Genomic DNA, 42,096 nt, shown 5'->3' with positions numbered 1-42,096 from the left:
CTTATTACACCATACGATCCTTCATTCGGCGAAAAAATGGCAAAGGTAGAAGATATATGTAATCGGTACCGTAACACGCTCCATGTACTGGCCAAGTGACAACGCCTGTCTGGATAAACGAACAAGACGTCCTTGCCATTCATGAGCGTTTAATTTTTCTGCATGGCGGTGCATCAGGTATTCGTGACAGGAATCTTCTGAAATCAGCACTTGCAAGACCGCTTAATTTTTTTGTCTACGATCAGCAGCCTGATATTTTCCTTTTGGCTGCCACTTACACAAGTGGAATTCTGCAAAACTACCCTTTTGTGGATGGGAATAAACGGACAGGATTTGTAATTGGTGTGCTATTTCTTGAACTCAATGGCTGCAAGTTTACCGCTAACGAAGAAGATTCAGCACAAGCCATAATTTCGCTTGCTGAGGACTCTCTTGACGAGCATGGGTTCAGATTGTTCATGGAACATAACTCAATTGCAACGTAACAAATATCGGTCCATTCCATCACAATATGGCTAAATACACAGCCACTGAACGACGAAGAGCATTGAAAGTTACTCTTTGAAACAAATGTCGATCTTGCCATCCGTTACCTGAATGTGCTCCACCCCATCGGAAAAAGATTTCCAGAAACCGGGATCCACACCGAATTCACTGACCAGATCCATATTTTTTAACCCGTCCAGCCAGGTATTGGGAACAGGCCCCCCCCGGTAATACCGGCATCGCGTGCATCCGCCATGTAAACCTTAATCTCGCCACGCACCGGCAGTTCATTCCCGCACAGCACACGCAGACCGTGCAGCGTCATCAGCCAGGTACCGGCCACCGTCGCAAACAAAAAAACAAAAGAAAAAACAAAACAACAGGCTATCCATTTTATTTCCCTCAATTTAAACGTTGAGGATGTAGAAAAGATTAAGCATGCACACTGAAAATACAGCAACCACTGCTGTTATCGCCTTTATAATATTCGCATTTGTCGGGAAATTGCTTCCCAAACGAGAGAAGAGCGGGAGCCAAAAGAAAAAACCTTTCGCTGCTCCAGGTGCAAAGCGGTTTCCATCCATAGTAATCGAACTATAGAAGCATGGTGCAGTGGCAAAACAGGATTCTTTTGCCACTCGTGCCATCAGAAATGGCTGTAATTCGCAGCCCCAAAGAGTTCGTGAAACCTGCTCTCCACCCTATCAGGGTTCACAATATTCAGGTATCGTGTTTTTGCCCGCTCTTGCTCCCACTGATTTATCAGTAGCTGTTATTTGTTTGATCTAACACTTTGTCACAGCCGATTGCCCACAGCATCGGCTGAAATCAGGGCGTTAGTCTTGCCAAAGGATCTGTATTTCAAGCCTATGAATAATTCCATCGCCATGTCTTCTGCGAGCACTCCCCCACCGGGCTCTTGCGGCAATATATTCTCCATTTTTCTTATTTCACTGATTATTTCATTATTGAGTGGCTGCGGGGCTGCATTGCCATTTCGTTACACCGTCACACCCATCATTCCCGATGAACTTAAAATAAAAAACAAGGGATCCAAGTTCGGCTTCAGTTACGCAAAGGCGCACGTCATAAATGACAAGGGGCATGTGGCTGGCATATATACACCGCCACCCCCATCCCGGGGACAGATCTTTATCTTTGCTGATGGAAAATTGTCAAGATTTGACGATCCGTGCCAGGGCTATTTTTTGCTGAAAGCGATCACCAATACGGGATTAATCGCAGGGTACTGCCAGCCTGGGCAATTTACTCATCAAACCTCAGCATATTCCCTGGTACTTTCCTATGCGCAGCCTGGCAAATTAAAGCCTGTGAAAGTTGATTGGCCAACCAGCGATTTCATGGTACTGGGTTTGAATGACCGGGGAGACGCAGTTGGAATAAACACCAGAGCCCTTGGTCTTGCTGGCGAAAAAGACAAATTTATTGGCTTCGTTTATGTTAGCGGAAGTTTGCACATGATAGAAAAAAACTGGTACCACAACTTCCATTACTTTTTCAATTCGGTAATTAATGCATCGGGCCTGGTTGTCGGGGGAAATACCGGCCCGATCCTTGATCCAAAAAAACCGCACGTCTTCGAGAAAAGTCGTCCGTTCAAATTTGTTGAAGGTGAATTTTTTGAATTACCTGAAATGCGTGGCCAGATTTCTGCAATAAATGATATTGGGCATTTTGTAGCCCATGAAGCAAATCGATTCAAAATATATGACGGAGAGATCCATTCGATTGATTGCGAGAAAGACTCGTGCAAGACGTATGACATAAATAATATGGACTGGGTAATCGGTCACCAGTCAACTTCTTACCCGATACCCCCGATGGGAGCATCAATCGGGCATACCTATTTGTGGATCAAGGACAATTTCTATAATCTCAACAGATCGCTTGGCCTGGACATCAACCAAGACCTCGCCGCCAAACTCAATAACAGGGGACAGATGCTTATTCACGCCGATCGTTGGCCCTATTTGATTACGCCAAATCTTGCAGGACACTGACGTATCTCAGAGCGTTACGCACCCTCAATCAAAGCAACAAAAGAGGACATCTATTTTGTTGCTGGCAAGTGCCAATACCACGAAGGCTGCAGATCCTGCAGCCTTTTTTATGATGCACCCACCCGGTTGGTTCAGCGCCGTCGTCCGCCACCAAAAATAGAACCCAGCACACCACGGATCACTTGGCGCCCAAGCTCTGAGCCAATGGTGCGTGCTGTGCTCCTGGCTATCGCCTCTACGACGCCCTCGTGCCGCCCGCCGCGCGGTCCGGTGCTGCCACCCAGCAACTCACCCCAGTTAAAGCCACGATCGGCTTCATTCGGCGCTTGTTCCGGCGATGTTGCGACGCGTACCTTGAGGATTTCATAAGCTGATTCCCGATCCACCAGCTGTTCATAATGCCCGTACAACTGGGAATCGCGAATGACCTGCTGACGCTCTGTCTCGGTGGCCGGCCCCACCCGGCTTCCCGGCGGCACGACCAGGCCGCGCTCCACAGGGTGGGGGCGTCCCTTTTCATCCAGCAGGGAAACCAGCGCCTCGCCCACACCCATCTCGGTAATGGCCGCCTCCACATTGATTTGCGGATTGGGGCGAAAGGTCTCGGCCGCCACCCGCACCGCTTTCTGGTCGCGTGGTGTAAAGGCGCGCAGGGCATGCTGGACACGGTTTCCCAGTTGTCCCAACACCGCATCCGGAATATCCAGCGGATTCTGGCTGACAAAATACACACCAACGCCCTTGGAGCGAATCAGCCGCACCACCTGTTCGATTCTGGACAGCAGCGCAGCGGGCGCCTCGTTGAACAGCAGATGCGCTTCGTCAAAAAAGAATACCAGTCGAGGTTTTTCCACATCACCCACTTCGGGAAGATTCTCGAACAGCTCGGAAAGCAACCACAAAAGCAGCGTGGCATAAGCGCGCGGTGAGTTGTAAAGCGTCTCTGCCGCCAGGATATTGACTACGCCGCGCCCGTCTTCGGTAATCTGCATCAGATCGCCAAAATTGAGCGCAGGTTCGCCAAACAGCCGATCGCCACCCTCATGCTCCAGTTGCAGCAAGCTGCGCTGGATGGCACCGACACTGGCGGCAGAAATATTGCCGTATTCCGCACTGTAGCTACTGGCGTTTTCCGCCGCATGCTGCAACATCGCGCGCAGATCCTTCAGATCCAGCAGCAGCCAGCCATGGTCATCGGCAATATGGAATATCGCTGTCAGCACCCCGCTCTGGGTATCGTTCAGATTCAGCATACGCGCCAGCAGCAACGGCCCCATATCAGATACCGTTGCTCGCACCGGGTGCCCCTTCTGGCCAAACACATCCCAGAACACCACCGGGCAGGCCGTGTGGCTAAAGCCTTTCAATCCCAGCTCCGCCACACGCGCTTCCACCCTGGCATTACCCCCGCCCGGCCGGGACATGCCGGAAAGGTCACCCTTCACATCCGCCATGAACACCGGCACCCCGGCACGCGAAAACTGCTCTGCCAGACTTTGCAGCGTAATGGTCTTGCCTGTGCCGGTTGCTCCGGCAATCAGCCCGTGACGATTGGCCATACCCGGCAGAATAGCCAGTTCAGTGTTGCCGGATTTGGCAATGAGGAGAGGCTCGGTCATAAAAAGGTCCCTGAAGTTGTGGATTAAAATTCAGCCAGACGGGCCCGGCCACACCACGCCCGCCTCTGTTTCATACATAAGTACAGATCATGGTTGTTGCCATATTCTTGTACCCCGGCAACTCCCCTGTACGGTGCAAATATTATGGCTGTCTTGCAGCAAATACGTGGCAAACGAAGAGCGCAACAACGTATGGCACGCGACCGATTTCATCATACCGGCATGGTGTTAACAAGACAAACCTGCACATGCTGATGCTGCCTGGCGACGCAGCCCGAGGACCAGGCCCGCTGGAAATTGAAGCCACCCGGATGGCCGGTAGCGGCATCCGCCACTGCGCCGATAAAGAACAGGTCGGGCTGTTCGTTTGCTTTCCACTTATCACAAATACGCTGGCTATATAAAAACAGTTGGAAAATACTGCATATTCCGGATGACCGATCCCCTGTCGATTCAAAAAAATTGGATAATAAACAAATGCTTTTATACCCTCATGCCCTGCTTCATGCACTTACGAGTGTATTTCTGCTAATCGTTTTTACCAGTCCGGCTTGTGTACAGGCCAACGCGGTTGAAGTGCCTATCGAATTCAGAAATCCGGATGGGCTCGTCAAATCTCTGAAGCCAACAGAATTGAATACCCTCGCCAGGCAGAAAACTGTGAAAGTTTTTGAAGTACACGAAGGCAGGGAGCGGCAATACAAAGTTTATCCAGTACAATCCATTTTTGACCAGATGTTCGGTCCAGGCTGGCGAACAGCGGATGAAATCATCTTCACCTGCCGGGATGGCTACCAGCCCGGCATTCCGGTTGTGAAATTCCTCACTTACGATGCTTATCTCGCTGTTGCCAGTGCGGACAACACCCCATTTACACTCAGTAACACACTCCAGAATCATGAAATTGTCGCGCTGGGGCCTGTTTACCTGATATGGGACAACCTGAAATCTCCCGCCTTGCTCGATGAAGGCGCTTCCGATATGCCTTATCAGATTGCCCATATTGAGCTGGCTTCTTTTGCGGCACGTTTTCCGGGAATGTTTCCACCAGCCGGTGCATCTGCGGAAACCAGGCGGGGATTTCTGCATTTTCGCAAATACTGCATGGCGTGCCATACGATCAATGGTCAGGGAGGTGGCAAAGCACCCGAACTGAATTACCCGGTCAGCATAACCGAATACTTCAGCCCCGGATACCTGAAGCAATGGATAGACAACCCGGCCAGCCTGCGCTACAACACCACCATGCCAGCTCTGGCTGCAGAAATACCGGAACGGGAAAAGGTCATAGAAGAAATCATTGCCTATCTGACCGCCATGAGGGATGTGAAGCGCATCATGCAGCCTGCAGAAAACAGTAAAGGAGCCTCTGAAAAACTACCTGTGTTGCCATTTTTGTATTAAAAAGAGGTTCCTAAACCATAATCACAGCTGCCTGAAGAAAGCCATAAACAGCACTGGAAATGCTTACCGCTTGCCCGGCAAGCCCGATCCGACCATTTCCCCCACAACCGGAAACATATTCGAAAATTACTCTTTGAAACGAATGTCGATCTTGCCATCCGTTACCTGAATGTGCTCCACCCCATCAGAAAAAGATTTCCAGAAACCGGGATCCACACCAAATTCACTGACCAGATCCATATTTTTCAACCCGCCCAGCCAGGCATTGGGAACAGGCACCCCCATGATACTGACACCCTTGAGGATGATAATGGGCTTATCGTTGCGATAAGCCATGCCAAGGCCGGCGTTCAGACGCAACGTTTTCCCGCCCATTACCGGAAAATCTTCATCAAGCGGAATGAGCAGACGTGCACTTACCAGATCATTGGAAAAATCAATCGCCAGTTTTTGTGCAAGATCGGTATTTTTGGCCAGCAATGCATTTATTTCCCGCTCGGTAAAGCTGATCTCACGCTTTGCTCCCTGTTCGGAGTAGGCTTCCGGCTTCAGGAATCCCTCTTTACTGATCTCATTCCGGGTGTCATCCCTCTGGTTTGCCTGCGAAGATGAGAAGGAAAAATCGTAACCAATCGACCGAAGCTTCTGTTGTAACGTCTTTTCTTCCTTTTGGCTCAGCTCAACCGGCTCAAAGGATGAAACAAAAATATAGGTGGTGAGTACCCAGTAAGTTCCAATAATAGTCAGAGCGATCGTACCAGTAACAATCAGCAGTACATGCGGCCAGCGCAGACTGGTATTTTTTTCGGTGTTCCCAGTTGAATTCATTTTTAGTCCATCCAAATTAAACAGAACAGGCTGTCTTCAGAAAACTTATACGATGTCAGCTCACCGTCCAGCTGCTTACCTGCACCATCGCCCCATCGTCAGCATGCTCAACCAGCATTTTGCGCACACGCTCCTGCCATAACTCGCCAAAACGCTGCAACTCAGCCGTACTGGCCTGTCCGCTCGCCGCCTTCGGGAGAAGTGCACGCATTTCATCTGGCCAGGGCACCACCGAGGCATCCAGCTCCACCTGTACTGCCGCTCCCGTGTCCTTGCGGCGCAAACCGATCGTGCCCTGCATCGGCTGATCGAAATGCAGCAGGTTATTGCGCCCAAAACGTCCGCCAATACCATGAAAACCGGTTTCCGGTGCTGCACCGGTGACAAGTTGCGCCACCGTAGCCATAACGCCGGTAGTGCCGGCATCGCGTGCATCCGCCATGTAAACCTCAATTTCGCCACGCACCGGCAGTTCATCCCCGTACAGCGCACGCAGACCGTGCAGCGTCATCAGCCAGGTACCGGCCACCGTCGGGCAGGAATGCCCCGCCAGCCGTACCGCATCGGCATAGCGGTATTCCATGACCCCGTCACGTGCCGCACCGAGAAACCGGGCAAGCGGGTCCTGTACGGTCACAGCAGGCGCATCAGCAAAAAAATCCGGAAAACTCTGTTCACATGTTGATTCATCCATTACGAAAACTCCTTAGCTGTTTAGTCCCGCATTGCAATGCTGCAGATTTCAGGATACTTTTATTTAGTGTTGGCAGGCTTTGCCGCCGGTATTACCGTATCGGGTGATACCACCGGTGTTACCACTTTCTCACTTGTGGCGCTGGTTTTTTCTGACCCGGCAGCAGGTTTGGCTGCGGGTGCAGGTTGGGCTTCTGTCGTACTTTTTTCTTCAGATCCCGCTTTTTTTGTCTCATTTACTTCGCTAACTGCGGGCTGTGCTGTAATAGCGCCGGTTACGCGATCACGCAACTGGTTCACCGTATTTTCATTGATATAACCCGTCTGCCACAGGTAAATCAGTCCCCCTGCCAGCAGCAAAATAAACAGATACGATTTCCAGGGTGTTTTTTTCTCGGCATAAGGATCACTCAGTGAGCGCTGAGCGCCAGGTGGCAAGGCAGCTATTTGAGTCAATGAAGTGCCGAAAGGAATATTGATGATGGCACGGGTATTGATTGCCCAGCCGTTGGCATCCAGCAAAGGTGCCAGATTGCGCTTTCTCAATTTGAGATAGGCCAGCAATACTGAAGGCCCGGAAATGACCAGAATCAGTCCCACTATTGACAACGGCATTTGCCACCATGCCAGGCTGAGAAATCCTGTTACCACGGAAGCAATCGCCGTGCCGATTGCGCCAACCGCCAGACCAATGGCTGCAAAAATACCGGCAAATTTACCGACATCAAATGGTACCGGAGGCGCCTTGCCCGCTTCCGCTGTCTGCGTGGCACCTGTAATACCGGCAGCAGCCTGATCCTGCACGGCCTGTTCACGTGCACTGGTGATTTTTTCAATCTGTTCACCAATCATCTTGCCAATCCGTTTATACGGATACCAGAATGCCTGCCGTACGCTGATCGGGTGTTCCACAATCCTGGTGATGGTTGCATCCCAGTCCTGCCCTCTGCAGTCGTAAAAAATGCCGTTACGTCCCACCATCAGGTTATCTGCATCGCCATTGGTAAAGGCTGCGACAATATTAATCTGCTGATCAGCATCGCCGCGCCGTTTACATGTGCAATACGCCAGATAAGTGCCACTCAGTGCTGCCATGGTGCTGTGTTGTGCGACATCGCCGATATGCAGACAGAAATCACAACTGCGTCCGTCCAGATACAATGTCCCCACCTGAAAAACTGCCCTGGCGCGACCCGTGTAGAAATCGCGGAAGGATACAAAGTTGTTCAGCAACTGAAACAAATGATGATGATAACGAATCAGCTTTTCTACCGATTCGATTGCATCAGAAGCACTGGCCAGAGACTTGTCCTTCTGGATCAGCGCCAGAATCGCATCCTGATAGCCACCTGACAAAATACTGCGGATGCGCTGAATGCCCAGACTCTCTACCGCCGCTCCCCGTTTGTTATCCAGCCAGGCCTGATGTGCCGCAAATTTCTGACACAAATTTTTCCATTCCTCGCTGGTTAATGCATCGCGCACCCCCATCAGCGGAGTCACCACCTGATTCCTGAATTCTGTTACAGCCTGTGACCAGGCCGGATTGATTCCGCTTATCAGTGACAGCGGTTGTGTCGCCTCAATTCTGGCTAATGGCAAATCGATCAGCTGTTCAGAAGCCGGGGAAAGATTCCGGCCGGCAAGTGCCTCATAACCTGCCAGTACCGGGTTCAGGGAATCGCTCGCGCGCTGATCAAACTCCGCCAGGTGACAACGGGTAAAATAATCATCGATCTTGATCCTGATGTTGTCAAAAACCACCCTGGCCGCCCCGGTTGCCTCTCCTAATATCAATATGCTGTTTGCGTCCTGCTCGGCTTCCTGCCACCATTCTGAACAGGCGCGCGCTTCATCAAAGAAGTGGTTGACGTTTTCTTCTGAAACGCCCGGTGAACCTGAGCGATCCAGCTCGGATCCCGCACAGGCCATGATTTCTTCCATCACGACGCGAGTGTCTGTATCCGCTGCTGCAGCGGGCGGCACAACGCCGTCACCATTGAATTTTGTGCTGGCAAAAATTTTGGTCAGATCGGCCGTGTCATCAATCCCGATCACTTCTGCATCATCTTTACCCAGGTTATGCAGAATCTGTTTGGCAGAAGCCAGCAGGGCGGCGCCTTCTTTGCTGCCGTCATTGATGGCCTGCAAAGGCAGTAACGGTGATTCTTCAAGCAGACTGCCCGGCTCTTTCAACATGGCTGTGGCCCAGTTCACCGCTGCGATGATTTCCGTTACCCGGACATGGCCATCCTGGTCCGTATCAAGAAATTCCAGGGTTTTCCGGTCAAACTCCAGATTGGCTACCGGACAGCTCAATGCTGCCCACAGCTTGGGATCAAGTTCTGCCAGTGCCTGAATATCTTCCCCTGTTTCCAGACGAACCTGATCAAATCCACCCGAGCGGAAAAAATGCCACTTGTGTGATGCTGTATCCATAAAATCTCCTTTTTTATTCTTGTCAGTTACCCGGGAACCCTGAAAATACCGGTTTAGTCCATACCAGATGGTGGTAATTTTGCAGCGTGATGCGCCAAAGCTGGCTGATTATGTTACGGAATCTCTAAAAATTGCCCTGCTGACATCTTTCAGAAATTCTCTGCTTTTACTGCGCCAATAGAATACCTTGAAAAACCCTGTTTTTTAAAATTTATTAACAATTAAATCAATGTGATATAGCGAATCTTTTCCCTGATTCCCAAGAAACTGAAACGCTGGATGAGCCATACATAACAGATTCCTGTACTTCATCTACTTCTTAACAAAGCCTGATCCAACTGGTCTAATTATTTAGTCTGGATAATCCGTTTCGGGAGGGGCTGAATCATGAAAAAACTGGCTGTATTTTTTGATGGAACATGGAATCGTGAGGATCAGCATGACAGAAACGGGCGATCCTGCCCCACCAACATTACCAAACTCTTTGAGGCCGCCCTTCCCGCTGATAAGCAGGACATGCCCCAGCTTGTGCAATACATTCGCGGGGTTGGCACCAGACAGTCCGAGCGGCTTAAAGGAGGTGGATTCGGTTACGGCATTTCTGACAACATCAAGGAAGGTTACCGGTTTCTGGTCAGTAATTACGAGACGGGTGATGAAATTTTTATCTTTGGTTTCAGTCGTGGCGCCTATGCGGCAAGGAGTCTTGCCGGCCTGATTCGCAACAGTGGCATACTGAAACGCGAAAAAATATATCTGATTGATCGCGCTTATGAGATTTACAAAGATAAATCTCCTGACTGGCACCCGGATGCATCTGCTGCGCAGGCATTCAGGCAGGAACATACCCGCGGGAATGAAACCGTTAAATTCCTGGGTGTCTTTGATACGGTTGGTGCTTTGGGGATGCCCTTTGGTGTCATTCTGGGCTCGATCGCCGATAAATTATTCAAAACCGGATTTCACGATACGCAGCTCAGCTCCATCATTGAAAGTGCTTATCACGCCCTGGCTGTTGACGAACGGCGATTACCGTTTCAGCCGACACTGATGAGCCCGGGCAGCAGGCACAATCCCTCGAATTTCGAGCAGCAATGGTTTCCTGGTGTGCATTCCAATATCGGAGGCGGTTATGACAGCACCGGATTATCCGATCTGGCACTGGAATGGATGGCAGGCAAGGCTGCTGCGCAAGGGTTAAATCTCGATTTAGGCAGAATATCCAATCCTGCATTCAGTCCCGATGTGCAGGAAATGCCCAGAAACTCACTTAAAATCAGTTACCGCATCCTGACCGTGCTATTGGTGAAGCTGCCGGGGTTAGCCGGCTGGGTTCCGGATAAATATAAAAATGTACTGCCTGATCTTACCTGGACTGGTGAGTACGTTCGCCCTATTGCGGACAAGGGCAATATTCAGCCTTTTATCGGAAATCCTCCAGCCCAACCGGTACAGGAATACACGGGGAGCCTGGACAGCTCTGTCATTCAGAAAATCAATCACTCTAACCAGAAATACAGACCATCCAATGTTATAGACAAATAAACAGGTAAATAAAGATGACTCATTTGTGATCACACATTTACACACCTGGTTTTCCACTCATGTGCCATTCGACAAAATGCTTGACAAAATCATCCGGCGGCGCAAGATAAAAAACCAGTAAAGGGGTGGCTCCAGTGTTTTAAAACATCAGCAAGGGCCGTTCCCGGCAAAATCAACCATTCACCCGAAAGGAGGATGCGACCGTGAATATCAAGCACATTCAACCCGGATTTCGGCAAGTTGCCCGGCAAGACACTGTTTTTCAGGAACGGGTTGATGACGTCTACAAAATTAAAGGAAAGCTGCCGGAGCCAACCGTATGCCCGCAATGCAGGGCAGTGTTCCATAAAGGCCGCTGGCAATGGATCGAAGTGCCGGCCAGTGCAAATCCACACACCTGCCCCGCCTGTCAGCGTATCCATGATGCATATCCTGCCGGCTATATAACGCTGAAAGGTGATTTCTTCAAAGCGCATCACAATGAAATTCTACAGCTTGTTCAGAATTTTGAAAAAACAAAAAAATCCCAACATCCGCTGCAGCGCATTATCGCCATGGAAGAGCAGGAAGGTGAATTACTGATCACCACCACAGATATCCACCTGGCGCGTGGCCTCGGCGAGGCCGTTCATAATGCCTGTCAGGGTAATTTGGAACTTCAATACAACCAGGATGAAAATTTACTGCGCGTGTACTGGTCACGCTAACCGGCCCACTATCAAAAACTACAGGAGGTTGCCATGACTGTCGGGGAAATTTGCAATCGTGAAGTCGTTGTCATTCAACGTGACCAATCAGTGCAGGAAGCCGCCAGGCTGATGCGCCAGCATCACGTCGGTGCTATCGTCGTAGCTGACAAATCGGATGGCCGTGTCGTACCCGTCGGCATCATTACCGATCGCGATCTGGTGGTGGAAGTCATGGCCACCGAACTGGACAAAAAAGTCATCACTGTCGGCGATATCATGATGCAGGAATTATTCAGCGTAAAAGAAAGTACCGCCACACATGAAGCCATCAGTTTCATGCGCCGGAAAACGATTCGCCGATTACCCATCATCAGTGATACAGGTGAACTGATCGGAATCCTGACAATGGATGATGTGCTGGAAATCCTGTCGGAAGAAATGCTTGATCTGGCCAAACTGATCCGGTGGGAGCAAAAAAAAGAAGAACGGCATCGCTCCTGACCGGGATTATTGAACCACTACACGCCCGGTTCCAGCTAAACCCAAAAGGTGTAGCGACGCAACTCTTTGGATACACCTTATTGAGCCCCCCATTCAATAGCGGCCCAGGTTGAATTTCCATTAAAGCGCTCAATATTGGTGCCAGTGAATCATTCCTGAGAGTAAACGAGTAAACGCTATGGAACAACCCCTCCCTGTCCTGACTGAATTACCCGCTGATGTTATCGCACTGGTGCCGATGCGTAATATCGTCCTGTTTCCGCATGTCATTATGCCCGTTGTGGTTGGCCGGGAACGGTCAGTAGCGGCAATTCAGCATATCCTGCAAACAAAAATGCCGGTTGGCATCGTGCTGCAAAAAGATCCGGCTGTTGAAGAACCCGGGCTGGATACACTTTGCCCGATCGGTACTATCGCCAATGTTGTGCGGCATATTGCTGCTGAAGATGGCACACATCACGCTGTATGCCTGGGTGTCGAACGCTTCCGGATCATGGCACTGGTTGAGGGCTATCCCTTTCTTGCCGCACGCATCGAACGCATCCCGGAAGCAACGGAACAAGGCAGCACACGGATAGAAGCCCTTTCGCTGCAGTTACGTGAACGGGCGATGGAAATTGTGTCACTGTTGCCGGGTGTACCGGCCGAGCTGGCACATGCATTGCAGGCTACCCGTGCACCTTCTGATCTGGCAGACATCACTGCCAGCCTGCTCGACACCGAAGTGGCCGAAAAACAGAAGCTGCTGGAAACCATCGATATCGAAGAGCGCCTGAACAAGGTGTTGCAAATCCTGGCGCGGCGTATTGAAGTCTTGCGGCTTTCACAGGAAATCAGTGCACGCACCAAGGAACAGATGGAAGATCGCGAGCGCAAGTATCTGTTGCGGGAGCAGCTGAAGGCAATCCAGAAAGAACTCGGTGAAGATGGCGAAAATGAACAGGAAATCGCCCGGCTGGATGAAGCCATCACGGCAGCCGGAATGCCGGAAGATATTGAGCAGCAGGCGCGCAAGGAACTACAGCGTCTGCTGCGAATGCCGGCTGCATCCAGCGAGTTTTCCATGCTCCATACCTACCTGGAATGGATGGCGGAATTGCCGTGGAAGCTGCCGGAAGATAAACCGATTGATCTCGATACGGCACATGACGTGCTTGAAGCTGATCATTTCGGGCTGGAACGCATCAAGCAGCGCATCATTGAATTTCTTGCCGTACAAAAGCTGAAGCCACAAGGTCGCGCGCCCATTCTCTGTTTTGTGGGTCCGCCCGGGGTGGGAAAAACTTCACTTGGCCAGAGCATCGCGCGCGCACTCCAGCGTCCATTTGTCCGGGTGTCGTTGGGTGGCGTGCATGATGAGGCGGAAATGCGCGGACATCGCCGGACCTACATCGGTGCGATGCCGGGCAATATCATTCAGGGGCTGCGCAAGGCTGGCGCACGCAACTGTGTGATGATGCTGGATGAAATCGACAAAATGACTGCCAGTGCACATGGTGATCCATCGGCTGCATTACTGGAAATCCTGGACCCGGAGCAGAATGCGACATTTCGCGATAACTATCTGGGTGTGCCATTCGATTTAAGCCGTGTCGTGTTCATTGCCACTGCCAACGTCATTGATCAGGTTTCACCCCCTGTGCGCGATCGTATGGAAATCATTGATCTGCCGGGCTATACACCGGAGGAAAAACTGCAGATCGCGCAGCGTTATCTGGTGCAGCGGCAAAGTGAAGCCAATGGTCTGCAGGCGGATCAATGCCTGCTGACACCCGCCGCGCTGCAAGGTATTGTCTCCAGCTATACACGCGAAGCCGGAATGCGCCAGTTTGAGCGTGAAATCGGCCGGATCATGCGCCATGCCGCCCTGAAAATTGCACGAGGTGAGCAGCAACGGGTACAGATCGATGCGGCCAATCTGGCTGATATTCTGGGGCCGGAAAAATACGAGCATGAGCTGGCACTGCACACCGATCTGCCGGGAGTGGCTACCGGCCTGGCATGGACACCGGTGGGCGGTGACATTCTGTTTATTGAAGCGACGCGCGTGAATGGCAGCGGCCGCCTGATCCTGACCGGGCAACTGGGTGATGTGATGAAAGAAAGTGCGCAGGCGGCACTCACGCTGGTAAAAGCGCGCGCCAGTGATTTACACATTCCATCATTCGCATTTGATGGCATTGATGTGCATTTGCACGTGCCTGCCGGCGCCATTCCCAAGGATGGACCCAGTGCCGGCGTAGCAATGTTTACCGCACTGGCTTCGCTGTTTACCAGCCGACCGGTACGGCATGACGTGGCCATGACGGGTGAAATCAGTCTGCGCGGACTGGTTCTGCCAGTGGGTGGCATTAAGGAAAAAATACTGGCTGCACAGCGTGCCGGCATTAAAACCGTACTGCTGCCCGCCCGGAACCGGAAGGACTTGCATGATGTGCCGGAAGCCACACGCGCCGCCATGCAGTTTATTTTTCTGGAAACCGCCGATGATGCTGTTCAGGCGGCGCTAAGCATCCGGCAAAGCTGATGCCTTGCCCGTTTGCGCGGCCATGACTGCTGACAGCCGGTTTTGCAGCAGCGACAATTTGTCACATGGTTATCAGGTGAAGCCTGAGTTAGAGTTTCGAACTATCAGGCAAACAAACTCTCTATTCGTTATATGCCTGACAAGTACGGCCCCCTATTCTTTCACCCTGACCCAATGAAAGGAGCAAGCCTCATGCAGAATAAAGCACAGATCACGATAAATCCCCCGCATCTCCACGATAAATATGAAAACCGCCAGCATGCGTATGAAGCCGGCCAGCTGCGGCGTGCGAGGATGCATGTGGCACGCCTGATCAGCGATTTTGATAACAGAAAAATCCTTCCGCCTTCATTGCTCCATCTGCTCGAAGCCTGTATTTTACTGGAGACAACCAACTCGAAAGTGCTTGCCGACCGGCTAAAACGCAAACCGGCAGCAATCCGTGCCGACCTCCAGAAAATCGGCCATCTGCTGGCCGAAACACACGGTTCATAACTGTTTTCTGCCAGATTTACCCTGATCTGACCTCATCACAAATGGAGATATTATGCCTTCACTGGCTGGCGACAGGGTTACAACCGGGCAAGGCCGCACGGTAACTGCAAACACACGTCATCGGCCAAGTTCTCAGCTCTACATCACCAACAAAAAATCGAAAGAATACAGCACCAGCAAACCAGCAACCACGCTGGCTACTGCATAAGCCACAACAAGCTGTATTTTCCCTGATGCAGCAGATAAAAGACAGTACAAGGTAAAAGCAGGCAAAAAAACTGCTGTTCACAGACGGCGAAACCTAAACAACCACTGGCTTTAGCCGGTGGTTTTAATCTGTTGATGGACAATCCGCCCAAATGAGGGGGGTTGCTTTTTTTTGTACCTTTTTCACTTATAACGGTGTGCACTATTTCATATACGCATGGCTGAATCTCCCTTTAGCATTCATGCCCGTTATAATGCGTTAAGTCCCTTATGGCTTGTGAAAAATACTAACTCTTTCAAGGAAACGAGGAATGAAACTTCTTGCTACGGTCTTACTATTGCTGATCTCGCCTGCTACAGTGATGGCGGGTAATCTGTCAAATCTGCAGCAGCAAACCAGTCAGGCTTATGAACAGATGAAAGATGCTGAGAACCGGCTCAGCGATGCAAGGAAAGAGGTACAAATCAAACAGGATAACCTGCGTTACTACCAGGAAAAAGCGGCTGAAACCGAGAAAGCGCTGCAGGCTGCACAGCAGGCCCAACAAAGGGCCGAAGAAAGCCTGTCTGCTGCCAAGAAGAGATGGAATGACAATTCTGAAGATCTCTACCAGAAATGGCACCAGTAAAAATAAAGAAACAAAGCAGTGAAATATGGTGAAAGCTGCCAGACTTCACCTCACCCATCCAGGATTGGTATTTAGCTGAAAGGATGGTGAAAGACGATCGTTTCTTCCCGGTCGGGGCCGGTTGAAATCATGGCAATAGGTGTCTGGCAGATTTCTTCCATCCGTTTAAGGTAGTTCTGTGCCGCCCGGGGCAGTTTGCTGAAATCCTGGATTCCGGCTGTGGATTCCTGCCAGCCTGGCAGTTCTTCATAAATCGGCTCAGCTCCTGCCAGATCATCCGCACCAAAGGGCAGTGCATCATAAACCCTGCCTAACCGGCCTGACTGATAACCGACCCCGATACGCAACATTTCCAGACCATCGAGCACATCAAGCTTGGTGATACACAATCCTGAAACACCGTTAATCTGAATGGAGCGCCTGGCGGCAACCGCATCAAACCAGCCGCAACGGCGCGGGCGTCCGGTAGTGGAACCAAATTCATGGCCGCGCCGTGCCAGATGTTCCCCGGTTGCATCCGATAACTCGGTTGGGAAAGGGCCTGAACCCACTCGGGTTGTGTAGGCTTTGGTAATGCCCAGCACATAATTCAGCATCTGCGGCCCAACACCACTGCCTGCTGAAGCTGCACCAGCAATGCAGTTACTGGAAGTAACATAAGGATAGGTGCCGTGGTCAATGTCAAGCAGCGCACCCTGCGCTCCCTCAAACAGCAGGCTGTTTCCGGCCTGGCCGGCCTCAAACAGTAATTTGGGAACATCAGCAACCATTGGCCGGATTCTTTCAGCTTTTGCCCGGCAATCTTCCAGAATCTGATGATAATCAACCGTTGCAGTATGGTAGTAGTTTTTCAGCAGAAAGTTATGGTAGTCGAGTACTTCCTTCAGTTTGCAGGCAAACCGTTCCGGATGAAATAAATCCTGCAGACGAATTGCACGCCGTGCCACTTTGTCTTCATAAGCCGGGCCGATTCCGCGGCCGGTTGTACCGATTTTTTCTGAGCCTTTTGCCAGTTCACGGGCACTGTCAATCGCAACGTGATATGGCAAAATCAAGGGACAGGTCTCACTGATACGCAGTCTTCCGGATACATCCACACCGGCCTGTTCCAGCATATCCATTTCTTCCAGCAAAGCCCCTGGAGACAGCACAACACCATTGCCAATGTAGCAAATGACATTCTCACGCAAAATCCCGGAAGGGATTAAATGCAGCACGGTTTTTTCACCATTTACCACCAGTGTATGACCGGCATTATGGCCGCCCTGAAAGCGGACCACTCCTGCAGCCCGGTCAGTCAGCCAGTCGACGATCTTGCCCTTACCTTCATCTCCCCATTGCGTTCCAATGACTACAACATTCCTGGCCAGACCCTATTGATCTCTTAAAAAATTATTCCAAAACAAAGCACCGTACTGTTAACAGTGCGGTGCTTGAATATTTTCGGCTGAACGCAGGGCCAATTCCCACTTTGTTATTACCACCAGGTTGGGCAGAGCCTACTCCCCAAAGGGGGCTTACTGAACTTGCAGGATTAACAGGGTGTTAACTCCCCGGCCGGTCTTTACAAAGCCTCTCTCGTTTACCCTGTAATCGGACTGATTTCCCAGCTGTCATTCTGAAAAATCAGCTGTCTATCACAACCTGACACTTTTTTGCTGTTTTCTCCAGGCAGTTCTATCGCCACAATATGCCCTTCAGCACGTAATTGGCGGATCATTGCTGTAAGTTTTTCATCCTCCGGTTTCCATGGCGCCAAAATTCCCAGAGGATAATCGTTTATCGCCGTCAGCCGCGATAACTGCTTCAGATCCAGGCTGAATCCGGTTGCCGGCCTCGCTCTGCCAAATGATTTACCGATTTCATCATAGCGTCCGCCCAGGGCGACAGGGGCAGGACAACCCGGTGTATAGGCGGCAAATACCATACCGGTATGGTAGTGATACCCCCGCAAATCGGCCAGATCAAAAGTGATTCGATCAACATAAGGTTTCAATGTTTTAGCAACGTATTCCAGTTGATCCAGCGCCTCACTGATCTCCGGAAATTTTGGCAGGTACTGGCGTGCACGCTGAAGCACCGTATTGTCGCCATACAGCTCCGGTAACAGCAGCAGTGCATCCCGCACTGATTTGTCCAGGCGTTTATTCAACCCTGTGAGAACCAGTTCTCTGAGTGAGCTGGTATCCTTGGCCCACAATGCCGCATAAAGCTCTATCTCAAACTCGGGCCTGATTCCTGAATCATGGATCAGACTGCGAAAAACCCTGATATGCCCCAGATCAAGATGGATGATCTGAATACCTGAAACAGACAGACACTCCAGCAACAGACGCTGGATTTCAAGATCACTTTCAATGCCGGGATGGCCAAATAACTCGGCCCCCACCTGAAAAGGCTCTCTTGTGCGAGTAATCTCATCCGGAACGGTATGCACCACACTGCTGGCATAACAGAGCCGTGTCACCCCGCTATTGTCCAGCAGATGCGCATCAATCCGGGCAGCCTGCGGTGTCATATCCGCACGCAACCCCATCATCCTGCCACTGAGCTGATCGACTACCTTGAACATGCGTAAATTCATGCCACTACCACTCCCGGCCAGCAAAGAATCCACATATTCCAGCAGGGGCGGCATCACAAACTGATATCCGTGAGAAAACAGCATATCCATGATAAGCCGGCGTATCTTCTCTATACGGTAAGCATCTCGCGGCAGTACATCTTCGATATATTCAGGAAGCAGCCAATTACGCATTTTTAATGTTGGCCGGAAAATATTGCAGCCGGATCAAAAGCAGAAATACTCAAAGTCATCAGGAAAAAGAGCAGTCAGCTAACCAGGAAAAGAATGATAAGGCCGACCAGCATGGTGCTGAGGCCCATTAATCGTATCTGACCGTCTTCCATTTGCATCAGTTTGAGAAAGGCATCCCGCCAGGCACCCGGAAACGAAAAAGGAAAGATACCTTCCAGTATCAGCATTAATGCAATTGCTTTCAGAAAGGTATCCCACATATCAAACCCTGGATTTTAGCAACAGTACATGACCTGATAAGCAGCCATCTGCACATGTCAGTCGGCACGCTTCGATATACCTGTTTTTAACGAAGTAATGACAACACAGATAATATTTCAGAAGGCGCTCAAGTAACCGCATATCAGATTCAGGTATTTATTTTTTACGATCCAAAGGATTTTTCATGTATTTGAAAAACTCGGAATTGGGTTCCAGAACAAGAATATCCTCCTTGTTCCTGAAGGATTTTCTGTAAGCCTCCAGGCTCCGGTAGAATCCATAGAACTTGGCATCCTTCTGGAAAGCCTCGGCATAAATTGCTGTGGCCTGTGCATCCCCTTCACCCATCGTTTTCTGAGCTTCGCTATAGGCTTCTGCCAGAATTACCTCGTGTTGACGATCAGCATCAGCACGAATTTTTTCTGCTTCGGCCGCTCCGGTTGAACGTAATTCATTAGCTACCCGTTTACGCTCAGCTTCCATTCTGCGATAAACAGATTCACTCACTTCCTGGGGAAGATCTACACGCTTGAGGCGCACATCAACAACTTCCACCCCAATCTTGCTGGCGTCCGCGTTAGCCTTCTGGCGCATGATTTCCATAATCTTGTCACGCTCTCCGGAGACCACATCATGCACAGTGCGGTTACCAAATTCGTCACGCATACTGGAGTTGATCGTTTGTGCAAGACGGGTCTGAGCCAATGTCTCATCTCCACGCACACTGACATAGTATTGTTTGACATCCACAATACGCCACTTCACAAACAGATCCACCAGAACGTTTTTCTTTTCGGATGTAATAAAACGCTCAGGTTCCTCCGAATCCATTGTCAGAATACGGGAATCAAAAAAACGAACATTCTGGAAGAAAGGTAATTTGAAATAGATACCAGGAGTTGTTTTAACCCCCACCACTTCTCCCAGCTGAAACAGCAAAGCCTGTTCACGTTCATCAACAGTGTAAACGGCAGAGCTACCCAATACCGCCAGCATAAACAAAAGCCCGGCAAATACAGATGAAACTGCTTTCATTATCTTGTCTCCCGTTCACGGCTACGAAAAGACTCACGTGTACGTGAGCTGACATCTGACTCTTGAGGCTCGCTTTGCTGTCTGACTGGTGCGGCAGAAGGCCTGGTTGCAGCAGAATCCGTCTGAATCAGCTTATCCAATGGCAGATAAAGTAAATTCCCGCCCCCTTTTTCCTGATCAATCAGGATCTTGCTGGTACTGGATAAAACCTGCTGAATAGTATCTAAGTACATACGCTCACGTGTCACTTCAGGAGCCTTGGTATATTCTGCCTGCACCTGTACAAAACGACTGGCATCACCCGTCGCTGCTGAAATCACCCGCTGCTTGTATCCCAGCGCTTCTTCCAGCAAACGGGCTGCGCCACCTTGCGCTCTCGGGATTACATCATTGGCGTATGCCTGCCCCTCATTTCTTTGCCGTTCACGATCCTGGCCTGCTTTCACAGCATCATCAAAGGCAGCCTGTACCTGTTCAGGAGGTTGTGCGTTCTGCATCGTTACCCGGTTGATCAATATCCCAATCTGGTAACGGTCAAGTATTTCCTGCATCAGTTTGGTTGTTTTGGTGGTGACTTCTTCACGCCCTTCATACAGAACAAAATCCATCTTGCTGGTTCCAATTACCTGGCGGATCGCCGTTTCAGCCACCTGCAGGACAGTACTCTCCGGATCACGATTCTTGAACAGGAAATTTTCCGGACTGTTCAGGATATATTGCACGGCAAACTGGATATCAATGATATTTTCATCGTCCGTCAGCATCAGGGATTCCTTCAGTACCTTGCTGCGAACGTTATTACGATAACCAATTTCCACCGTACGTACCTGGCCGATATTGACTGACTCCACCACTTCAACCGGTGAAGGAATATGCCAGCGCAAGCCCGGCTGTGTTGTTTCCACATGCTTGCCAAATCGCAGCACTACACCGCGCTGACCTTCATCAACAATATAAAAACCACTGCCAAGCCAGGCCAGCACAAGCAGAACAACAATCGCTGCAATACCTTTACCACTAGGCATACCGGAGCCTCCATCACTGGAATCTCCGTCATCACTCCCTCCGCCCTTCTTCCCAAAAATTTCGTTCAACTTCCGGTTAAAATTGCGCACAATCTCATCAAGATCAGGGGGTCCCGAGTTACCTCTCCTTTTCCCCCACTGCGGATCATTCAAGCCCATGTGATTTAGTCCTTTTCATTATTTATAAAAGTGGCACGGACATTGCCGTTTATGCTTGCTGGTTTTGCTGAAACTGGTGTTGCTGAACATTGCTCTGCTTTGTTCAAATTCTGATCGAGCACTTCTGCCAGCGCTTCGTACAGATAACCAAAACCCGCCCCTGTCTTTGCGCTAAGACGGATGTTCCTGATTCTACCACACTCATCACGCATGTAATTCCCGGACGGGCACTGCTCATCAAGGAGATCAGTCTTATTCAGGATCAGGATTTGCGGTATCGTATCCGCTCCAATTTCCTGTAATAACCTGTTAACTTCTCTGATCTGTACATCACGATTGGAGCTGGAAACGTCAACCACATGCAGAAGCAGATCTGCCTGAATTGTTTCTTCCAGAGTAGCCCGGAATGCAGCGACCAGTGTATGCGGCAAATCCCGGATAAAGCCAACCGTATCAGAGATTACGATTGTGCCACGTTCCGGAAGTGTCAACCTCCTGGTTGTCGTATCCAGCGTAGCAAACAGTTTATCTGCCGCGTATGTCTCTGCCCGCACCAGCCGGTTAAACAATGTTGACTTACCGGCATTGGTATAACCCACTATGGAGACAGATAACATTTCTGCGCGCTTTCTTGCGCGCCGCTGCACTTCACGCTGTCGTTTAAGGCTGGCAAGTTTTTCCTTCAGCAGCTTTACACGTTTGGCCAGTAAACGACGATCTGTTTCCAGCTGAGTTTCACCCGGCCCGCGCAACCCAATACCCCCCTTCTGGCGCTCAAGGTGTGTCCAGCCTCTCACCAGCCGCGTTGAAAGGTACTCCAGCTGGGCCAGTTCAACCTGTAATTTACCTTCGTGACTTTTAGCACGCTGTGCAAAAATATCCAGAATAAGGCTGGTTCTGTCTATGATACGACAAGCCAGTGCCGTGGAGAGGTTCCTTTGCTGTATCGGGGACAGCTCGTGGTTGAATACCACGACTGCCGCATGCGTCTGCTCCCGAATCTGTCTGATTTCTTCCAGCTTGCCCTTACCGATAAAAGCGGCCGGATCAGGTCGCTTTCGTGTTCCTTCTACAACAGATACAACAGAAAGCTGCGCGCTGCGGGCCAGCTCCCGCAATTCTTCCAGACTTTCCTTATCTCCATCACCAAAATCAATACCTACTAATATCGCAGTGTTATCAATCGCACTTCCTGTAACAACATCATGATTCATCTTGCTCGATCTGGGTCTCGGCAGGTGCCGGAATTGAAATTGCTTTGGCCGGAACTATGGTGGAGATGGCATGTTTATAAACCATCTGTGTAATAGAATTTTTTAACAGAACCACATACTGGTCAAAAGAATCTATCTGTCCCTGTAACTTGATCCCATTGACTAAGTAAATAGAAACCGGAATACGTTCCTTACGCAAAACATTCAAAAAAGGATCTTGCAGTAATTGTCCCTTAATGCCCATTGTTCATCCTCCCTGGTGAATTTTTAGTTATTTGATTTGGTACAAACACCCTTCCGGGTTAGCCGGCTGGTTCCGGGCAACATTTTTATCATGATCTGAAAATCGGCCTACATCACCAGATCAGCAAGAGAAAATCAAAAATTCATGAAAACTCACCCCGAATATTTAGCGTGCTAAAGTATAAGTCGCACAAAACGAGAAGTCTAACACCGTACGCATTCCGGATCAGGGCACAAATTGTTCAGATACTCAAGCCCGCAAGTAACTGTCAGTCGATCACCCGGTGACAGCAGCAAAAAATGATCTGATCGAACTACGCTGCTTCTGCCTGTATTACCCGATTAACAGGGAGCCAGATTCTGAAAGTACTTCCCGACCCGGGCTGGCTGGTTATTTCCAGGCTTGCCTGATGGCGGTTAAGGACATGTTTGACGATGGCAAGGCCAAGACCGGTACCCCCTGTTTCACGGGAACGGCTGCGATCCACCCGGTAGAACCGTTCTGTCAGCCGGGGAATATGACCCGGTTCAATGCCAATACCGCTATCCTGCACATAAAACAGTCCCCTGCCGTTATTCACTGCCCAATTTAAAGAAATCACGCCATTCTCCGGGGTATAGCGCACTGCATTACTGATGAGATTTTCAAAAGCGCTGCGCAATTCATCTTCACTTCCAAGCAGCATGGCATGACTGGCAAGGTTGAGTGATATGGTATGACGCCCGGCGCTCAGTGACTGGGCTTCCTGATAAAGTTCCTGCAGGAGCCTGGCAACATCCACTTTCTCCTCTGCCAGACTGTTTCCAGCACTTTCCAGTCGGGAAAGTGTCAGCAGATCTTCCACCAGCCGGCGCATACGGGTTGCCTGATCTGACATCAACCGCAGCGCCTTTCTCTCCATTTCACCTGTTATTCTGCCTTCTTCCAGCAGCGTTTCCAGAAACCCGCCAATTACAGTCAGAGGAGTGCGCAGTTCATGAGAAACATTGGCGATAAAATCACGCCGCATAATCTCGATTTTCTCAAAACGTGTCACATCCCGACTGATCAGTAATTTTTCCCTGTCGCCATAAGGTACGATCTGGATCAGGAGCAGTGCATCATGCAGACGTGATTGCTTCAGCAGAAAAGGTTTACTGAAATCCCCTGTTTCAAGGTAGCTCACAAACCGTATCTGACGCACCATACGGGTTATATGTTGCCCGGCATCCATTTCGAGGCTAAGCCCCAGGTGCTGCTCGGCTGCTGTATTGCACCACTCAATCTGATCCTTGTCACCCAGAATAACAACGCCTTCCGGCAGTGCGGATGTCGCGCGCTGCAACCGCTCCAGCGAAGTGTTCAACCCCAGGCGTTCCTTGTCATAACGCCGCATGAAGCGTGCCAGTCTGGCAAATACCACGCCCCACAAACCGGATCGGTCAGGTATCGTCGAATAGGAAAGGTCAGAATGATGCAGCCACTGATCCAGACAATGCAGGGTATGGATATGGTAAACGATGATTCCCAGCAGGATCGCGCTGTATAAACCCAGAACGATTGCAGCATCCAGCAGCGTTGCCGCTACAGCGGCAATAAGGGATAACCATAAAACAGGGGCAATACTTAGCCAGAAAGAGTTCACGTGGTTACAAATGAGAGTAGGGCTTTCTCTGTTTACTTCAGCAAATCCGGTTAACGTTAACCATGGCGATATCTGCTTTCTCTGCTCTCGCCCTTCACACCCGGATAACAGCCGAATCACATAACGATGAAAAAAAACTCACAATACGTTGCGGCAACCAATCCAGGCTTCCCGGAAAAGTACCCTGCATAAAACCTACATGCCCTCCCTCTTGCGGATATTCAAGTGAAACCAGAGAAGAAACTTCTGATTTTTGCGGTAGGACACTCTCAGGCAGGAAAGGATCGTTACGCGCGTTGATCAGCAGGGTTGGCACTTGAACCGATCCAAGCCAGGGTTTGCTGCTGGATTGATACCAGTAATCATCTGTATCCCGGAAACCGTGCAATGGCGCCGTTACCAGATTATCAAACTCATACAGAGATCTGCAGGCTGCAACTGCTCTGGCATCCAGCAAACCGGGAAATTGCTTGTTCTTTTTCAGTGCCTTGTGTTTGAGGGTAGTTAAAAAATGGTGTGTATAAACCCGATTGAAGCCGGAATCAAGTACTTCACCAGCTGCAGCCAGATCAAGCGGGACAGAAACAGCCACCACACCGGCAATCAATGTGGCTGCTTGTGTACCTTGTTCACCCAGCCATTTCAATAGCGCATTACCACCCAGCGAAACACCCACGACATAACAGGCGCTATCCTGTTCCTGCAAATCATTCTGATGCACAATATAACGCAACATACGATCCACTTCAGCCGAGTCACCCGCGTGATAAGCGCGCGGCAGGCGATTGGGATAGCCGGAACAGCCACGAAAATGAACTACGGCACCACGCCAGTGCAATTTTTGCAGAAAACGCATGAGACTCAGCGCGTAATGGCTTTGTGAACTGCCTTCCAGGCCGTGCAGTAAAATCACCAGTGGCTTATCCGGCGCACCTTCCAGCCAGTCAATATCGACAAAATCACCATCATCCATCTCCCAGCGCTCGCGTCGATAGCCGATTAACGAATTGAGGTTAATAAAATAAGGATAAATGGTCTGAGCATTCCCGCCCGGCAACCATTTGGGGGCACGATACACCTCAGCCATACCGGAATTATGCAGAAAAGCAGGGGCTGTCATTGCAGGCCGGCACAAATTTTTTCAGATAAACCTGACATATATAGCATCACAGGATAACCAGATTATCTCTGTGAATCAGCTCATATTCGTCCACATAGCCCAGAGCAGCTTCGATCCGGCTGGTAGGCAAACGCATGATCTTTCGTGATTCGCGGGCGCTGTAGTTAATCAGTCCGCGAGCAATCTCATGGCCCCTGGTATCAAAACAGGATATGGCTTCGCCTCGCTCAAATTCTCCCTTTACTTCCACCACGCCAATTGGCAGCAGACTTTTACCCTCAGTCAGCAGCGCTTTACTGGCTCCATCATCCAGCACCACGCTGCCTCTCACCTGAAGATGATCGGCCAGCCACAACTTGCGCGCCACCTTTACCGGCATATCCGCCAGTAAAGTGGTTCCGATAGCCTCCCCTCCTGCCAAACGAACCAGCACATCCTTCGCTCTGCCTGAAGCAATCACTGTATGCGCTCCACTGCGGGCGGCACGCCTGGCTGCCATCACCTTGCTTTGCATACCGCCACGTCCGATACCGCTCCCCGCCCCACCCGCCACGGATATGATATCCGGGTCACTGACGCTGACCTCCGGGATCAGCACAGCATCGGCATTCTTGCGCGGATCACCGGTAAAAAGCCCTTCCTGATCGGTCAGAATCACCAGCACTTCAGCTTCAATCAAATTGGCAACCAGCGCTGCCAGATTGTCGTTATCACCAAACCGGATTTCATCAGAAACCACCGTATCATTTTCATTAATGACCGGAACAATATGCAGATTCAATAAGGTGAGAATGGTTGAGCGGGCATTCAGGTAACGTTTCCGGCTCGATAAATCGTCATGAGTCAGCAGAATCTGTGCTGTCTGCAGCTCATACTCACTGAAACAATCAGCATAAGCCCGGGCAAGATCCATCTGTCCCACTGCTGCCGCTGCCTGCAGTTCATAAAGCGCAGCAGGGCGCGTTTTCCAGCCCAGCCGCTGCATACCTTCAGCGACAGCACCAGATGAAACCAGCACAATTTCCTTACCCATCTGCCCAAGCCGGAAAATCTGCCTGGCCCAATCTCCCAGTGCATGACGGTCAAGACCATTACCCTCGTTGGTCACCAGGCTGCTGCCAACCTTGACCACAATCCGGCGGGCAGATTGCAGAATTGATTGTGTCATAAAAAATCAGATTTCTTCACTGACAGGCTGTAATTGCTGCAGATATTCCATAATGGCATAAATCAGTGCCTGGCACCCGTTACCCGTCAGCGCCGATACGGCAAACCAGCGATCCTGCCAGTTCAGTGCCTGCAGCAGCCGTGAACAAACAACCTGCTGTTCATCTTCAGGCAACATATCCACTTTATTAAACACCAGCCAGCGGGGTTTGTGATAAAGCGTTTCATCAAATTTACGCAGCTCATCCACCAGCGCTTCAGCTGAACGGACAATATCAATATTTTCGTCAAAAGGGGCGACATCAATCACATGCAACAGCAAGCGGGTACGGCTGAGGTGTTTGAGAAACCGGTGACCCAGGCCAGCACCCTCTGCCGCCCCCTCGATCAGTCCGGGAATATCTGCCATTACGAAACTGCGCCCGGCATCCACCCGAACCACTCCCAGATTGGGGTAAAGCGTAGTAAAAGGATAATCAGCCACTTTCGGGCGCGCCGCGGAAACAGCGCGAATCAAAGTAGATTTACCCGCATTGGGCAGTCCCAGCAACCCGACATCCGCCAGTACTCTGAGCTCCAGCCTGAGTTCGAACTGCTCTCCCGGCTCACCATGGGTAAATTGCCGGGGGGCACGGTTGGTGCTGGATTTGAAATGAAGATTGCCCAGCCCGCCACGCCCTCCTTTAGCCAGGAGCACTTTCTGCTGATCGTGTTCAAGATCAGCCATAAGTTCACCCGTCACATTGTTGGTAATGATCGTGCCGACCGGCATGCGCAACACGATATCTTCCGCCCCTTTGCCATAGCAGTCAGAACCGCGCCCGTTTTCTCCCCGTTTAGCCCGAAAAACCGGCGTAAAGCGATAATCAATCAGGGTATTGAGGTTATGGTCGGCCAGCGCATAAATACTGCCGCCATGACCGCCATCCCCCCCGTTCGGTCCGCCTCTGGGAATAAATTTCTCACGGCGAAAACTGGCGACACCATTACCGCCATCCCCGGCAAAGATTTGTATTTTTACCTCATCAATGAATTTCATATATGCCCTGAAGCAATGATTCCGATTACAGACAAAGAAATTTATTCAGGTAAAAAACCATAATCAAAGTAAAAAGCCCCATCTCTTGAATGGGGCTTTTCTCCAGCTGCACAATCCGGCCGATCGGATGATCAGGAAGGAATAACTGCAACTGTCCTCCGGTTCAGCTGACCTTTAATGGTAAAAACAATCTGGCCATCCACCTTTGCAAACAGGGTGTGATCACGCCCGATCCCGACATTATCGCCAGGGTGGAACTGTGTACCACGCTGACGTACGATAATCCCGCCGGCTCTAATTACTTCACCGCCATAGCGCTTCACACCCAAACGTTTGGAATGGGAATCACGCCCGTTTCTGGAGCTGCCGCCCGCTTTTTTATGTGCCATGAATCTGTCTCCTTATGCAGAAATACCGGTAATTTGAATTTCGGTGTAATTTTGCCGGTGTCCCTGCTGTTTCCGATAATGTTTACGGCGGCGCATTTTGAATATGCGTATTTTGTCATGTCGTCCGTGGCCGATCACGGTTGCGCTGACTTTCGCCTGGTTGAGAAATGGTGCACCTGCAGAAACAGTCTCACCATCCGCAACCATTAACACCTGATCCAGCTGAATATTGCTCCCTGCTTCTGCAGGCAGCGTTTCCACCTTCAATTTGTTACCGACTTCAACCCGGTACTGTTTACCACCTGTTTTGATTACTGCGTACATATCCATCTCCCGTCCTAGAACCGCGCATTATAATGATATCCGCAGGTTTTGTATAACAAATTCAATCACACCACAGCATTTTGTGTTAAGCCAAATCCGCATTATCTGCCGTTCTGCAGACAAAATCCGCCGATCCGGGGCAATGCTATAATCCGGCAGTTTATTTTCAAGCTACAGATATCTCATGCCGGTACCCCACATTACTCATACGCTGAATGCACCCACTCTGGATCTGGAAAAACGTATCCTGGCAGCCAAGCCGACGATCGAGCACTGGTTTCGCAAACAGTGGCAGAACCACACGGTACCATTTTATTGCTCAGTAGATTTACGCAACAGCGGCTTCAAACTGGCACCAGTTGATACCAACCTGTTTCCCGGCGGCTTCAATAACCTGAACCCGGCCTTCATCCCGCTATGCATCCAGGCAATGATGATTGCTGTCGAAAAAATCTGCCCAAGTGCACACAATGTTCTCCTGATCCCGGAAAACCATACACGCAACATTTTTTATCTGCAGAACATTGCCACACTGCAGTCCATCATGCAGCAGGCCGGGATGAACATCCGTATCGGCTCGCTCCTGCCTGATCTCGAACAACCCCTGACTGTCCTGCTTCCGAATGGCGAAACTCTGTTGCTTGAACCGGTACAACGCAAAGGGAACAGGCTTTTTACCGGAGATTTTGATCCCTGCGCCATTATTCTGAACAATGACCTGTCCAGTGGCATACCTGAAATTTTACAGAATCTGGAACAGGTCATCATACCGCCACTCCATGCAGGCTGGGCCACACGCCGAAAATCCTGGCATTTCAGTGCGTACGATAGTGTGGCACAGGATTTTGCTGATCTTATCGGCATTGATCCCTGGCTTATCAACCCTTATTTCACTTCTTGCGGAAGAGTCAATTTCCATGAAAAGGAAGGATTGGATTGTGTCGCTGCCGGTGTAGATGAAATACTGCATCAGATCAGCGAAAAATATGCCCAGTATGGTATCAGCGAAAAACCATTTGTTATCTGCAAGGCTGATTCGGGCACCTATGGCATGGGTATCATGAGCATCAGGGACGGCGCAGAACTCTACAAACTTAACCGCAAGCAGCGCAACAAAATGGCAACCGTCAAGGAAGGTCTTGTTGTCACGAATGTGCTGGTACAGGAAGGGGTACACACATTCGAAAGCATTCACCAGGCTGTCGCTGAACCTGTGATTTACATGATCGACCGCCATGTGGTGGGAGGATTCTATCGGGTTCATACCGGTCGGGGAGTCGATGAAAACCTGAATGCCCCGGGCATGCACTTCGTCCCGCTGGCCTTTGATACCACCTGTATGCAGACCGACCCTGCTGCCCGGCCGGATGCTGCACCGAACCGCTTTTACACCTACGGCGTCATCGCCAGACTGGCATTGCTCGCCTCAGCGATTGAACTCAAGCGGTATCAGCAAGCCCCCTCGCCCGCGCAGGCAGAACACGGATGAAACTGGCTTTTATTCTGGATCCGCTTGACAGCATCAAGATCAGCAAGGATTCAAGCTACGCCATGATGTATGAGGCCGCGTCACGGCGCCATCAGCTGTACACCCTGCAGCAAGGCGATCTGGCATGGAAAAATCACCAGGTGGTTGGCTTTGCACGACCATTAACACTGGTTGACCGGCCAGACAACCCTTATCACTGGTATGAGGAAGGTGGTACCGAAGAAATCCCGCTATCCGGATTTGATGCTGTACTCATGCGCAAGGACCCTCCTTTTGACACTGAATACATCTACAGCACTTACCTCCTCGAACTGGCTGAACACCAGGGTGCTTATATTATAAATAGCCCGAGGGGTATCCGTGATCACAATGAAAAACTGGCAATTACCGAATTTCCCCAGTTTATCCCTCCTTCACTGGTTACCAGTCAGGAACAGCTGATTCTCGGATTTCTGACGGAACATGAAGATATCATTCTGAAGCCGCTGGACGGCATGGGCGGAGCAGGTATTTTCCGCGTGCAAAACACCGACCACAACATCGGCGTCATCATCGAAACGCTGACACGCTATGGTACGCGCACCATCATGGTGCAGCGATTTTTGCCGGAAATCAGGGAAGGTGACAAACGTATATTACTGATTGCCGGGAAACCTGTTGATTATGCACTTGCACGCATCCCCAAACCTGGAGAAACACGCGGCAACCTGGCAGCCGGAGGCACCGGCAAAGCACAGCCGCTATCAGTTCACGACAGAAAAATTGCTGAAACACTCGGATCAATACTCTACGCACGCGGTTTAATGCTGGTAGGGCTGGACGTTATTGGAAACCACCTGACAGAAATAAACGTCACCAGCCCAACCGGCATGCGGGAAATCTCTGACCAAACCGGCATCAATGTTGCCGGATTAATGATTGATGCGCTGGAACAGGCACAAATACACCGTTCGACAGGAAGAATGCACCTTTCCACTGCGCAACCGCCAGATTTACCCCATCCCGATTCCTGATCACAAGCACCCCGCAGCTCATACTTCAGTTTATACCCGCTGCTTATTACACCCGCTTATCCGATTTATATCGAAAAAAAAGGCCTGCTAAGCAGGCCTTTTTTGAAGAAAAGCGGATTAATTAATAACCACCCTTCCAGGCATCTCCCGATTTTTCTCTTGCTTTCTGGGCGACAGCAACAGCATCACCGCATTTCACTCTGACAACCTTTCCATTTTCTGTTCTCGAATGGCTTTTTACAACATCGGTTGCTTTCTTATCTTTGCAGGCGATGTAATTAAGCATATCTTCAGCACTAATCGGTGCCAAAGAAGATTCCAGGTTTCCGCTGGCAAATGTTGCTGTGGAACCCAGTACAAAAGCAGAAACGAAAGCTGCGACGATTACCTTGTTCATTTGCACTCCTCTTCAAGTTTCCTAAAACAAAATCCCTTATCTGATAGCCTTTCAGGCCTCCCTGTAACCCTACCCCCGATCAGCTCCTTTCAGTCTTGAAAACCAGCTCAAACCATCGGCACAGATTACTGGCCGGCACCTTACCCCCCGCCGACCCCGGTTAATACAAACCGGCTACATTCTATCAAGTAATCCATTGCCTTTGCATCTAAAAACGAGTGAATTTCCGTTTTTTCCTCTGTCTAATGACCACAGCAGGCTACAGCGCAAATGCAAATACGCAAACCGGTTATCTGATCTGAACGTTATCAGCCCGTAATTCAGCATAAAAATCATGGTGACATAAAATCACAGCTATCCGGTTTGCACTTTTACCTCTGTACGGTATGCTCTCGCCACCACCCTGACACTCACAAACTGCAGGTGCCAATACTGACTACAGGCTTAATTATCATGAATCACAACACTCACCGCCCGCGTACATTGATTCTTCCACCCGCACCTTATGCAGCAGCCATCGCGATTGGATGGTGGATGGACCGCAATACTCAACCGCTCACCTGGAACTGGGGTGAAGTTACCCGGCCGCTCGGCTGGCTGGGTATCGTAACCGGACTGGCACTTCTGACATGGACAGCCCTCACCCTCCGGCAACATAACACCACTGTCAATCCCTACAAAGCGGCTTCCAGTTTATGTACCACCGGGCCATTCCGCTACAGTCGCAACCCGATATATCTCGGAGACTGGCTGATATTCATTGGCTCATCGATGCTGCTGTCAACCTGGTGGCCGCTGTGCTTTGCACCACTGATCTGGGTAATGCTGCGTTATGGCGTCATTCGTCATGAAGAAGCACACCTGGAAGCCAGATTTGGGGATATTTACCGAAACTACAAAAACAGGGTGCGGCGCTGGCTGTAAAAAATTTTCCAGCTGTATCACCAACCATCGCCTGCCACCACCTGTCTCAAGGTAAAAACCGGATAGCAGCGACAACCAGACCGCCTACCGTCAGTGTGGTGGCAAACGACCAGATCATGAAACGGTCAATACGGGCAGTCAGCAATTCAAAGCGTTTATCCACCTGTTCGAAACGCTTCTCTATCTGCTCGAAGCGTTTATCCACCTGCTCAAAACGTTTTTCTATCTGCTCAAAGCGCTTCTCCATCTGCTTGAAGCCTTCCAGCATCAAAGCTCGCTGATGTTTCAGCTCTTCTTCCACACGAACAATCCGCTCCCTCAGTTCAAGTTCGTAGCGTACGTTCGCCACTCCCAACTCCGGTCTTTCGGATAGTGCTTTCGCAATCAGATCCTGAATAACAGCGATATCTTCCTGTGCCAGCGCCATTGCATTGTTTTCCTTTAATTTTTCTGCCAAAGCATAACACAGCAGACAATAAAAGAACGGTTAAGGTTTCCTGAAAACCACTCCCGAAAACCATCAACCGTTCCCATTGGCATTAAAACCTTCACAACACGACAATCATGCCGCCTTCCGCGCAAAAACCCCTCGGGCAGCACGCATGCCACGCAGATATTTCACCTGCCGGGCAGCGCACAGCTCGGTAAGATGCACCGGAGCACCAACCGCACTGCCAAAATGTTTCATCAGATCTGCCGCACAGTCGATGAACCGTTCCGGGTCAATCTTCAAACGCTGCAACAGCGCCGGTATCTGCTCACCAATTTTGCCGCGTTTATCCGGATGCAGACAACGACCGGCAGCTTCAACCAGATCGAGATAATCCTCAAAAGCAAATGGAATGGCGGCACACAGCTCACCAGCCGCATCAAACGGAAGCAAAGGCTGCAACGGCAGTTGCGCCAACTGCGCCAGATGGCTTTCCGACCGCGTTTCCTCACCTGTATCAGCAGAAATATTATTCAATTCGGCCGACGAAAACAAAGAAGGATCCTTCCGTTCCACACGCGCCCCCCCGGCATACTTTCGTAACCGATGCTTTTTTCCGATCGGGAACGACGACTGCAATTGCGCCAAACGCTCGGCCACCGAAGTATATTCCGAATCCTCCGGCGTCTCCGCCATCGCCGCACGAATCGGGTTCAGATCAACATAAGCCATTGCCGTCAGCACCGCCTGCTCATCCAGCAGCGCCTGACTCCTGAAGCGCCCCTCCCAGAAACGGCCGGTCACTTTATCTTCCACATTTGCCTGACGAGCCACTGATTCATTCAACACCCGCATGAACCACGACAAATCACACAATCTCGCACGCCAGACCTCCGTCCATTCATCAATTGCCGCCAGCTCCCCCTGATCCAGGTCACCACTTTCCCCAGCCAGCAAACGCTGCACCAGCAACGGACCGGAAAACAGCTGCGTCCAGCGCCGCAACACCTCATCCCGGCTCCAGCGCTGCGCCCGCACAGCATCCACCCGCAACACCAGATGATAATGATTGCTCATCACCGCATACGCCGCCACATCAATGGCAAATACCCCGGCAAGCTGCTTTACCCGCTCCACAATCCAGCCACGGCGATGATCAAAATTCTGCCCGGTATGCGCATCCTCACCACACAAAAATGCCCGTCGCACACAACGACAGACAACGTGATACCACGGTGTATCAGAAAGAGAAATGAGAGAGGAACGAGGTTTAGTCATGGAAGAAGAGTTTAGCCGGCAAAGCACAAACTGTCAAACAACATGGGTGTCCTTTTGTTTTTTCTTTGCTTTTATTTGTTTTTGTTTTTTGTCTGCCCCATTTTGTATTGTTTGCTTTGTTTGTGCGATAAAAAAGGGGCCAAAGCCCCTTTTTTATATACACATATTTAATATTATTAAGGAGTAGTTGTACTACTAGCACTAACACCAGGGCAGCTCTTCGGAGTGTATTTACTGTCCGCATCGGAGGCGCATGTCCAAGTCCCATCAGTCCGTGTCAAAGTAATTTTTTTACCGGCAACTTGAGACGGAGCATTCGTAAGCGTACATTCAATAGAGTTTGCTGAGGTAACAATAGTACAATTGCTAGTTGGTGTTTTAAGGCCAATAATTGTAGGGTCAGCGCCAACCGTATCGCCATTGTTGACTCGGTCTTCAAATGCAGTTTTCCCAGCTGAAATTTCTGCTAGGCCAGCCGTTACCTTCGATTTAGCCTGGTAATCTGAATACGCCGGAATCGCCACGGCCGCCAGAATTCCGATGATCGCCACCACGATCATCAATTCAATCAAAGTAAAACCTTTTTGTACATGTTGCATGGTTAAGTTCTCCATCGGATTAACAAATAAAACAAATTCTCATGGTATTGCTTTTCTTGGATACTGCTGGGGAGTATAACGACGGCCTTTCACCTGACTTTAGAAATTTCCTGATTTCTGTTTTCCTCACCCGCCATTTTCTTTCCGGCACCTCATCTCCATGCAGGTTTCTCTCCGCGGCATAACATGCTTCTCCCCTGCCAGAACAGGGAAATAGCCAGCGTTTAGGTGATTATTCACATCATCAAAACCACGAGGCATTCACCATAATTCGCTCGTATTTACACCCATGCAGGAGAAATCATGAGCGAAGCAACAGCACCGGCCACACCCGCTGCACCCGCCGCGACAGGCAGCAAAAAAAAGGTCATTTTACTGGCCCTGACCGGAATACTGGCCATCGGCGCAGGGGTGGGCGGCACCTGGTATTACATGAAGCATCTGCAGACAGATGATAAAACAGAAGCCACTGATAAAAAGAAGAATATACCCACTGCTTTCATCAAGCTGGAGAGTTTTACCGTTAACCTGCAACCGGAACAGGCGGACAGTAAACAACCCCATTACCTGCAGGTGGAACTCTCCCTCAAAGTCAATGAATCCGACATCATCAAGATGATTGACGAGAAAAAACCGGAAGTCCGCAACCAGATTCTGCTATTACTGACCAGTAAAAAACCGTCTGAAATCAATACACTGGATGGCAAACAGAAACTCAGCCAGGAGATCATTCAGGCAATTAAATCCAGGGTGGATGCTGAAGACCTGAAAGATGATGTTCTGGATGTGCTGTTCACCTCTTTCATCATCCAGTAAACCCAGACACCATGGCCGAGAATTTTCTTACCCAGGATGAAGTTGATGCGCTGCTGAATTTTGATAGCGGCAACCCGCATCAGCAAACGGCCCAGAAAGAAGATGAGGTCACCGGTCCGGGCGGAGTGCGCCCCTACAACCTGGCGACGCAGGAACGGATTGTGCGCGGCCGCATGCCTGCTCTGGAAATCATTAATGCGCGCTTCGCCAATTCGCTGCAGATCGGGCTGTATAACTTCCTGCGCCGGGGGGTTGATATTTCCGCCGGTTCAATCAAAACCATCAAATACAGCGAATTTACCCGCTCGCTGGTGGTTCCGGCAAACATCAATCTGGTCGGCATAAAACCACTGCGTGGCACGGCACTGTTCACCATTGATCCCAACCTGATTTTCCTGATCGTGGATAACCTGTTCGGCGGGGATGGCCGTTTCCACACCCGGGTGGAAGGACGGGAATTCACCATGACCGAACAGGGCATTATCCGGCGTTTGCTCGATGTGCTGTTCGAGCATTATGAAAAAGCCTGGCACTCAGTTTATCCGGTCAGGTTTGAGTATCTTCGCGCGGAAATGAACCCGCAATTCGCCAATATCGTGGCACCCAACGACATGGTTGTTGCAAGCTGCTTTGAACTCAATCTGGGGGGTAATCGCGGTGATTTTTACACCTGTATCCCCTACACCATGCTGGAGCCGATACGCGACCTGCTGAATAACAGCATGCAGGAAGACCAGGTGGAAGTGGATAAGAACTGGATCAGATCACTAACCAGGCAGGTACAGGGAGCAGAAATAGAAATTATTGCCAATCTGGGCCAGGCCAGGGTGACGCTGCACCAGATACTCAATATGCAGGAAGGCGATGTCATTGCACTCGATATCCCGGATACCGTTGTTGCCATGGCAAACAATGTACCGGTCATGGATTGCCATTACGGCATTCTCAATGATCACTACGCACTTAAAGTTAAAACCATACGATCTCCAAACGAAACTGACTGATACCGGAGCAGAAGATGAATGAATCCACACTGATTGAACCACAAACCGAACAGGACGACTGGGCTGCCGCCATGGCAGAACAGCAGGCGGCTGAGGCACAGCCTGCGGCAGATGAGGATGTATCCTCTTCCCATTCATCTGCACAACTGACGGGTGACAGCCTGGCAAAGCCATCTCCCATTTTTGAGCAGTTTTCCAGAAACGATGTGCTGAACGACACCCGTAACGATATTGACATGATTCTGGATATTCCGGTGCAACTGACTGTCGAGCTCGGTCGCACCCGCATTGCAATCAAGAACCTGCTGCAGCTGGCGCAGGGTTCTGTAGTGGAACTGGACGGTATGGCAGGTGAGCCGATGGATGTACTGGTCAACGGCTGTTTGATCGCTCAGGGGGAAGTGGTCGTTGTCAACGATAAATTTGGCATTCGCCTGACTGACATCATCACGCCCAGTGAACGCATACGCAAACTCAATCGCTAGTTGATAACAGCGATGATACCTGCGGCACGGATCACCCGATACATGCAATCCCTCCGTATCCGGGCAGGCGCTGCCTGGTGGTGGCTGCTGCTGTGCCTGCCACAGCCACTGCTTGCCGAACCGGTAAAAAATCAGTCCCATGCCCAGTCCTATATCCAGCCACCGCCGGTTGTTTCCACCGAAAGCATGCTGCAGCTTTCAGCAAGCCTGCTGGTGGTGCTGGCACTGATTGCGCTGATCGCCTGGCTATTCAAAAAGATCGGTTTTCATCCCGCCAGCCGGACCGGATTACTGAAAATTATTTCTGCGGCCAGTGTCGGACAGCGGGAGAAAGTGGTCATTGCCGAGATCGACGATACCTGGCTGGTGTTGGGCGTTGCGCCGGGACAGGTGAATCTGCTGCACCAGATGCACAAAAAATCACCGGCGGCAGGCGAAGTAACGGAATCACCGGCTGCCAATCATTTTGCAGAAAAGCTGCAAGCCTCTCTGGAGCAGAACCATGAACACTGAATTACCGGATTCGCCCCGCATGAATAAACGCGGTATTGGCTATGGCTCCCTATTGCTGGGAATAGGAATCTGCTTTGCCACCCCGGTGCTGGCACAAAAAACCGGTTTTCCCGCCATTACCGGCACAACTGCCGCAGGAGGCAGCACCACTTATTCTCTCAGCCTGCAAACGCTGCTGCTGCTGACTTCGCTGACATTTTTACCGGCAGTCATGCTGATGATGTCCAGCTTTACCCGCATCATCATTGTTCTGTCCCTGCTGCGACAGGCGCTGGGGACACAGTCTTCCCCTCCCAGCCAGGTGTTGCTCGGCCTGGCGCTGTTTTTATCCTTTTTTATTATGTCGCCGGTACTCGACCGGATTTATACGGATGCGTACCTGCCGTTTTCAGAAGACAAAATCAGCGTTGTTGAAGCGATGGAAAAGGCAAGCGATCCGCTCAAATCTTTTATGCTGCGTCAGACACGTGAGGCTGATATTGCTCTGTTCGCACGGATTGCCGGAAGCGAGGAAATCGAAAGCCCGGAACAGGTACCGATGAAAATACTGGTGCCGGCCTATATCACCAGTGAGCTGAAAACCGCATTCCAGATCGGATTTGTCGTGTTTATCCCGTTTCTGATCATTGATATGGTGGTTGCCAGCACGTTAATGGCAATGGGGATGATGATGCTGTCCCCCATGATTATCTCGCTGCCGTTCAAGCTGATGCTGTTTGTGCTGGTGGACGGCTGGCATTTGCTGATTGGCTCGCTTACTCAGAGTTTTTATGTCTAGCCGGAAAAACAGGGAGAACAAACCATGAGCCCGGAACAGGCAATGACCATCGGCCGGCAGGCAATGGAAATCACGCTGATGATTGCAGCACCCTTATTACTGGTGGCACTGGTGACGGGTTTGCTGATCAGCATCTTTCAGGCGGCAACACAGATCAATGAAATGACGCTGTCGTTCATCCCGAAACTGCTGGCCATATTTACCACGCTGGTGCTGGCCGGCCCCTGGATATTGCAGGTCATGATGGATTACATTGAAAGGCTCTATGCCAGCATTCCCTGGATCATCAGCGGCTAAACCCGGATCCGTCAGGGTGATTCCGGTCAGGGAACCGCTGGCCACGCACGGGCAACCGGTTCACCCATGATCAGCATTACCACCGAACAGCTGAATGGCTGGCTGGCTGTACTGATCTGGCCACTGGTGAGAATTCTTGCCATTCTCGCCAGCACCCCCCTGCTGGGCAGCAGCTCGATCCCGACGCCGGTCAAACTGGGGCTGGCCCTGTTGCTCGCCATTCTGATCGCCCCCCTGCTGCCCCCGTTGCCACAGATTGATCCGGGTTCCGGTATTGGTCTGATTGTACTGATGCAACAGGTCATTATTGGACTGGCCATGGGATTTTCCATGCGCATTATCTTCACGGCAATTGAAATGGCGGGGGAAATCACAGGATTGCAGATGGGGCTCGGGTTTGCCATGTTCTTCGATCCCCAGCAATCCGGACAGGTCCAGGTAATCGGCCGCTTCTACGGACTGCTGGCCACCCTTTTTTTTCTGGCGATCGACGGACATCTGCAGGTCATTACCATACTGGCAGAGAGCTTCACGACACTGCCTGTCGGGACAGACGGGATAAATACCGCTTCATTTACGGCACTCGTCGACCGGGGAGTCATGATTTTCACGCTGGGGTTACATTTGGCCCTGCCCGTCCTGACGGCGTTGCTGATTACCAACCTGGCGCTGGGTATCCTGACACGCGCCGCGCCGCAGCTGAACATTTTTGCAGTCGGATTTCCACTGACGCTGGGAATCGGCCTGCTGGTCATGTCATGGGTACTGCCTTACTGCACGCCTTTATTCAGCCAGATCTTCCGGGAAAGTTTCTCCTTCATGCAATCCCTCGCGGGGGGAGCAGTCCACTGGACCGGAATACCATGATCCCAATCCTGTTCACAATTCAGCCCTGTGTAACAGGTACGCCCGCAATATTCTCCGGATTAACCGGATTTTTTACCCCCTGTTCGACTGATTGCCTTTTCCCGGCAATTGGTAATGTAAGCGTCATTCGCACACCTTTCTTGAGAAAACGGTAACCATCATGCTATTCAAATCTCATCTCCGGTCAATTCTGAACATCACCCCTCAGACAGAAAACACAGATGAATCCAATGTCGTCGCACTCCATACCGGGAAAACTGCTGATGATGCGCTATCGTCCGCCAGTGATACTCTGGAGCAGGAAGATTACGGTGCTTCTGTCTATGACAATCCTGCTTCCCGGCTGACAGCTGAGAATATGGCTATCCGGGAAGCCAAGAACCGGATCGAAACCGAGGCAAGAGCGCGCGTTACGGCAGAAGCACGTGCCCGAGTGGAAGCCAGTGCCAGACTGGCGGCTGAAGCGCGTATCAAGGCTGAAACTGCCGCTACGGAAGAAGCCCGGGCACGCACCAGAGCAGAAGCCATGGCTGCCCATGAGGCACAAACCCGACAGGAACTGGAAGCCAGACTGCGCCAGACAGCGGAAGACGGCCTCAGAGCAGAGAAAGAAACCGTGGCTGCATTGCGCGCCAAAGTGCAAGCCGAGGCTTCCACGACTGAAAAAGCCCGCAGACGCTTGCAGGAAGAGGCACTGGCACTGAAAAAATCCCAGGAACGGGAGCTGGCGGAACAAAGAGCCATTGAGGCGGCTATTGCCAGAAGAAAAACCAGTGAAGAAGCACTCAAAATAGCGCTTGCCGCCTCTGCCGCTGAAGCGGAAGCCACCGCCCTGGCGCGTACAAAAATTGAGGAAAACGAAAAAAGTATGGCGCTGGCCAACGCCCGGATGGAAGCCGAGCGTCAGGCCATTGAAGAAATCCGCTTGCGCACTGAAGCGGAAGCCAGTCTGGCAGCAAAAGCACAGGAAAGATTGCAGGCTGAAGTCAGTGCACGCGAAGCAGAACAGGCCCGGCTTGATGCTGAAAAGAAAGCGGCTGAAGCGGCACAATCCCGGTGCGAGCTTGATCTGGCTGCAAAATCAGAAGCAGAAGCGCGTGCCACGGCCGAGCTGGAGGCGGCGGCGGCTGAACGTGCCCGGATCGAAGCGGAACGGAAAGCCAGAGCTGTTGCGGAACAGGTTGCGCTGGCGGAAAAGGAAGCAGCCCGGGCCGCACAGGAACGCTCCCGGGCAGATGAACTGTTACTGGAAAAAACAAGAATATATGCCGTGGCGGAAAACGAGGCACGTGCTGCAGCTGAAGCCCGTACACAGGCAAAAGAACAGGAAACCGCCATTTTCAATGAAAAGGCACAGACTGATCAGGCAGTAACCGATGCGATCAAAGAACGTATACAGGCCCAGGAAACGGCAATCCGGCGTGCCCGGGCCAGGGCTGCTGCAGAGGCAGTTGCGAGAAAAACGGCTGAAGATAAAATTGCGGCAGAAACATGCGCGACTGAGCTCGCTGAAGAAAGAGCCGCACTGGACAAACAGGTTGAGACAGAAGCCAATGAACTGGCCGAAACCGAAGCGCGCCTGATCGAAAACAAGAAAAAACAGGCTGAAGCGATTCAGCAGGCCAAATCAGCGGCGGCGGCACGTATTGTGATTGAGCAGAAACTGACTGAGCTCTCAACCCGCATTGCACAAGACCGGGTCATTGCCATGGTGAAAATGGAAGAACAGCTTAAGGCAGCTGAAATTGCGGCAGCCACTGAACTGCATAAGATCCAGACTGCATCTTCGGCATCGAAGGCAATACGGGATCGTATCGAACAGGATACCCTGGCGGTTGAGCGTGCCATTGCCCGGGAAGCGGTTGAAACCATGGCGGCTGAAGCGGCTGCGGCGCGCATTCGGGCAGATGAAACTGCAATTGCCCAGGCAACCCGGCTCATTCAGCATTGTCTGAGTGAGGATGATCTGGTGGCTGAAATCATCACGCACAAAGCCGTATCAGCCCAATCCGATGAATCTGCTGAATCTGCTGATACGGAAACATCAGTCAACTCTGACGGGACACCCGGCCAGCCAACTCTTGATGCTTCAGAGAATCCGGCAGAGCAGGATATTTCCCCCGGCCAGTCCACAGAAGAAACTGAAGAAACCGCAATACAAACAATTGAGTAACTTCTTCCCCATACCGCACAGTATGATGCATACTGTGCGGTTCTCTTTAGAGGATTCTTAAGCTCAAATCATTTCGGGGAGATTATTTGAGCTTATTTCCCGGGCCTGATTACTGTGACTACCGGACCAATTACTGGACTAATACCGGATTAATTACTGGACTTATCCACCAGACGGCAGCAAGGTACGCAATGTACCCGCCAGGATTTTTTCAAAATCCAACCAATAACAATACTAAAAACCAGAGGGACAATAAGTATGCTGAAAACTTTGTGCAAAGCTGTATTACCGGCTGTGCTGGCGGTTGCCAGTGCCGATGGCTTTACCATGCACCACCTGAAGGAAAAGACCACCACGCTCCAGGATCAGCAACAGATCAGTATCACTATCTACAACGACAATCTGGCAATGGTTCGCGATCTGCGCCATGTTTCCCTGGAAGAAGGCATGAACAGGCTGGCCTGGGGCGAAGTTTCAACCCGGATACGCCCGGAAACCGCATTGTTGACCCCCCTTGAAAAAACATCTGAAATCCGGGTAGTCGAACAGAATTTCGACTTTGATCTGCTTTCTCCGGAAAAGCTGCTGGAA

The 42,096-nt window shown here is 50.8% G+C and carries 45 protein-coding genes (1 of these 45 cut by a window edge); 21 read left to right on the top strand and 24 right to left on the bottom strand.

Annotation, left to right across the window (positions count from 1 at the left end):
* Nucleotides 1-95: 95 nt before the first annotated feature.
* A complete protein-coding gene (locus IT527_RS05735) occupies nucleotides 96-485 on the top strand; it encodes a type II toxin-antitoxin system death-on-curing family toxin (RefSeq protein ID WP_292967557.1) in 390 nt (129 codons plus the stop codon).
* A 188-nt stretch (nucleotides 486-673) separates the two neighbouring features.
* Here IT527_RS05735 and IT527_RS05730 read toward each other — a convergent pair whose 3' ends face one another.
* A complete protein-coding gene (locus IT527_RS05730) occupies nucleotides 674-811 on the bottom strand; it encodes a hypothetical protein (protein ID WP_292967555.1) in 138 nt (45 codons plus the stop codon).
* A 544-nt stretch (nucleotides 812-1,355) separates the two neighbouring features.
* On the opposite strand from IT527_RS05730, the gene IT527_RS05725 reads away from it, so the two are divergent.
* The gene (locus IT527_RS05725; RefSeq protein WP_292967553.1) at nucleotides 1,356-2,507 is read left to right on the top strand and encodes a hypothetical protein; all 1,152 of its coding nucleotides are present in this window, start codon (nucleotides 1,356-1,358) and stop codon (nucleotides 2,505-2,507) included.
* A 131-nt stretch (nucleotides 2,508-2,638) separates the two neighbouring features.
* Here the strand turns inward: IT527_RS05725 and IT527_RS05720 are convergent, their stop codons facing one another.
* Both IT527_RS05720 and IT527_RS05715 read right to left on the bottom strand, forming a co-directional pair.
* The gene (locus IT527_RS05720) at nucleotides 2,639-4,126 is read right to left on the bottom strand and encodes a helicase HerA-like domain-containing protein (protein ID WP_292967551.1); all 1,488 of its coding nucleotides are present in this window, start codon (nucleotides 4,124-4,126) and stop codon (nucleotides 2,639-2,641) included.
* A gap of 212 nt (nucleotides 4,127-4,338) precedes the next feature.
* On the bottom strand, nucleotides 4,339-4,515 hold the full coding sequence (locus IT527_RS05715; protein WP_292967572.1) for an NAD(P)/FAD-dependent oxidoreductase: 177 nt from the start codon (nucleotides 4,513-4,515) through the stop codon (nucleotides 4,339-4,341).
* An 88-nt stretch (nucleotides 4,516-4,603) separates the two neighbouring features.
* Between IT527_RS05715 and IT527_RS05710 the strand changes: the two genes are divergently transcribed.
* Complete coding sequence (locus IT527_RS05710) at nucleotides 4,604-5,530, top strand: cytochrome c (RefSeq protein WP_292967549.1); 927 nt, start codon at nucleotides 4,604-4,606, stop codon at nucleotides 5,528-5,530.
* Nucleotides 5,531-5,656: 126 nt separating this feature from the next.
* On the opposite strand, the gene IT527_RS05705 is transcribed toward IT527_RS05710, so the two are convergent.
* The 3 genes from IT527_RS05705 to IT527_RS05695 are packed head-to-tail and all read right to left on the bottom strand — an operon-like array spanning nucleotide 5,657 to nucleotide 9,490.
* Nucleotides 5,657-6,358: an arginine N-succinyltransferase gene (locus tag IT527_RS05705; RefSeq protein WP_292967547.1), complete on the bottom strand. Its 702-nt coding sequence runs from the start codon at nucleotides 6,356-6,358 to the stop codon at nucleotides 5,657-5,659.
* A gap of 55 nt (nucleotides 6,359-6,413) precedes the next feature.
* Nucleotides 6,414-7,052 carry an FmdE family protein gene (locus IT527_RS05700; protein WP_292967545.1) on the bottom strand — a complete coding sequence of 213 codons (639 nt, stop codon included), beginning with the start codon at nucleotides 7,050-7,052 and terminating at the stop codon, nucleotides 6,414-6,416.
* A 59-nt stretch (nucleotides 7,053-7,111) separates the two neighbouring features.
* The gene (locus IT527_RS05695; protein ID WP_292967543.1) at nucleotides 7,112-9,490 is read right to left on the bottom strand and encodes a hypothetical protein; all 2,379 of its coding nucleotides are present in this window, start codon (nucleotides 9,488-9,490) and stop codon (nucleotides 7,112-7,114) included.
* Between the two features lie 387 nt (nucleotides 9,491-9,877).
* Between IT527_RS05695 and IT527_RS05690 the strand changes: the two genes are divergently transcribed.
* A complete protein-coding gene (locus IT527_RS05690) occupies nucleotides 9,878-11,035 on the top strand; it encodes a DUF2235 domain-containing protein (protein WP_292967541.1) in 1,158 nt (385 codons plus the stop codon).
* A gap of 89 nt (nucleotides 11,036-11,124) precedes the next feature.
* Here IT527_RS05690 and IT527_RS09715 read toward each other — a convergent pair whose 3' ends face one another.
* Nucleotides 11,125-11,382, bottom strand: a complete 258-nt coding sequence (locus IT527_RS09715) for a hypothetical protein (RefSeq protein WP_363278067.1) — start codon at nucleotides 11,380-11,382, stop codon at nucleotides 11,125-11,127.
* Between IT527_RS09715 and IT527_RS05685 the strand changes: the two genes are divergently transcribed.
* The 5 genes from IT527_RS05685 to IT527_RS05665 all read left to right on the top strand — a co-directional run bounded on the left by IT527_RS05685 (nucleotide 11,326) and on the right by IT527_RS05665 (nucleotide 16,083).
* Complete coding sequence (locus IT527_RS05685) at nucleotides 11,326-11,742, top strand: BCAM0308 family protein (protein WP_363278065.1); 417 nt, start codon at nucleotides 11,326-11,328, stop codon at nucleotides 11,740-11,742. The two genes, IT527_RS09715 and IT527_RS05685, sit on opposite strands and share 57 nt — an antisense overlap.
* Before the next feature lie 33 nt (nucleotides 11,743-11,775).
* On the top strand, nucleotides 11,776-12,225 hold the full coding sequence (locus tag IT527_RS05680; protein WP_292967537.1) for a CBS domain-containing protein: 450 nt from the start codon (nucleotides 11,776-11,778) through the stop codon (nucleotides 12,223-12,225).
* 178 nt (nucleotides 12,226-12,403) lie between these two features.
* On the top strand, nucleotides 12,404-14,752 hold the full coding sequence (lon, locus tag IT527_RS05675) for an endopeptidase La (protein ID WP_292967535.1): 2,349 nt from the start codon (nucleotides 12,404-12,406) through the stop codon (nucleotides 14,750-14,752).
* A 192-nt stretch (nucleotides 14,753-14,944) separates the two neighbouring features.
* Entirely contained in the window at nucleotides 14,945-15,247 is a 303-nt protein-coding gene (locus IT527_RS05670) for a hypothetical protein (protein ID WP_292967533.1), read from the top strand.
* 518 nt (nucleotides 15,248-15,765) lie between these two features.
* Nucleotides 15,766-16,083 carry a hypothetical protein gene (locus IT527_RS05665; RefSeq protein ID WP_292967531.1) on the top strand — a complete coding sequence of 106 codons (318 nt, stop codon included), beginning with the start codon at nucleotides 15,766-15,768 and terminating at the stop codon, nucleotides 16,081-16,083.
* 71 nt (nucleotides 16,084-16,154) lie between these two features.
* Here the strand turns inward: IT527_RS05665 and IT527_RS05660 are convergent, their stop codons facing one another.
* The 13 genes from IT527_RS05660 to rplU form a co-directional block, all read right to left on the bottom strand.
* Nucleotides 16,155-17,453, bottom strand: a complete 1,299-nt coding sequence (locus IT527_RS05660; RefSeq protein WP_292967571.1) for an adenylosuccinate synthase — start codon at nucleotides 17,451-17,453, stop codon at nucleotides 16,155-16,157.
* Between the two features lie 212 nt (nucleotides 17,454-17,665).
* Nucleotides 17,666-18,841 carry an ATP phosphoribosyltransferase regulatory subunit gene (locus IT527_RS05655; RefSeq protein WP_292967529.1) on the bottom strand — a complete coding sequence of 392 codons (1,176 nt, stop codon included), beginning with the start codon at nucleotides 18,839-18,841 and terminating at the stop codon, nucleotides 17,666-17,668.
* Between the two features lie 74 nt (nucleotides 18,842-18,915).
* On the bottom strand, nucleotides 18,916-19,101 hold the full coding sequence (locus tag IT527_RS05650; protein ID WP_292967527.1) for a DUF2065 domain-containing protein: 186 nt from the start codon (nucleotides 19,099-19,101) through the stop codon (nucleotides 18,916-18,918).
* Nucleotides 19,102-19,258: 157 nt separating this feature from the next.
* Nucleotides 19,259-20,137 (bottom strand): protease modulator HflC, encoded by an 879-nt coding sequence (hflC, locus tag IT527_RS05645; protein WP_292967525.1) that lies wholly within the window; start codon nucleotides 20,135-20,137, stop codon nucleotides 19,259-19,261.
* Nucleotides 20,137-21,321 (bottom strand): FtsH protease activity modulator HflK, encoded by a 1,185-nt coding sequence (gene hflK, locus IT527_RS05640; protein ID WP_292967523.1) that lies wholly within the window; start codon nucleotides 21,319-21,321, stop codon nucleotides 20,137-20,139. Before hflK ends, hflC begins: the two co-directional genes overlap by 1 nt.
* Nucleotides 21,322-21,326: 5 nt before the next feature.
* Nucleotides 21,327-22,535, bottom strand: a complete 1,209-nt coding sequence (hflX, locus tag IT527_RS05635) for a GTPase HflX (protein ID WP_292967521.1) — start codon at nucleotides 22,533-22,535, stop codon at nucleotides 21,327-21,329.
* Nucleotides 22,525-22,779, bottom strand: a complete 255-nt coding sequence (hfq, locus tag IT527_RS05630) for an RNA chaperone Hfq (RefSeq protein ID WP_292967519.1) — start codon at nucleotides 22,777-22,779, stop codon at nucleotides 22,525-22,527. The genes hflX and hfq overlap by 11 nt, the downstream gene beginning before the upstream one ends.
* 313 nt (nucleotides 22,780-23,092) lie before the next feature.
* Nucleotides 23,093-24,403 (bottom strand): phosphate regulon sensor histidine kinase PhoR, encoded by a 1,311-nt coding sequence (phoR, locus tag IT527_RS05625; RefSeq protein WP_292967517.1) that lies wholly within the window; start codon nucleotides 24,401-24,403, stop codon nucleotides 23,093-23,095.
* A 94-nt stretch (nucleotides 24,404-24,497) separates the two neighbouring features.
* Nucleotides 24,498-25,523 (bottom strand): alpha/beta fold hydrolase, encoded by a 1,026-nt coding sequence (locus IT527_RS05620; RefSeq protein WP_292967515.1) that lies wholly within the window; start codon nucleotides 25,521-25,523, stop codon nucleotides 24,498-24,500.
* A gap of 46 nt (nucleotides 25,524-25,569) precedes the next feature.
* A complete protein-coding gene (gene proB / locus IT527_RS05615) occupies nucleotides 25,570-26,691 on the bottom strand; it encodes a glutamate 5-kinase (RefSeq protein ID WP_292967513.1) in 1,122 nt (373 codons plus the stop codon).
* 6 nt (nucleotides 26,692-26,697) lie between these two features.
* Nucleotides 26,698-27,729: an Obg family GTPase CgtA gene (cgtA, locus tag IT527_RS05610; RefSeq protein ID WP_292967511.1), complete on the bottom strand. Its 1,032-nt coding sequence runs from the start codon at nucleotides 27,727-27,729 to the stop codon at nucleotides 26,698-26,700.
* A 131-nt stretch (nucleotides 27,730-27,860) separates the two neighbouring features.
* A complete protein-coding gene (rpmA, locus tag IT527_RS05605; protein WP_292967509.1) occupies nucleotides 27,861-28,118 on the bottom strand; it encodes a 50S ribosomal protein L27 in 258 nt (85 codons plus the stop codon).
* 12 nt (nucleotides 28,119-28,130) lie between these two features.
* On the bottom strand, nucleotides 28,131-28,442 hold the full coding sequence (rplU, locus tag IT527_RS05600; protein ID WP_292967507.1) for a 50S ribosomal protein L21: 312 nt from the start codon (nucleotides 28,440-28,442) through the stop codon (nucleotides 28,131-28,133).
* A 184-nt stretch (nucleotides 28,443-28,626) separates the two neighbouring features.
* On the opposite strand from rplU, the gene gshA reads away from it, so the two are divergent.
* A complete protein-coding gene (gshA, locus tag IT527_RS05595) occupies nucleotides 28,627-29,931 on the top strand; it encodes a glutamate--cysteine ligase (RefSeq protein ID WP_292967506.1) in 1,305 nt (434 codons plus the stop codon).
* Nucleotides 29,928-30,944, top strand: a complete 1,017-nt coding sequence (gshB, locus tag IT527_RS05590) for a glutathione synthase (protein WP_292967505.1) — start codon at nucleotides 29,928-29,930, stop codon at nucleotides 30,942-30,944. The genes gshA and gshB overlap by 4 nt, the downstream gene beginning before the upstream one ends.
* Before the next feature lie 121 nt (nucleotides 30,945-31,065).
* Here the strand turns inward: gshB and IT527_RS05585 are convergent, their stop codons facing one another.
* Nucleotides 31,066-31,341, bottom strand: a complete 276-nt coding sequence (locus tag IT527_RS05585) for a hypothetical protein (protein ID WP_292967503.1) — start codon at nucleotides 31,339-31,341, stop codon at nucleotides 31,066-31,068.
* Nucleotides 31,342-31,794: 453 nt separating this feature from the next.
* On the opposite strand from IT527_RS05585, the gene IT527_RS05580 reads away from it, so the two are divergent.
* A complete protein-coding gene (locus IT527_RS05580) occupies nucleotides 31,795-32,265 on the top strand; it encodes an isoprenylcysteine carboxylmethyltransferase family protein (protein WP_292967501.1) in 471 nt (156 codons plus the stop codon).
* A gap of 46 nt (nucleotides 32,266-32,311) precedes the next feature.
* Here the strand turns inward: IT527_RS05580 and IT527_RS05575 are convergent, their stop codons facing one another.
* From IT527_RS05575 to IT527_RS05565, 3 genes are all read right to left on the bottom strand, one after another.
* Nucleotides 32,312-32,722, bottom strand: a complete 411-nt coding sequence (locus tag IT527_RS05575) for a hypothetical protein (protein WP_292967499.1) — start codon at nucleotides 32,720-32,722, stop codon at nucleotides 32,312-32,314.
* Nucleotides 32,723-32,827: 105 nt separating this feature from the next.
* Entirely contained in the window at nucleotides 32,828-33,973 is a 1,146-nt protein-coding gene (locus tag IT527_RS05570) for a transposase (protein WP_292967497.1), read from the bottom strand.
* A gap of 176 nt (nucleotides 33,974-34,149) precedes the next feature.
* Entirely contained in the window at nucleotides 34,150-34,572 is a 423-nt protein-coding gene (locus IT527_RS05565; protein WP_292967495.1) for a pilin, read from the bottom strand.
* Nucleotides 34,573-34,875: 303 nt separating this feature from the next.
* Here IT527_RS05565 and fliL point away from each other — a divergent pair, with 303 nt between their 5' ends.
* The 9 genes from fliL to IT527_RS05520 all read left to right on the top strand — a co-directional run.
* Nucleotides 34,876-35,388, top strand: a complete 513-nt coding sequence (gene fliL, locus IT527_RS05560; RefSeq protein ID WP_292967493.1) for a flagellar basal body-associated protein FliL — start codon at nucleotides 34,876-34,878, stop codon at nucleotides 35,386-35,388.
* An 11-nt stretch (nucleotides 35,389-35,399) separates the two neighbouring features.
* On the top strand, nucleotides 35,400-36,392 hold the full coding sequence (gene fliM, locus IT527_RS05555) for a flagellar motor switch protein FliM (protein WP_292967491.1): 993 nt from the start codon (nucleotides 35,400-35,402) through the stop codon (nucleotides 36,390-36,392).
* Nucleotides 36,393-36,406: 14 nt separating this feature from the next.
* Nucleotides 36,407-36,877: a flagellar motor switch protein FliN gene (fliN, locus tag IT527_RS05550; RefSeq protein ID WP_292967490.1), complete on the top strand. Its 471-nt coding sequence runs from the start codon at nucleotides 36,407-36,409 to the stop codon at nucleotides 36,875-36,877.
* Between the two features lie 42 nt (nucleotides 36,878-36,919).
* Nucleotides 36,920-37,390 (top strand): flagellar biosynthetic protein FliO, encoded by a 471-nt coding sequence (gene fliO / locus IT527_RS05545; protein ID WP_292967489.1) that lies wholly within the window; start codon nucleotides 36,920-36,922, stop codon nucleotides 37,388-37,390.
* Nucleotides 37,391-37,409: 19 nt separating this feature from the next.
* A complete protein-coding gene (fliP, locus tag IT527_RS05540; RefSeq protein WP_363278063.1) occupies nucleotides 37,410-38,168 on the top strand; it encodes a flagellar type III secretion system pore protein FliP in 759 nt (252 codons plus the stop codon).
* Nucleotides 38,169-38,192: 24 nt separating this feature from the next.
* Nucleotides 38,193-38,465 carry a flagellar biosynthesis protein FliQ gene (gene fliQ / locus IT527_RS05535; RefSeq protein WP_292967485.1) on the top strand — a complete coding sequence of 91 codons (273 nt, stop codon included), beginning with the start codon at nucleotides 38,193-38,195 and terminating at the stop codon, nucleotides 38,463-38,465.
* Nucleotides 38,466-38,531: 66 nt separating this feature from the next.
* Nucleotides 38,532-39,332, top strand: coding sequence for a flagellar biosynthetic protein FliR (fliR, locus tag IT527_RS05530; RefSeq protein WP_292967484.1), 801 nt, complete (start codon nucleotides 38,532-38,534; stop codon nucleotides 39,330-39,332).
* A gap of 160 nt (nucleotides 39,333-39,492) precedes the next feature.
* Nucleotides 39,493-41,505, top strand: coding sequence for a hypothetical protein (locus IT527_RS05525; RefSeq protein WP_292967483.1), 2,013 nt, complete (start codon nucleotides 39,493-39,495; stop codon nucleotides 41,503-41,505).
* Between the two features lie 258 nt (nucleotides 41,506-41,763).
* Nucleotides 41,764-42,096, top strand: partial view of a DUF4139 domain-containing protein gene (locus tag IT527_RS05520; RefSeq protein ID WP_292967482.1) — the 5' end (the start) only. The gene runs 1,107 nt beyond the window's last position; the window shows 333 of its 1,440 coding nt (coding positions 1-333); the start codon lies at nucleotides 41,764-41,766; the stop codon falls past the right edge of the window.

Origin of the sequence: Nitrosomonas sp. (assembly GCF_020852615.1) — a bacterium.
Classification (GTDB): Bacteria; Pseudomonadota; Gammaproteobacteria; order Burkholderiales; family Nitrosomonadaceae; genus Nitrosomonas.
The sequence above is the reverse complement of the archived record's forward strand: the minus strand, read 5'-3'. Positions and strand labels throughout refer to the sequence as shown.

Coding starts and splice junctions, on each gene's coding strand:
- IT527_RS05730 (WP_292967555.1), bottom strand. CDS start 811: ATGACGCTGCACGGTCTGCGTGTGCTGTGCGGGAATGAACTGCCGGTG.
- IT527_RS05725 (WP_292967553.1), top strand. CDS start 1,356: ATGAATAATTCCATCGCCATGTCTTCTGCGAGCACTCCCCCACCGGGC.
- IT527_RS05720 (WP_292967551.1), bottom strand. CDS start 4,126: ATGACCGAGCCTCTCCTCATTGCCAAATCCGGCAACACTGAACTGGCT.
- IT527_RS05710 (WP_292967549.1), top strand. CDS start 4,604: ATGCTTTTATACCCTCATGCCCTGCTTCATGCACTTACGAGTGTATTT.
- IT527_RS05705 (WP_292967547.1), bottom strand. CDS start 6,358: ATGAATTCAACTGGGAACACCGAAAAAAATACCAGTCTGCGCTGGCCG.
- IT527_RS05700 (WP_292967545.1), bottom strand. CDS start 7,052: ATGGATGAATCAACATGTGAACAGAGTTTTCCGGATTTTTTTGCTGAT.
- IT527_RS05695 (WP_292967543.1), bottom strand. CDS start 9,490: ATGGATACAGCATCACACAAGTGGCATTTTTTCCGCTCGGGTGGATTT.
- IT527_RS05690 (WP_292967541.1), top strand. CDS start 9,878: ATGAAAAAACTGGCTGTATTTTTTGATGGAACATGGAATCGTGAGGAT.
- IT527_RS09715 (WP_363278067.1), bottom strand. CDS start 11,382: ATGGAACACTGCCCTGCATTGCGGGCATACGGTTGGCTCCGGCAGCTT.
- IT527_RS05680 (WP_292967537.1), top strand. CDS start 11,776: ATGACTGTCGGGGAAATTTGCAATCGTGAAGTCGTTGTCATTCAACGT.
- lon (WP_292967535.1), top strand. CDS start 12,404: ATGGAACAACCCCTCCCTGTCCTGACTGAATTACCCGCTGATGTTATC.
- IT527_RS05670 (WP_292967533.1), top strand. CDS start 14,945: ATGCAGAATAAAGCACAGATCACGATAAATCCCCCGCATCTCCACGAT.
- IT527_RS05665 (WP_292967531.1), top strand. CDS start 15,766: ATGAAACTTCTTGCTACGGTCTTACTATTGCTGATCTCGCCTGCTACA.
- IT527_RS05655 (WP_292967529.1), bottom strand. CDS start 18,841: ATGCGTAATTGGCTGCTTCCTGAATATATCGAAGATGTACTGCCGCGA.
- IT527_RS05650 (WP_292967527.1), bottom strand. CDS start 19,101: ATGTGGGATACCTTTCTGAAAGCAATTGCATTAATGCTGATACTGGAA.
- hflC (WP_292967525.1), bottom strand. CDS start 20,137: ATGAAAGCAGTTTCATCTGTATTTGCCGGGCTTTTGTTTATGCTGGCG.
- hflK (WP_292967523.1), bottom strand. CDS start 21,321: ATGGGCTTGAATGATCCGCAGTGGGGGAAAAGGAGAGGTAACTCGGGA.
- hflX (WP_292967521.1), bottom strand. CDS start 22,535: ATGAATCATGATGTTGTTACAGGAAGTGCGATTGATAACACTGCGATA.
- hfq (WP_292967519.1), bottom strand. CDS start 22,779: ATGGGCATTAAGGGACAATTACTGCAAGATCCTTTTTTGAATGTTTTG.
- IT527_RS05620 (WP_292967515.1), bottom strand. CDS start 25,523: ATGACAGCCCCTGCTTTTCTGCATAATTCCGGTATGGCTGAGGTGTAT.
- proB (WP_292967513.1), bottom strand. CDS start 26,691: ATGACACAATCAATTCTGCAATCTGCCCGCCGGATTGTGGTCAAGGTT.
- cgtA (WP_292967511.1), bottom strand. CDS start 27,729: ATGAAATTCATTGATGAGGTAAAAATACAAATCTTTGCCGGGGATGGC.
- rpmA (WP_292967509.1), bottom strand. CDS start 28,118: ATGGCACATAAAAAAGCGGGCGGCAGCTCCAGAAACGGGCGTGATTCC.
- rplU (WP_292967507.1), bottom strand. CDS start 28,442: ATGTACGCAGTAATCAAAACAGGTGGTAAACAGTACCGGGTTGAAGTC.
- gshA (WP_292967506.1), top strand. CDS start 28,627: ATGCCGGTACCCCACATTACTCATACGCTGAATGCACCCACTCTGGAT.
- gshB (WP_292967505.1), top strand. CDS start 29,928: ATGAAACTGGCTTTTATTCTGGATCCGCTTGACAGCATCAAGATCAGC.
- IT527_RS05585 (WP_292967503.1), bottom strand. CDS start 31,341: ATGAACAAGGTAATCGTCGCAGCTTTCGTTTCTGCTTTTGTACTGGGT.
- IT527_RS05580 (WP_292967501.1), top strand. CDS start 31,795: ATGAATCACAACACTCACCGCCCGCGTACATTGATTCTTCCACCCGCA.
- IT527_RS05570 (WP_292967497.1), bottom strand. CDS start 33,973: ATGACTAAACCTCGTTCCTCTCTCATTTCTCTTTCTGATACACCGTGG.
- IT527_RS05565 (WP_292967495.1), bottom strand. CDS start 34,572: ATGCAACATGTACAAAAAGGTTTTACTTTGATTGAATTGATGATCGTG.
- fliL (WP_292967493.1), top strand. CDS start 34,876: ATGAGCGAAGCAACAGCACCGGCCACACCCGCTGCACCCGCCGCGACA.
- fliM (WP_292967491.1), top strand. CDS start 35,400: ATGGCCGAGAATTTTCTTACCCAGGATGAAGTTGATGCGCTGCTGAAT.
- fliN (WP_292967490.1), top strand. CDS start 36,407: ATGAATGAATCCACACTGATTGAACCACAAACCGAACAGGACGACTGG.
- fliO (WP_292967489.1), top strand. CDS start 36,920: ATGCAATCCCTCCGTATCCGGGCAGGCGCTGCCTGGTGGTGGCTGCTG.
- fliP (WP_363278063.1), top strand. CDS start 37,410: ATGAATAAACGCGGTATTGGCTATGGCTCCCTATTGCTGGGAATAGGA.
- fliQ (WP_292967485.1), top strand. CDS start 38,193: ATGAGCCCGGAACAGGCAATGACCATCGGCCGGCAGGCAATGGAAATC.
- fliR (WP_292967484.1), top strand. CDS start 38,532: ATGATCAGCATTACCACCGAACAGCTGAATGGCTGGCTGGCTGTACTG.
- IT527_RS05525 (WP_292967483.1), top strand. CDS start 39,493: ATGCTATTCAAATCTCATCTCCGGTCAATTCTGAACATCACCCCTCAG.